The organism is Methanoculleus sp., assembly GCF_036677455.1.
Classification (GTDB): Archaea; Halobacteriota; Methanomicrobia; order Methanomicrobiales; family Methanoculleaceae; genus Methanoculleus.
Genome location: NZ_JAVBWL010000007.1, coordinates 111,297 through 167,283, shown reverse-complemented (window position 1 = coordinate 167,283; position 55,987 = coordinate 111,297). Strand labels below are relative to the sequence as shown.

55 protein-coding genes and 3 tRNA genes (2 of these 58 only partly in view) are annotated in these 55,987 nt (G+C 61.8%); 19 read left to right on the top strand and 39 right to left on the bottom strand.

What is annotated here, in order from left to right; genetic code table 11:
* On the bottom strand, positions 1-34 hold the beginning of the coding sequence (locus V6K60_RS02390; protein ID WP_332448912.1) for a DUF1614 domain-containing protein. The gene continues 671 nt to the left of window position 1, outside the view; 34 of the gene's 705 nt are visible here — the first part of the coding sequence; its start codon is at positions 32-34; the stop codon falls past the left edge of the window.
* A gap of 414 nt (positions 35-448) precedes the next feature.
* Here V6K60_RS02390 and V6K60_RS02385 point away from each other — a divergent pair, with 414 nt between their 5' ends.
* Together V6K60_RS02385 and V6K60_RS02380 are read left to right on the top strand one after the other, a co-directional pair.
* Entirely contained in the window at positions 449-1,168 is a 720-nt protein-coding gene (locus V6K60_RS02385; protein ID WP_332448911.1) for an ATP-binding cassette domain-containing protein, read from the top strand.
* A gap of 249 nt (positions 1,169-1,417) precedes the next feature.
* Positions 1,418-1,696, top strand: a complete 279-nt coding sequence (locus V6K60_RS02380; protein WP_332448910.1) for a rhodanese-like domain-containing protein — start codon at positions 1,418-1,420, stop codon at positions 1,694-1,696.
* A 293-nt stretch (positions 1,697-1,989) separates the two neighbouring features.
* Here the strand turns inward: V6K60_RS02380 and V6K60_RS02375 are convergent, their stop codons facing one another.
* From V6K60_RS02375 to V6K60_RS02335, 9 genes are read right to left on the bottom strand one after another with little or no spacing between them, the layout of a single operon-like run.
* Positions 1,990-2,736: a proteasome assembly chaperone family protein gene (locus V6K60_RS02375; protein ID WP_332448909.1), complete on the bottom strand. Its 747-nt coding sequence runs from the start codon at positions 2,734-2,736 to the stop codon at positions 1,990-1,992.
* Positions 2,718-2,885: an RNA-protein complex protein Nop10 gene (locus V6K60_RS02370; RefSeq protein WP_332448908.1), complete on the bottom strand. Its 168-nt coding sequence runs from the start codon at positions 2,883-2,885 to the stop codon at positions 2,718-2,720. Before V6K60_RS02370 ends, V6K60_RS02375 begins: the two co-directional genes overlap by 19 nt.
* A gap of 6 nt (positions 2,886-2,891) precedes the next feature.
* Complete coding sequence (locus tag V6K60_RS02365) at positions 2,892-3,671, bottom strand: translation initiation factor IF-2 subunit alpha (protein ID WP_332448907.1); 780 nt, start codon at positions 3,669-3,671, stop codon at positions 2,892-2,894.
* A 7-nt stretch (positions 3,672-3,678) separates the two neighbouring features.
* Positions 3,679-3,867, bottom strand: coding sequence for a 30S ribosomal protein S27e (locus V6K60_RS02360; RefSeq protein ID WP_292386402.1), 189 nt, complete (start codon positions 3,865-3,867; stop codon positions 3,679-3,681).
* A 7-nt stretch (positions 3,868-3,874) separates the two neighbouring features.
* The gene (locus tag V6K60_RS02355) at positions 3,875-4,153 is read right to left on the bottom strand and encodes a 50S ribosomal protein L44e (RefSeq protein WP_332448906.1); all 279 of its coding nucleotides are present in this window, start codon (positions 4,151-4,153) and stop codon (positions 3,875-3,877) included.
* Between the two features lie 37 nt (positions 4,154-4,190).
* Positions 4,191-4,862, bottom strand: coding sequence for a hypothetical protein (locus V6K60_RS02350; RefSeq protein ID WP_332448905.1), 672 nt, complete (start codon positions 4,860-4,862; stop codon positions 4,191-4,193).
* A 3-nt stretch (positions 4,863-4,865) separates the two neighbouring features.
* Entirely contained in the window at positions 4,866-5,981 is a 1,116-nt protein-coding gene (locus tag V6K60_RS02345; protein WP_332448904.1) for a DNA primase small subunit PriS, read from the bottom strand.
* Positions 5,978-7,549 (bottom strand): tRNA uridine(34) 5-carboxymethylaminomethyl modification radical SAM/GNAT enzyme Elp3, encoded by a 1,572-nt coding sequence (locus tag V6K60_RS02340; protein WP_332448903.1) that lies wholly within the window; start codon positions 7,547-7,549, stop codon positions 5,978-5,980. The genes V6K60_RS02345 and V6K60_RS02340 overlap by 4 nt, the downstream gene beginning before the upstream one ends.
* A gap of 3 nt (positions 7,550-7,552) precedes the next feature.
* Entirely contained in the window at positions 7,553-7,792 is a 240-nt protein-coding gene (locus V6K60_RS02335; protein WP_442919542.1) for a UPF0058 family protein, read from the bottom strand.
* Positions 7,793-7,891: 99 nt separating this feature from the next.
* On the opposite strand from V6K60_RS02335, the gene V6K60_RS02330 reads away from it, so the two are divergent.
* Entirely contained in the window at positions 7,892-8,764 is an 873-nt protein-coding gene (locus V6K60_RS02330) for an ADP-ribosylglycohydrolase family protein (RefSeq protein ID WP_332448901.1), read from the top strand.
* 56 nt (positions 8,765-8,820) lie between these two features.
* Here V6K60_RS02330 and V6K60_RS02325 read toward each other — a convergent pair whose 3' ends face one another.
* Positions 8,821-9,273 (bottom strand): UPF0179 family protein, encoded by a 453-nt coding sequence (locus tag V6K60_RS02325; RefSeq protein ID WP_332448900.1) that lies wholly within the window; start codon positions 9,271-9,273, stop codon positions 8,821-8,823.
* Positions 9,274-9,279: 6 nt separating this feature from the next.
* The gene (locus V6K60_RS02320; RefSeq protein ID WP_332448899.1) at positions 9,280-10,359 is read right to left on the bottom strand and encodes an NAD(P)-dependent glycerol-1-phosphate dehydrogenase; all 1,080 of its coding nucleotides are present in this window, start codon (positions 10,357-10,359) and stop codon (positions 9,280-9,282) included.
* Positions 10,360-10,370: 11 nt separating this feature from the next.
* Between V6K60_RS02320 and V6K60_RS02315 the strand changes: the two genes are divergently transcribed.
* The 3 genes from V6K60_RS02315 to proS are packed head-to-tail and all read left to right on the top strand — an operon-like array spanning position 10,371 to position 13,245.
* On the top strand, positions 10,371-11,216 hold the full coding sequence (locus V6K60_RS02315) for a DUF63 family protein (RefSeq protein ID WP_332448898.1): 846 nt from the start codon (positions 10,371-10,373) through the stop codon (positions 11,214-11,216).
* A complete protein-coding gene (locus V6K60_RS02310; protein ID WP_332448897.1) occupies positions 11,209-11,775 on the top strand; it encodes a stage II sporulation protein M in 567 nt (188 codons plus the stop codon). Before V6K60_RS02315 ends, V6K60_RS02310 begins: the two co-directional genes overlap by 8 nt.
* 36 nt (positions 11,776-11,811) lie before the next feature.
* Positions 11,812-13,245: a proline--tRNA ligase gene (gene proS / locus V6K60_RS02305; protein ID WP_332448896.1), complete on the top strand. Its 1,434-nt coding sequence runs from the start codon at positions 11,812-11,814 to the stop codon at positions 13,243-13,245.
* On the opposite strand, the gene V6K60_RS02300 is transcribed toward proS, so the two are convergent.
* Positions 13,246-13,689 carry a hypothetical protein gene (locus tag V6K60_RS02300; protein ID WP_332448895.1) on the bottom strand — a complete coding sequence of 148 codons (444 nt, stop codon included), beginning with the start codon at positions 13,687-13,689 and terminating at the stop codon, positions 13,246-13,248.
* Positions 13,690-14,114: 425 nt separating this feature from the next.
* Between V6K60_RS02300 and V6K60_RS02295 the strand changes: the two genes are divergently transcribed.
* Positions 14,115-15,035 carry a DUF362 domain-containing protein gene (locus tag V6K60_RS02295; protein ID WP_332448894.1) on the top strand — a complete coding sequence of 307 codons (921 nt, stop codon included), beginning with the start codon at positions 14,115-14,117 and terminating at the stop codon, positions 15,033-15,035.
* A 1-nt stretch (position 15,036) separates the two neighbouring features.
* On the opposite strand, the gene V6K60_RS02290 is transcribed toward V6K60_RS02295, so the two are convergent.
* Positions 15,037-15,597: a manganese efflux pump MntP gene (locus tag V6K60_RS02290; RefSeq protein WP_332448893.1), complete on the bottom strand. Its 561-nt coding sequence runs from the start codon at positions 15,595-15,597 to the stop codon at positions 15,037-15,039.
* A 94-nt stretch (positions 15,598-15,691) separates the two neighbouring features.
* Here V6K60_RS02290 and V6K60_RS02285 point away from each other — a divergent pair, with 94 nt between their 5' ends.
* A complete protein-coding gene (locus tag V6K60_RS02285; RefSeq protein WP_332448892.1) occupies positions 15,692-17,584 on the top strand; it encodes an agmatine deiminase family protein in 1,893 nt (630 codons plus the stop codon).
* A 27-nt stretch (positions 17,585-17,611) separates the two neighbouring features.
* Here the strand turns inward: V6K60_RS02285 and V6K60_RS02280 are convergent, their stop codons facing one another.
* The 8 genes from V6K60_RS02280 to V6K60_RS02245 all read right to left on the bottom strand — a co-directional run bounded on the left by V6K60_RS02280 (position 17,612) and on the right by V6K60_RS02245 (position 27,302).
* Entirely contained in the window at positions 17,612-18,121 is a 510-nt protein-coding gene (locus tag V6K60_RS02280; protein ID WP_332448891.1) for a nitroreductase family protein, read from the bottom strand.
* A 96-nt stretch (positions 18,122-18,217) separates the two neighbouring features.
* Positions 18,218-19,765 (bottom strand): MFS transporter, encoded by a 1,548-nt coding sequence (locus tag V6K60_RS02275; protein ID WP_332448890.1) that lies wholly within the window; start codon positions 19,763-19,765, stop codon positions 18,218-18,220.
* 268 nt (positions 19,766-20,033) lie between these two features.
* A complete protein-coding gene (locus V6K60_RS02270) occupies positions 20,034-20,846 on the bottom strand; it encodes a glucose 1-dehydrogenase (RefSeq protein ID WP_332448889.1) in 813 nt (270 codons plus the stop codon).
* Positions 20,847-20,933: 87 nt separating this feature from the next.
* The gene (locus V6K60_RS02265) at positions 20,934-21,818 is read right to left on the bottom strand and encodes a thiamine pyrophosphate-dependent enzyme (protein WP_332448888.1); all 885 of its coding nucleotides are present in this window, start codon (positions 21,816-21,818) and stop codon (positions 20,934-20,936) included.
* The gene (locus tag V6K60_RS02260; RefSeq protein WP_332448887.1) at positions 21,815-23,524 is read right to left on the bottom strand and encodes a 2-oxoacid:acceptor oxidoreductase subunit alpha; all 1,710 of its coding nucleotides are present in this window, start codon (positions 23,522-23,524) and stop codon (positions 21,815-21,817) included. The genes V6K60_RS02265 and V6K60_RS02260 overlap by 4 nt, the downstream gene beginning before the upstream one ends.
* 64 nt (positions 23,525-23,588) lie before the next feature.
* Positions 23,589-24,335, bottom strand: coding sequence for a hypothetical protein (locus tag V6K60_RS02255; protein ID WP_332448886.1), 747 nt, complete (start codon positions 24,333-24,335; stop codon positions 23,589-23,591).
* Between the two features lie 53 nt (positions 24,336-24,388).
* The gene (locus V6K60_RS02250; protein ID WP_332448885.1) at positions 24,389-25,522 is read right to left on the bottom strand and encodes an NAD-dependent epimerase/dehydratase family protein; all 1,134 of its coding nucleotides are present in this window, start codon (positions 25,520-25,522) and stop codon (positions 24,389-24,391) included.
* A gap of 190 nt (positions 25,523-25,712) precedes the next feature.
* Positions 25,713-27,302 (bottom strand): FMN-binding glutamate synthase family protein, encoded by a 1,590-nt coding sequence (locus V6K60_RS02245; protein ID WP_332448884.1) that lies wholly within the window; start codon positions 27,300-27,302, stop codon positions 25,713-25,715.
* A gap of 243 nt (positions 27,303-27,545) precedes the next feature.
* Between V6K60_RS02245 and V6K60_RS02240 the strand changes: the two genes are divergently transcribed.
* Positions 27,546-28,013 carry a hypothetical protein gene (locus V6K60_RS02240; protein ID WP_332448883.1) on the top strand — a complete coding sequence of 156 codons (468 nt, stop codon included), beginning with the start codon at positions 27,546-27,548 and terminating at the stop codon, positions 28,011-28,013.
* 52 nt (positions 28,014-28,065) lie between these two features.
* On the opposite strand, the gene V6K60_RS02235 is transcribed toward V6K60_RS02240, so the two are convergent.
* On the bottom strand, positions 28,066-28,746 hold the full coding sequence (locus V6K60_RS02235; RefSeq protein ID WP_332448882.1) for a 2,5-diamino-6-(ribosylamino)-4(3H)-pyrimidinone 5'-phosphate reductase: 681 nt from the start codon (positions 28,744-28,746) through the stop codon (positions 28,066-28,068).
* 433 nt (positions 28,747-29,179) lie between these two features.
* On the opposite strand from V6K60_RS02235, the gene V6K60_RS02230 reads away from it, so the two are divergent.
* The 3 genes from V6K60_RS02230 to V6K60_RS02220 all read left to right on the top strand — a co-directional run bounded on the left by V6K60_RS02230 (position 29,180) and on the right by V6K60_RS02220 (position 32,765).
* Complete coding sequence (locus tag V6K60_RS02230; RefSeq protein WP_332448881.1) at positions 29,180-30,910, top strand: PAS domain-containing sensor histidine kinase; 1,731 nt, start codon at positions 29,180-29,182, stop codon at positions 30,908-30,910.
* Between the two features lie 2 nt (positions 30,911-30,912).
* Positions 30,913-31,338, top strand: a complete 426-nt coding sequence (locus V6K60_RS02225) for a response regulator (protein WP_332448880.1) — start codon at positions 30,913-30,915, stop codon at positions 31,336-31,338.
* Between the two features lie 158 nt (positions 31,339-31,496).
* On the top strand, positions 31,497-32,765 hold the full coding sequence (locus V6K60_RS02220) for a glycosyltransferase (protein WP_332448879.1): 1,269 nt from the start codon (positions 31,497-31,499) through the stop codon (positions 32,763-32,765).
* A gap of 13 nt (positions 32,766-32,778) precedes the next feature.
* Here the strand turns inward: V6K60_RS02220 and V6K60_RS02215 are convergent, their stop codons facing one another.
* Complete coding sequence (locus tag V6K60_RS02215; protein ID WP_332448877.1) at positions 32,779-33,252, bottom strand: Hsp20/alpha crystallin family protein; 474 nt, start codon at positions 33,250-33,252, stop codon at positions 32,779-32,781.
* Positions 33,253-33,628: 376 nt separating this feature from the next.
* On the opposite strand from V6K60_RS02215, the gene V6K60_RS02210 reads away from it, so the two are divergent.
* Positions 33,629-34,873, top strand: coding sequence for a ferritin-like domain-containing protein (locus V6K60_RS02210; RefSeq protein WP_332448876.1), 1,245 nt, complete (start codon positions 33,629-33,631; stop codon positions 34,871-34,873).
* A 50-nt stretch (positions 34,874-34,923) separates the two neighbouring features.
* Here the strand turns inward: V6K60_RS02210 and V6K60_RS02205 are convergent, their stop codons facing one another.
* A complete protein-coding gene (locus V6K60_RS02205; RefSeq protein WP_332448875.1) occupies positions 34,924-37,302 on the bottom strand; it encodes a PAS domain S-box protein in 2,379 nt (792 codons plus the stop codon).
* 227 nt (positions 37,303-37,529) lie between these two features.
* On the opposite strand from V6K60_RS02205, the gene V6K60_RS02200 reads away from it, so the two are divergent.
* Complete coding sequence (locus V6K60_RS02200; RefSeq protein WP_332448874.1) at positions 37,530-37,745, top strand: DUF362 domain-containing protein; 216 nt, start codon at positions 37,530-37,532, stop codon at positions 37,743-37,745.
* 89 nt (positions 37,746-37,834) lie between these two features.
* Here the strand turns inward: V6K60_RS02200 and V6K60_RS02195 are convergent, their stop codons facing one another.
* From V6K60_RS02195 to V6K60_RS02180, 4 genes are all read right to left on the bottom strand, one after another.
* Positions 37,835-39,250: a pyridoxal phosphate-dependent decarboxylase family protein gene (locus V6K60_RS02195; protein WP_332448873.1), complete on the bottom strand. Its 1,416-nt coding sequence runs from the start codon at positions 39,248-39,250 to the stop codon at positions 37,835-37,837.
* A gap of 356 nt (positions 39,251-39,606) precedes the next feature.
* Positions 39,607-40,257, bottom strand: coding sequence for a phosphoribosylanthranilate isomerase (locus V6K60_RS02190; protein ID WP_332448872.1), 651 nt, complete (start codon positions 40,255-40,257; stop codon positions 39,607-39,609).
* A gap of 77 nt (positions 40,258-40,334) precedes the next feature.
* Positions 40,335-40,407: transfer RNA gene (locus tag V6K60_RS02185), tRNA-Thr, on the bottom strand.
* A gap of 109 nt (positions 40,408-40,516) precedes the next feature.
* Positions 40,517-40,590: transfer RNA gene (locus tag V6K60_RS02180), tRNA-Phe, on the bottom strand.
* Positions 40,591-40,726: 136 nt separating this feature from the next.
* Between V6K60_RS02180 and V6K60_RS02175 the strand changes: the two genes are divergently transcribed.
* Positions 40,727-41,701 (top strand): DHH family phosphoesterase, encoded by a 975-nt coding sequence (locus V6K60_RS02175; RefSeq protein ID WP_332448871.1) that lies wholly within the window; start codon positions 40,727-40,729, stop codon positions 41,699-41,701.
* On the opposite strand, the gene V6K60_RS02170 is transcribed toward V6K60_RS02175, so the two are convergent.
* Entirely contained in the window at positions 41,688-42,473 is a 786-nt protein-coding gene (locus V6K60_RS02170) for a hypothetical protein (RefSeq protein ID WP_332448870.1), read from the bottom strand. The two genes, V6K60_RS02175 and V6K60_RS02170, sit on opposite strands and share 14 nt — an antisense overlap.
* A gap of 42 nt (positions 42,474-42,515) precedes the next feature.
* Here V6K60_RS02170 and metG point away from each other — a divergent pair, with 42 nt between their 5' ends.
* Positions 42,516-44,510, top strand: a complete 1,995-nt coding sequence (gene metG / locus V6K60_RS02165) for a methionine--tRNA ligase (protein ID WP_332448869.1) — start codon at positions 42,516-42,518, stop codon at positions 44,508-44,510.
* Here the strand turns inward: metG and V6K60_RS02160 are convergent.
* The 5 genes from V6K60_RS02160 to V6K60_RS02140 form a co-directional block, all read right to left on the bottom strand.
* Positions 44,485-45,006: a hypothetical protein gene (locus tag V6K60_RS02160; protein WP_332448868.1), complete on the bottom strand. Its 522-nt coding sequence runs from the start codon at positions 45,004-45,006 to the stop codon at positions 44,485-44,487. The two genes, metG and V6K60_RS02160, sit on opposite strands and share 26 nt — an antisense overlap.
* A gap of 234 nt (positions 45,007-45,240) precedes the next feature.
* Positions 45,241-45,552 (bottom strand): putative quinol monooxygenase, encoded by a 312-nt coding sequence (locus tag V6K60_RS02155; RefSeq protein WP_332448867.1) that lies wholly within the window; start codon positions 45,550-45,552, stop codon positions 45,241-45,243.
* Positions 45,553-45,741: 189 nt separating this feature from the next.
* Positions 45,742-45,816: transfer RNA gene (locus tag V6K60_RS02150), tRNA-Arg, on the bottom strand.
* A 74-nt stretch (positions 45,817-45,890) separates the two neighbouring features.
* Positions 45,891-46,280: a DUF473 domain-containing protein gene (locus V6K60_RS02145; protein ID WP_332448866.1), complete on the bottom strand. Its 390-nt coding sequence runs from the start codon at positions 46,278-46,280 to the stop codon at positions 45,891-45,893.
* Positions 46,281-46,286: 6 nt separating this feature from the next.
* Entirely contained in the window at positions 46,287-47,000 is a 714-nt protein-coding gene (locus V6K60_RS02140) for a proteasome assembly chaperone family protein (protein WP_332448865.1), read from the bottom strand.
* A gap of 59 nt (positions 47,001-47,059) precedes the next feature.
* Between V6K60_RS02140 and V6K60_RS02135 the strand changes: the two genes are divergently transcribed.
* Positions 47,060-47,386: a DUF5611 family protein gene (locus V6K60_RS02135; RefSeq protein WP_332448864.1), complete on the top strand. Its 327-nt coding sequence runs from the start codon at positions 47,060-47,062 to the stop codon at positions 47,384-47,386.
* A gap of 207 nt (positions 47,387-47,593) precedes the next feature.
* On the opposite strand, the gene leuS is transcribed toward V6K60_RS02135, so the two are convergent.
* From leuS to V6K60_RS02115, 4 genes are read right to left on the bottom strand one after another with little or no spacing between them, the layout of a single operon-like run.
* Positions 47,594-50,356: a leucine--tRNA ligase gene (gene leuS / locus V6K60_RS02130; protein ID WP_332448863.1), complete on the bottom strand. Its 2,763-nt coding sequence runs from the start codon at positions 50,354-50,356 to the stop codon at positions 47,594-47,596.
* A 59-nt stretch (positions 50,357-50,415) separates the two neighbouring features.
* Positions 50,416-52,302 carry a PINc/VapC family ATPase gene (locus V6K60_RS02125; protein ID WP_332448862.1) on the bottom strand — a complete coding sequence of 629 codons (1,887 nt, stop codon included), beginning with the start codon at positions 52,300-52,302 and terminating at the stop codon, positions 50,416-50,418.
* Positions 52,303-52,325: 23 nt separating this feature from the next.
* The gene (gene hisI, locus V6K60_RS02120; protein ID WP_332448861.1) at positions 52,326-52,691 is read right to left on the bottom strand and encodes a phosphoribosyl-AMP cyclohydrolase; all 366 of its coding nucleotides are present in this window, start codon (positions 52,689-52,691) and stop codon (positions 52,326-52,328) included.
* Between the two features lie 6 nt (positions 52,692-52,697).
* Positions 52,698-53,501, bottom strand: coding sequence for an A24 family peptidase C-terminal domain-containing protein (locus V6K60_RS02115; RefSeq protein WP_332448860.1), 804 nt, complete (start codon positions 53,499-53,501; stop codon positions 52,698-52,700).
* 351 nt (positions 53,502-53,852) lie between these two features.
* Here V6K60_RS02115 and V6K60_RS02110 point away from each other — a divergent pair, with 351 nt between their 5' ends.
* Together V6K60_RS02110 and V6K60_RS02105 are read left to right on the top strand one after the other, a co-directional pair.
* The gene (locus V6K60_RS02110; RefSeq protein ID WP_332448859.1) at positions 53,853-54,497 is read left to right on the top strand and encodes a hypothetical protein; all 645 of its coding nucleotides are present in this window, start codon (positions 53,853-53,855) and stop codon (positions 54,495-54,497) included.
* A protein-coding gene (locus V6K60_RS02105; protein ID WP_332448858.1) for a type II/IV secretion system ATPase subunit crosses the window boundary here: on the top strand, positions 54,484-55,987 show its 5' portion. It continues 869 nt past the right edge of the window; only the first 1,504 of its 2,373 coding nucleotides appear in the window; its start codon is at positions 54,484-54,486; the stop codon falls past the right edge of the window. Before V6K60_RS02110 ends, V6K60_RS02105 begins: the two co-directional genes overlap by 14 nt.

The following is a 55,987-nucleotide window of genomic DNA, read 5'->3' as shown; positions in this document are numbered from 1 at the left end:
GCAGAATCGTGATTGTCGGGAGTTCAGTCTCCATGGGCCGGGTATACTGGACTGATCATCCCATATAGGTTGATCGGCACTTCTGGGTGATCCCCGGGCCTGCAAACTGATAACGGTGCCGTTCTGCTTCACTCAACCGGGATGCTATGCTGGAATTCGGGCATACTTAAACGCTCTTACTCTGGAAACAGCATTTTATAGAAAATAGAAACCTTAACCGACGCTTTTTATATCCATTTCTAAATAGATATATTCATATGGTGATAACAAAAATAGTGTAAACCGATAGTTCCTTCTCCGAATTGAATAACAGGCACCGGATAGCACATCTCCAGGATATCCAACGGAGATGAGCCATCATCCAGGAATACCTGGCGTATATGTCGGAACTATGGGCGATTGAAGATGATCTCGTTCTATCTGACCGGCCGTATCTGTGTGGAGGGGCATGGCTGCCTTTACCGTTGAGGATCTCGTCCAGCACCTGGAACGGCTTCAGGCACGAGGCCCGATCCCGTTCAGCGTGAAGAGCGGAGAGGTTCTGGGTCTCCTCTGCACGTGTGGCCGGACCCGGCAGACTCTGATCGCCATTCTCATGACGATCCTCTACCCCGTCCCCGGGTTTGCCGAGCATTCGCCTCTTTCAATCCTTGGGAACCTCGGGGACGTGCGGCGGAGCATGGGCATCGTCCTCCGGGAGCCGGTGCTCGATCCTGCGCTGACCGGCAGGGAGAACCTGGACTTCCATGCACGGCTGCAGGGGCTGGGTGAGCGGGCCCGGGACCGGAGAATTTCTGATACCATAGACCTCTTCGGGCTCGCCGAGAACGCTGCCGCTACGGTTGAGACCTATACCCCGTCTCTGGTGCAGCGCCTTGAGATCGCCCGGGCGTACCTTGCACACCCACGCGTCCTTCTCCTCGCCGGGCCGACGGTGGGGCTGGATGAGTCCGGTCGTCGTGAAATCTGGATCCTGCTCCGGCGGTTGAACCGCGAAAGGAGGGTGACGATCGTCTTTACGACCGACGACCCGGAAGAAGCGACGGCGGTCTGCAACCGGGTTGCGGTGGTGGATGGCGGGGAGGTTGTTGCCCTGGACACCGCGGAGACCTTCCGCACAATCATGGCCGTCAAAGGTGCCCAGCTCGAGTTCGATGATACCGCCTAGGTCTCCGGGCTTTGCGCTGGTGATTGAACGCTACGTATACAGGCGACCCGGTGAACCAAAATCTATTTACACCTGCAACCGCGACATGGATGCATGACCAATTTCCGTTCTCCGCTTACGTCTTTGTTCATCGCCGGAAGCACTATTGCGGCCGTTTTGATAGGCGGATGCGTTGGAGGTGACCCCGCTTCGGGAGACCGGGTCAACCGGACTTTATCCCCGGCCGAAGCGTCCGCCCTGATCGAAGAGATGAAACAGGATCCAAAATTCGTCATCATCGATGTCCGGAGACCGGATGAGTATGCCGGCGGGCATATTTCGGACGCAATCAACATCGACTCGGCACAGATCTCCGAGCGCCTTAATAGCCTTGACCCGGACGGAACCTACCTTCTCTGTTGCCAGCGGGGCGGGCGGAGCGCCGGTGCCCGTGAGGTGATGGAGGAGGCCGGATTTGAGAACGTTTACGAGGTCAAAGGCGGCATGAGCGCCTGGCAGGCTGCCGGGCTCCCGGTGGTCAGGGGTTGACCCCCCTGGTCCTCATCCGTTGCGCTTTACGTAAGTGACGCCTTCCGGCTCTTTCTCCCGGGTCTCTCTATCATGACGGTGCGGGAATTCGGTTGAAGAGCCTCAGCTTTGACCCCGGCATGGCGAGTTACCCGATCAAACAGTCGAAGATGAGGAGAAACGCTTTCCTGAAACTCTCGATTGCAGCGGTACTAAACCCGATGTCCTCCCCGGTGGGGCGTTATAAAAGCGCAACGTGGCGGTCTTTCGGCCATATGCGAGATTACTGCCCAGGGATCTGGAAAAAAGATGCTTTATCCGATATAACTGAGTTCTTCCCGGCCCCGGGCTTCTTCGGCTTCCTGAATATTGGCGATCATCTGCTCCATATCCGCGGCCCGCTGCTGCAGGGAGGTATGGTCGACCTCGATCCCCATCAGGCGTGAGAGAACGGTGAGGAGGCTGTCGGCGCTCTTCGGGTCGACGATGTAACCGCTCGTCTCGCCCATCAGGCAGACCCCCTCGATACCCCGCTGTTCGCCGAGGCCGAGCAGGAGCCCCGACGCCCCCACGATCATCCCGCCGCTTCCGGCGTTCTCAAACGACCCCCCGGCCGCCTCAACGTCCGGCCGGAGATGCTCCATGTTGACGGAGCAGAGCACTCTCGGGCTCTCGACCAGGTGGCCGACGCCGTATCCCCCGAGTGCGTAAATCCGCTGGACACCGAGGTCCTCGGCGATATCAAGGTAACTCTCGGCGAGGATATAGTGCCCTTCCGCCGAGGTGCTCTGGAAGTCGCCTACGAGAAAGAGGACTGCCCTCCCGTCTCTCTCAGAGCGGTAGATCTCGTTCTTGACCAGGCGGGTGACGCCCCGGTCGTCGACGATCACCTGCGGGGGGAAGTGGATGGAGGAGATCTCGCCTATCTTCTCGGCTTCGAGTTCGTGGATCAGGTGGTCGGCAACAAGTTTTCCGACGTGCCCGATGCCGGGCAGGCCCTCGACCAGGATCGGGGCATCGATATTCTCGTCCCTTGAAAAACTCACTCTGACGTGTTCCATCTGCGTACCGCCCTCCTGTAGTTGCCGTACCTGTCCTGCGGGGAAAAACGGGCCGGATGGGCCGGTCGTGTCGGCCGGCCGCAGACCGGGCAGACCGAAGAGAGTGTGTAGTTCCGGTCGTGCGGACAGCGGCGAATGCGGTTACTCATGCAGTCTTATCCGGCCTTCTGCTTCCGGACAAACTTGCCGGAACCGCCCGCCCGCTCAACCACACCGACGGCGGCACTTGCCGCCTTCTCGATCGCCTTCTCAGCTTCCTTATAATCGGGTGCAGTCACTTTTATCCGGTATTTTGGAGCTCCAACGTAGATCAGGTCGATCTCTACGTCGTCAACCTTCGGCTGCGCACTCCGGAGCGCCCTGCGGATCACGTTGACACCGTCGGGCCGGGCCGATGTCAGGATGAGGTGCCCGGTGATGGTCACCTTCGAGACCTTCACGTTCTCGTGCGCTATGGCGATGAGCGATTTCCGGACCGGTTCATCGAGTTTCAGCCTCTCTGCCGCCTCGCCGCCGGTGGTGACGATATCCTCGAAGGCCGGGTACAACAGGCCGTATTCGCGGTATATGGCCCCTTCGATCACCTTCTGGTCCACTCCCGTTGCTTCAGATGCGAACCCGACCCATTTCGCGGCCTTCTGCTCGCTCTTCCACTCGTGAACCTTCTCGCGCCGCTGGTGCTCGTTTACGTCTTTTAACGAGAGATCGATGTGGCCGCGGTCAGGGTCCACATTCAGGACTTTACAGACGACCTTCTGTCCTTCTCGTACGTAGTCCCGGATGTGCTTAATCCAGCCCCGCGCTATCTCGGATATCGGTATGAGCCCTCTTCGCCCGTCGTACTCATCCAGGGTCACGAACGCTGCAAAATCTTTGACGTCGGCGACCGTGCAGACGACGAGTTCTCCTTCTTCGGGCCACTCTCTCTCGTGCATGGAATTCTCACTCAAGTACTGCCAGTATCTCAGCCTTTATATCTGCTTTTCCGCCGTGAGGTTCTGCAAGGATACGCCCGCAGACGCTGCACTCCACAACGGTACTCGCTCTCTCAAAGACTATCTGTTCATTCTCACAGTCTGGGCACTTTACCCGGAGGAATGTGCTCCTGTTCTCTCTGTTCAGCCGGACCATAATAACCTCACTCCGTAAGTTCAAATTTCCCGATCCTGAATCCCGGCCGGAGATGCTCTTTGCCGCAGACCGTACACCGGTATTTCACGTTGATCTTCTTCGTCGGCTTGTCGCCGCCGGGCACCTTGCTGAATTTGCCCATGTTGCCAACCATGCTCCTGCGCCCCTTCTGGCGGTCGATCCAGTTAAAGTGGCGTACCTTGCCCTTCTTCACTTTCACGACTTCATGAACCTGGTGGTTCCTGCAAAACGGGCAGTACGTCTTGAATTTGGACGGCATTTTCATGATAGTAACCTCTATTCAATTAATTCGAGTACCTATATCACTTGTTAAGCCTAATATTTAAGGCTATGTCGTGCTCGCAGAGCACGTCTGCATTGTTTTCCGGGAGAGTGACGATATCCCCCTGCTTCAACACGTAGGTCCTGCCGTCCACTCCCATGAATGACTCCATATCGGAGCGGATGTGCACGAGGGCGTAGGGAGACTGGATGGGGCGGGGAGCAGGGGTTCCGAACGCCTCCGATCCGGAGGCTTCCGGGGCTTCGTCGACGATCCCGGCTTCATCGCTCCGGAGAGCGGCAGCCGCGCCGTCACCGAAGGGGTACTCCCCCCCGTGGACGAGCGTCTCCCGGCACCCCTCGATGGCCTCGATGATCTTCCCGTACATCGCTCGTTCTGCCGGGAGCATCTTCCGGGCCTCTTCCTTATCGAAGTACTGCCCCTCGATCTGTTGGAATGCAAGACCGAGGATCTGCCGGGTCCGGACCGAGAAGATCTCCTGGACGGTCTCGGTGACGCTTCCAATCTCCTCGATGATCAGGCTTCCCGCCCGGCTCTCCAGGGGGTTTTTCAGGCCGTAGTAGTCCGTCTTGAGTTTCTCGACGTACGCCCGGGCATCGTCGTAGAGGTCGGGCTCGATATCCGAGAGCCTTCCCGAGTGCTGCATGTCAAGCAGCATCTGCCGCAGTTTCTCAAGGAGGTTCGCGGCCACCCGTCATGCACCTCCGGTGATCTCTGCCATGTTCCGGCAGCAGAGGAAGACTGCAAGCGCCTCGGGAACGTTCGCAGGCCCGGTCTTGAGCGCGTAGGTGTTTCCGAGCAGGGATGTGGTGAAGTTTGCCTTCATCTCCACCCGCACCTCCCGGTCGCCGAAGGCCACCGCGTCCACGAGCGGGTCGAAGTCCGTGAGGTCTCCGATCTCGAGCGGCACCACGCGCATGCCGCTGCCACCGTGGAGCGATCCCGGCGTCCGGATCAGCCGCTTGATATCGGTCGTGACCGGCTCGTCTGCACGTGCTCCCGCGTCCCGGACCCGGTTCTCGAAGTCGGGTGCGGCCGCGATGGCCCGGACAACCCGGTTCTGCAGGAGGTCGCCGGGGTCCTTCCCGGAGAGGGCGTCGAGGTCCGCGAGGAACTCCGCGGCCGCCCGCTTGCTGATGCCCGGGAGCCCCGTCAGGGAAGCCGTTGCCTCGGTGGGATCAAGACCCGGGAGCCGGAGCAGGTGGGACCGGAGAGCATCGATGTAGCGTCGCCGCCACCCGGTCCGGGTGCCCCCCGGAGCAAGCATCACGGCGGGGTCAAGCCCGATGCCGCAGACGTAGTCGACGACCTCGCGCCGCTCCGGGCTCCCCCATCCCCTGACCGCGATATCGGTGACATGGATATGGTAGCCGCGCCCCCCCGAGAAGGCGATCCGGATATGGTTCCGGGCAAAGCCGAGTTCATCGATCAGCATCTCGACCAGTTTCTCGGTCTCTTCCTTGACCCGCGCAAGCATCATCGCGTAGGGGCCGCGGACGATCTGGTCTGCATCCAGGTCGAAGATCAGGTCGGCACCGGCCCAGTTCTTATCGTTCATCGTCGGTGCCGACGGTGTCTGGTAGTAGGCCGTCGAGTAGTAGACGTGGGCGGGGACCAGGTTCCTGACGTATGCGGCAAGTTCTTCGCGGTCCATAAACGCCATATGCCGCCGCATCCGGACTTCGGCCGCGGCGTCAAAGAAGACAAACCCCCATTCGCGCTGCTCAAGGGAGGACGGAACGGTGAGGTTCTGCCTCTGGTAATACTCGGTGAACCTCTGTTTCACAAACTCGAGCGTCGCGGGCCTCATGGGAATGTCTTGATCATGTATGGGCCCACTTGTTCATATCCCTGTTTCCTGTAGTAAGGTCGCACCCCGACACCGCTCATCACCGCGAGGCGCCGGCAGCCGTGGTCGCGGGCCTCCTCCTCGGCCGTGGAAAGGAGCCGGGCGCCGAAACTGCGGTGCTGCCACTCTTCGGCGCCTGCCTCGGTGCTGATGGGGACCACGCTCCCGTAGACATGGAGCTCGCGCAGGAGCGCCGCGTCGGCGAGGTCGCCCGGGAGGGGGCGGTCCGGGAACCGGAGCCGGGCGAACCCGACGAGGGTGTCCCTGGTGCCCGCCTGGATGAACCGCTCCTCCCCGCCGCAGGCCCGGTAGGCATAGGTCGAGACCTCTGCCGCCTCCGGCGCGGCTGTCCTCCCTACCTCGCGGCACCGAATGCACCGGCAGCGGAGCCCCTGCTCATGGAGCCGCGCCTCTGCAAGTTGCCGGAAGTTGCTGTGCCGGGAGCCCGCGACGATCAGTTTTGCCGGGATGTCCCGCTGGATCCGCTGGAGACGGACATACTCCGGAAGAAGCGATTTCGCATAGGCGATGAGGTCTATCAGCTCCTCCTCGGTGTAGGGCCGGTACTCCCCCCGCTCCCAGAGGCTCTCGATCTCTGATCCCGGTGTTACCAGGGTCGGATAGATCTTCAGGAAGTCCGGCCGGAACCGCGGATCGGCGAAGAGGTCCTCAAACATCCGCCGGTCGTCTGCCAGGCTCGCTCCGGGGAGGTTCGGCATCACATGGAACCCCACCTTCAGCCCGGCGTCGCGCAGGAGGCAGTTTGCCGTGACCGAGTCCGCGACCGTGTGGCCCCGCCGGTTGTAGTCGAGGATCCGGTCGTCCAGGTGCTGGACACCGAGCTCCACCTTGGTCACGCCCATCGCGAGCATCCGGTTGACGTGCTCCTCCCGGCACCAGTCGGGCCTCGTCTCGAAGGTGGTGGCGACACACCGGACCCGAGATGACTCGTTTGCTCCAAAGATGGCCGCGAGATCGGGCTCTTTCTGCGGTTCCCCGGCCCGGGGGTAGTCGTTCATCGCCTGCACGGCAGCGCCGACGAACCACTCCTGGTACTCGACCGGTCGGGCGGTCATCGTCCCGCCCATCACGATCAGCTCCGCCTTGTCGACATGGTGCCCGAGCGCCTCGAACTGTCCGAGGCGGGCCTGCACCTGATCGTAGGGGTTGAACGCGTGTTCTCGGGCCCGGAGCGCCGCGGGTTCCTCTCCCGTGTAACTCTGGGGGGATTTGAAGGGATGCTCCGGTCCGCCGGGGCAGGGGAGGCACTTCCCGTGCGGGCAGGGGTGGGGTGAGGTCATCACCGCGACGGGTGCCACCCCGGAGATGGTCCGGGTGGGTTTGACCAGGAGAAGCGGTCGGAGCCGCTCATGCTCCCCCGGGGTAGCTCTTGCGAGGACAGCGGAGTTTTTTGGCATATTGACGCTGTGTTCCCGGCAGACTTCGAGTTTTATCTTCTGAATATCGGCGTTCTCGCCAAAAGAAAGGATGCGGGAGATGATCTCCCGGAGTGGATCGATATCGTTCATTGTTTACAGTTCGGTTGCAATCCGTTCGGAGGACTGAAAATCGGCGTGGTATTCGATGTAAGGATCGTGGTGAGCCCTGATATGGTGGACGATCTCGTCACCCAGGGTGAGGATAGCTTTTTTATGCGTTACCTTGTTCTTATGGATATGGACGGGTGAGATGTGGAGAGCGTTATATCGGTCGGTCTCGATATCCTCTTCGGTTGTGGTTTCATAATACTTCTTGATGTGGACTAACAGCATGTGTAAGTGGAGAAGCTCTTCCTTTTGCACAATATCACCTTTCCTCGAAGAATACTACTGTGTCCTCAGGTAAATATAATTTGTTGGTGATGTTTTTATATGAATGAGATGCGGGCGGTCGGGGCGTTCATCGGGCTTGCAATCGGGGATGCTCTGGGCGCGCCCCTGGAAGGCCTACCCCCGGCCCCTATCGCCGTAACGGAGATGCAGGGGGGCGGCATTCACAACACCCTCCCCGGTCAATACACCGACGACACCCTGCAGGCGGCGGCACTTGCAGAGACTCTTGTCCGGTGCGGGAGGTTCGACCCGGACGACTTCGCCCGTCGCCTGGTTCTGGTGTATCGAGCCCATCCGGAGTTCTTCGGGCCGACGTCCCGGGCCGTCCTGGACCTGATTGAGAACGGCCTCTCGCCGTTCGTTGCCGCGAGGACGGCGCATGAGGCGCGAGGAGGAAGCAGGAGCAACGGGAGCGTGATGCGCGGGGTCCCGGTCGGGATCGTCTACCCCCCGGATGAGGTGCGGGAGGTGAGCCTCGCCGCATCGAGGGTCACCCACTTCGACCCCGTCGCCGGTGAGGCATCGGCGTTCGTCAACCGGATGGTCAGCGGGATCTGCCGGGGGGAAGAGGTGGATGCGGCCTTCAGGCAGGCCTTTGCCGCCTGTCCTGATCCGGAACTCCGGGGGCTGCTCGAGGATTACCGGGCATACCCGCCCGAGCCCTCTCTCGATGCCGTCCTCTGCACCCATTGCGCCGTCAGGGTCTTCATGGAAGCCTCATCCTTCCGTGAAGCGGTCGAGCGCGCGGTCAACCTCGGCGGCGATGCCGACACCGTCGGCGCGATCGTCGGCGGTCTCGCCGGGGCGCGGTTCGGGTTCCAGGCAATCCCCGCGTCGTGGCTTGAGGTGCTCTCTGACCGCGAGGAACTCCTCGACCTCGCCCGCCGGCTCTGGTCCGCGAGCCGGTTGTAGAGAATAGTGAACGAGCCTCCACGTGGAGCCGTAAAGAACGGATCGATGCCGCAGCCCTAGACCGGCCGCAGTTCCACCAGTTTCAGGGAGCGGCCCCGTTCGCAGACATCAGGAGCGTTGCCGAGGACCTCGCCGACGACGTACTTCTCCCCCTCGATGATGCCGTCGGGGCGGCAGAGCCGGTAACTCCGGCAGCCCGTCCTCGGGCAGGAGAACTCGTAGCTGACCTTTGAGTTCACAATCGCCATATCGGCGCCGATGAGCGCGACGACGGGAGCCTCCACGACATCGATCGCGACCGCCGCCTCGTGGTGGACCGGGCAGTCGTGCCGCGTGTTTGAGCGGATCGCGACGATCCGGTACTTCTTCCCGGGCTGCAGGTTATGGCAGGCCTTCTGCACCTTGCAGCCCCCGCACTCGGTGCACGTGCTGCCTTCGTACACGAACTCAGTTCCAACTCTCGCGAGCATCGCCCCGATCAGCGTCACTTTTGTCTTCTCGTTTACCATTTCGTCTCACTCCCGGTAGAGCATCTTCACGAGGCTCCGTGCCGACTCCCTTGTTAACCCCATATCCAGTATCGTGAACCGCTCCGGCCGGATCGTCCGGGCGGCGAGGAGCGCCTCTACGGCCGTCTCATCGTCGACACCGATCTCGGCGGGGGTGGTCGGTGCGCCGATCTTCCGGAGCGAATCCCGGATCGCCTTCCAGTCCCCGCCGTGGAGATACATCGTGATGATCGTCCCGATACCGCATTTCTCCCCGTGGAGGCCCATATTCGGCGCAAGCCGGTCCAGGGCGTGGGCAAACTTGTGCTCGCCGCCGCTCGCGGGACGGGACGATCCCGCGATGCTCATCGCAACGCCTGATGAGAAGAGCGCCTTTGTCACAATCCAGGCACTCTCCTCCGAATGCGGTTTGATGAGATCGGCGTTCCGGAAGAGGATCTCGGCGGTCATCCGGGAGAGCGTCAGCGCGTACTCGGAGATCGGCTCTCCCCTGAGGCGGTGAGAGAGTTCCCAGTCGAGGATTGCAGTATGGTTTGCTATGATATCCGCACACCCGGACGCGAGCAGCCGATGAGGCGCCGATGCGATGATGCCGGTATCGGCGATGACGGCGATCGGCGGTTCGGCGGCAAGCGATACGTTCCCGTCGGCGGTCGGGACCGAGGCCCGCGACGACGCGATGCCGTCGTGCGATGCGGCAGTGGGAACGCTGATGAAGTGGCGGTCGGCGTTGTAGGCGGCGATCTTCGCGGTATCGATGACCCGGCCGCCCCCGACACCGATGACGAACCCTGCCTCCACTGCCGCCGCCTCGGCCTTCTTGATCGTCTCGAGGGGGTCGCCTCCGGCGGTGAGCGTTGCAACGTCGTAGAATCCGGAGAGAAGCGTCTCGACCCTCTTCCCGGCAACATCCCGTGTCTGGTCCCCCGAGATGATGAGCACAGACTCACCCAGAGTAAGGTCTTCGCAGACAGCCGGGATCTGCTCGAGGACATCGTGGCCGATGACGACGTCCCGGGGGAGCTGCATCCATTTGGACTTGTCGAAGACCTTGGTTCTGAGTAGGTTTATGCCGTCCGCGCTCATTTAGATCAGTAATGATTAGGGAGTTCCTCTACAAATATTACATCGATCCCATCCGTTACGGGCAGGCGTATACGCTCGTCGATACGCTGACCTATGCCCTGATCCTCATCGTAGCGGTCTACCTCGTCTACCGGGGACTCCGGCGGTATAAGATTGCCGTCGACGGCGAACTCGTGCTTGCGACCCTGCCCTTCGTCGTCCTCGGCGGGCTTCTCCGTGTCGTCGAAGATACCGGGATGATCACTTCCGACTTCCGGTTCCTCCTGATCACCCCCCTCATCTTCTTCACGATATTCGGTATCGCGGTAGTCGCCCTCTTTCTCGGGAAACTCGCGGAGAACGCCGGGCTCGTCGCCCGTTACAGCCGGGTCTACGGGGGGGTGGGCATCGTCGCCTCCCTTCTCGCCGCTCTGGCGCTCGTCTGGTTCGGCCTGACCGAGACGACGATTGCGCTCGACGTCCTTGCCGTCATCCTCACCCTCGCCCTCGTCTCGTCGCTTGCCCTCTGGGCATTCCTTGTTTACGTGCTGAAATGGGACTACGCCTCAAACATCCTCTACAAACTTCTCATCTTCGGCCACATGCTGGATGCGAGTGCGACGAGTTACGGCATCGATCTCCACCCCATCCACTACGTGGAGCAGCATGTCGTGGGTTCGAGCCTGATCGAGTTGACCGGCACCGCGTTCTCGATGTTCCTCCTCAAGCTCGCGGTGCTCATCCCCGCCATATACGTCCTCGAGATGTACCGGCGGGAGGGGAACCTTGAACTCTGGCATCTCATCCTGCTTGCCATGATCGTCGTCGGCATGGCGCCGGGGATACGGGACCTTATGCGGATGGTGCTCTATGTCTGAAGTCCCGGTCGCCCGGGCCACCGGCCTTGCGGCTCTCTTCTTTGTCGTCTCGATCGGTCTCGGCGTCGTTGCCGTGGCGAGCGACCCGGGTCTCGGCGAGGAGGTTCTGGCCCTCTTCAGCGACCAGGTCGTCGGCCAGCTCCTCTCCGACTCCCCGGCGGTCCTTGCAGGGAAACTCTTCCTGAACAACCTCTCCGCCTGCCTCCTCCTCTTTCTCGGGGGAGCATCGCTCGGTCTGGTCACGATGCTGATCCTCTCGGTCAACGGGCTCCTGATCGGTGCGGTGACGGAACTCATGCGGCAGCAGCAGGGTATGCTCTTCATTGCGGCGGCGCTTGTACCGCACGGTATCTTCGAGATCCCCGCCTTCCTCATCGCAGGCGGCCTCGGTCTTCTCCTCGGGCAGGGTCTCATCGCCGAGTGGCAGGGACACGGTGATGCCGCTGCTCTCGCGGTGCCTCTCGCCAGCCGCTTTCTCCGGATCGTCGTCCCGCTCCTCGCGATTGCCGCGTTCGTGGAGGCATTTATTACGCCGGCAGTCCTAAGTATGATCGCTTAAATGAGCGGCAGATCACAATTTTGAGGTACGAGAGGGATGGAAGAAGATACAGGCGCACTGCCCCGGAAAGAGGATTTTTCCGCGTGGTACAACGAAGTTCTCTGGCGAGCCGAGATCATGGACGTCCGCTACCCGGTCAAGGGGCTGTACGTCTGGTACCCCCACGGGTTCGGCATCAGGAAACGTGCATACGGGATACTCCGGGACCTGATGGATCGCGACCACGCCGAGACGATGTTTCCACTCCTGATCCCGAAGACCGAGTTCATGAAGGAGGCCGAGCACATCAAGGGCTTCGAGGACGAGGTCTACTGGGTCACCCACGGCGGTACGAACGAGCTCGACGTGCCGCTTGCTCTCCGGCCCACGAGCGAGACCGCTATCTACCCGATGTACTCCCTCTGGATCCGGTCCCATACGGACCTGCCCCTGAAACTCTACCAGATCGTCAATACGTTCCGCTACGAGACGAAACATACCCGCCCGCTCATTCGCCTCCGGGAGATCACGTCATTTAAGGAGGCGCATACGGTGCATGCGACGTGGGAAGAGGCGGCGGCGCAGGTCGAGGTCGCCCTCAGCCTGTATAAGGAGTTCTACGACCGCCTCCGGGTACCGGTGATCGTCTCCCGCCGCCCGAGCTGGGACAAGTTCCCGGGCGCCGACTACACCATCGCGGTCGACACCATCATGCCCGATGGGAAGACCCTCCAGATAGGGACGGCGCATATGCTCGGCGACCACTTCTCCCGCACCTACGATATCACCTACGAGGATACAAACGGGGAGCGACAGTACGCCTACCAGACCTGCTACGGTATCTCCGAGCGGTCGATCGCCGCCGTCATCAGCGTGCACGGCGACGATAAGGGGCTTGTGCTGCCGCCGGAGGTCGCGCCGATCGAGGTCGTCATCGTCCCGATCATCGTCGGGAAACGGCGCGACGAAGTGCTCTCTTCCGCCGCGGCGCTTGAGGAGGAACTCCGGGGTGCCGGGTTCGTCGTGAAACTGGACGACCGGGATATGCGCCCGGGCGCGAAGTACTACCATTGGGAGATGCGCGGCGTGCCGCTCCGGATCGAGATCGGGCCGCGTGATATCGACGCGAACACGGTCGTCGCCGTCACGCGGAGCGGCAGAAAGATCACGCTTGACCGGCGCGGCGTCGTTGAGGGCGTCTCCTCCGTCCTCGCCCAGTTCGGGGAGGAACTCTTGCAGGCAGCGCACCAGGCTATGGCGGGGCGGATAGCCGTGGTCGGAACGCTTGAGGAGACCAGCGAAGCGGTGAAGACCGGGGTTGCCGTCGTTCACTGGTGCGGCTCGCAGGAGTGTGCAGAAAAGATTGAGACGGCGGTGGATGCAAGCATCCTCGGGTCTGATATCCGATCGGACCTGATCACCGTCTCGGACGGTCCGTGCATCGCCTGCGGCGGGAAGGGCACGTCCACCCTGGTTGCCCGGACCTACTGATCAGCAGGACGGGCAGGTATACGTTCTTTTGTGTTCGGGGGACAAGAGGTCTCCCGATATCTCCGCCTTTCCTCCGGAGAGGAATATTCTGCCGCACTTTGCGCATCTCTTCGGGAGCAGCCGCTCCCAGCCACTCATCGGAACTTCCAGGTTGAACGGCATCTTCTCCGCGTCGGCGGGGTTGCACTGGGCGAGCTCCTCATACCGGGAGAGGACCTGCATGACCTGAAGCGGGCTTGCTCCCTCGTTGCAGAACCGTTTGAAGACGTAGAATTGAAAGATCATCCACCCAAGGTCGGAGCGCTCGAGGGTCTCCTCGTACTCGCTGCAGGTCCCGTCGTCTTCGTCGAGGGAGTAGCCGCAGAGGGGGCAGCGCCCACCCACGAGCTCGTCCAGGAAGACCTCTTCATGGCAGCTGGGGCAGGTGGTGTGGGGGGTATGCATTCTGGAAGTCATGGTTTGTACTGGCCTCATACCTTTTACTCTTCCAGGAACACATGGCGGGGCCACGTGCCTTCTGGAAGCATTCCACGCAAGGGTGCGCGGTCTCTACGAGTGCTCTGAGGTTTACTACGTATTGCGCTCGGTGTGCTCTTATACGTGTCGAATGCGGTGATCGGATCCGCGGAGCCCCGCGAGGTTGAGGTCCTGGCTCCCGGAACCGCAGAACCCGCTAAAATCGGTGCCTGGAGGCTGTCCGGGGAGCACTGGCTTCTTACGGTCAGGCCGCCCTCACCGCCGCACGCCCGGCTGACCGGCTCCTCACGCGAACCTGCAATGTCCTCAAATCAACCTCGTTATCCCGAACCAGGCCGCCTGCGGAGAGGATGGCGCATGATTTTTATAGGTTGGCGGGCCCTCTTACCCGTATGGCATCTCCGGCGGCATCAGAAGTCTACATCATTGACGCATCGGATCGGCACCACGCCGTTGAAACGCTCTGGCACGAGATCGGTCCTCCCCCCCTCGAGGGGAAGACCGCTGCGGTCAAGGCGAACTTCAACAGCGACGACCCGTTCCCGGCGACGACTCACCCCGATATGCTGGAGGCGGTCCTCGGAGAGATCCGCGACGCCGGTGCCCGGGAGGTACGGCTCGGGGAGCGGAGCGGTATGGGGACAACCCATGCGGTGCTGAAGAACCGGGGCGCCGTCGAGATCGCGGCCCGGACGGGAGCAGAAGTGGTGGCACTCGACGGTCTCTCCCTCGATGGGTGGGAGGCGATCCCGCCGGACGGTCTCCACTGGGAGCGAGGGTTCCTGATCGCCCGGCTCTTCCGGGAGGCCGATGCGGTGGTCCAGACCTGCTGCTTGAAGACGCACCGATTCGGCGGACACGTCTCCCTCTCCCTGAAGAACCCGGTCGGGGCCGTGGCGGAGAGGGATCCCGGGACAGGCTACAACTACATGGCAGAACTGCATGCTTCGCCGTACCAGCGCAGGATGATCGCCGAGATCAACCGGTTCTTTCCCTGCGACGTCGCTATCCTGGATGCAACGGAAGGATTCTCGAGCGGGGGCCCTGAACGGGGCGATATCATCGCGCCGAACGTCATCCTCGCGAGCACCGACCGGGTCGCCCTCGATGCCGCAGGGATCGCCCTCCTCCGGCGCTACGGCTCGACGCCGGAGGTGATGCGGGGCCGGATCTTTGCGATGGACCCGATATCCCGGGCGACAGAACTCGGCATCGGTGTTCGGTCGGCAGAGGACCTCAGGCTCGTCGCACTTGACTCCGAGAGCAAAGAGATCGCCCTCGATATGCGACGGATCCTGGACGAGGCCGCGTAAATCAGAAGAAGAGGTGGTCGAGCAGGATCCGGAGGCCGATGCCGATCAGGATCACCCCGCCAAGAACCTCGACCCTCCTCCCGAAGACCCGGTCGAGCGAACTCCCTATCAGCACGCCGACGGCGGAGAGGATGAAGGTCACGACGCCGATCGTGACTGCGGGCCAGAGGATCGGCGTATCCAGGACGGCAAACGTGACGCCAACGGCGAGCGCGTCGATGCTCGTCGCAACGGCGAGCAGGAGGAGCGTGGCCACGCTCCCGGCGGCGAACTGCACGTTCTCGCCGTCCTCCCGGACTGCCTCGACGATCATCTTCCCGCCTATCAGGGCAAGCAGGAAGAAGGCGATCCAGGGGGCGTAGGCCCCGACGAACGAGGCGAGGCTCACCCCCCCGAGCCACCCGAGCACCGGCATCCCTGCCTGGAACCCGCCGAAGAGCGCCCCGATGATGAGGGCCCACCGCCCCCGGTCTTTCCGCACGGTAGCCCCTCCGCTGATCGAGACGGCAAAAGCGTCCATCGCGAGCCCGACGGCGATGAGGAGGGTGGTTACAAACTCCATTGCTTCCATAACACTCCAGCGCGATGCCTGATAACGCTGTTGTCGGCGGTTGTTATATGGCTGGAGTGCCCTACCGATACGGAGAGATGATACGATGAGCACGCAAACGATCGGCCTCATCCAGACAGCGGTGGAGAGCGACCCCGACCGCAACCTGGCCCACATCCTCGATATGGCGAGAGCGGCAATCGCGAAGGGTGCGCGGATCCTCTGCCTGCAGGAACTCTACCGGTTCCCCTACTTCCCGCAGTATGAGGACACGGACGCCTCCATCTACGCCGAGACCATACCGGGTCCCTCGACCGAAGCGTTCGCGGCGCTTGCCCGGGAGCACGAGGTGGTCATCGTCGTGCCGCTCTACGAACGGGCGGCATCCGGCGAATACTACAACACGGCGGTGGTGATCGATGCCGATGGAAGGCTGCTCCTCCCAGCCTACCGGAAGGTGCATATCCCCTACGACCCGCTCTTCTACGAGAAGGCCTACTTCCGGCAGGGGGACCGCTACCGGGTCTACGACACCCGGTACGGCCGGATTGCCGTGCTCATCTGTTACGACCAGTGGTTCCCGGAGGCCGCGAGGACGGTTGCACTGCAGGGCGCGGAGCTCATCATCTACCCGACCGCCATCGGGAGGATCGCCGGGGAGGAGGCGCCCGAAGGCGACTGGCGCGAGGCGTGGGAGACGATGCAACGGGGCCATGCGATCGCAAACAGTGTCCACATCGCCGCCGTCAACCGGGTCGGCGCCGAGGGGGATATCCAGTTCTTCGGGAGCTCGTTCGTCGCCGATGCCTTCGGGAACGTTCTTGCCCGGGCGAGCGAGACCGCCGAAGAGGTCCTCATCGTCGAGGTCGACTTCTCAGAGAACGAGACGATCCGGGAAGGCTGGGGTTTCTTCCGGAACCGGCGGCCTGAGACCTATAAGGCGCTCACCCGGCGGCTCCCGCCGGGCCGGACCCCTGCTCTCTCCGGCTACCGCATGCTGGCGGAGTGGGAGCCGCACGATGCCGTCTGGCTCTCCTGGCCCCATGACCGGGAGACGTTCCCCGACCTTGCCGGCGCGGAGCGGGCCTACGTCGAGATCATCGCGGCGCTCCGGGGGTCTGAGACCGTTGACCTCCTCGTCACGAGCGAGGCGATGCGCACCCGCGTCACAGCGATGCTGGAAGAGGAGGGCATCGATACGGCCGGCATCCGGTTCCACATCGTCGATTATGCCGATGTCTGGTTCCGGGACTACGGGCCGACGTTCGTGGTCAACCAGAAGGCGGAGAGCCTTGCGATGGTGGATTGGACGTTCAACGCCTGGGGGGAGAAGTACCCGGAACTCATGAAGGACACCCGGGTCCCGCTCATCATGAACCGTGACCTGGGCCTCCCCATCTTCACGCCCGGGATCGTCCTCGAGGGCGGTTCGATCGAGGTGAACGGGTGCGGCACGGTGATCACGACGGAGGCGTGCCTCCTGAATCCGAACCGGAACCCGCACCTCTCCCGTGAGGATATCGAGGCCTACCTGGAGGCCTACCTCGGCGCCGGTCACGTCATCTGGTTGAAGGAGGGTATCGCCGGCGACGACACCGACGGCCATATCGACGACGTTGCCCGGTTCGTGGGCCCGACGACGGTTCTCTGCGCCGTCGAGGAGAACGAGGACGACGAGAACTACGCCGTCCTGCAGGAGAACTACGATCTCCTCCAATCGTCGACCGACCAGGACGGCAATCCCCTGACGGTCGTCCCGCTCCCGATGCCGGGAAGGGTCGGCGGGGAAGAGCGGCTGCCGGCAAGTTACGCGAACTTCTACATCAGCAACACCGTCGTGCTGGTGCCGGTCTTCGGGCACCCAAACGACGAGGTCGCTCTTGCGCGAATTCAGCAGGTCTTCCCCGACCGGGAGGTCGTCGGCATCGACTGCACGGCGATGGTCGCGGGTCTTGGCGCGATCCACTGCATCAGCCAGCAGCAGCCGTCGCCGGGGTAGGCCTCGATATCCTCACGGGAAGAGGCGTCACCAGGCGTTCCGGTGGACCCGGTCCTCGCGGTAGCGATCGACCGGCGGAGGACGTGCGGCCGGATAACCGATGGTGACGAGGGCTAAGGGGGCGATGGCCTCCGGGAGCGAGAAGAGGTTTGCAAACCCGAACATCCTATCGGGGTCCGGATAGACGGCGGTCCAGGCGGCTCCGAAGCCCAGCGCATGGGCGGCGAGGAGGAGGTTCTCCGTCGCTGCGGCACAGGCCTGCACCGGAAAGCCGCCCCCTCCGGGGTGCTGCAGGTCTGCACAGATGAGGATTGCGAGCGGTGCGGGGGTGCGGACCTCTGCGTAGGGGCTGATCGCCGGGATACTGTCAAGAATGTAGGGGTCGTCGATGACGATGAAGTGCCAGGGCTCCTCGCTCCCGGCGAACGGGGCCTGCATCGCGGCGGCGAGGAGGTGCTCCGCAGTGCCGGCCGGAACCGGGCGGGCGGCATACTCCCGCACGCTCTGCCGGGTCATGATGGCTTCGAGGGCATCCATTGTGGCGCTCTATGGGCGGGTTGTGGCTTGAATCATTCGATAGCGAGGCCCTGGGTGGTGTGCCACCCCTCCATGCTCCTGCCCCGCGGACCGGGGCTATGGGCGCCGGGAATCCGGGGACTCTGCCCCCTCCCCCTCCTCGGCCGTCTCTTCTTCGGGCGGCTCCTGGCGCCTCCTCTTCTGGAGGTTCCTGATGGACGAGAAGGGGAACTTCACCATATCCCGAAGACCCCCCGCCGGGGAGAAGTTCTGCATATCCCGCCGGACACCTGCGATGAGTTCGTTGACGACCTCCTGCTCCATCGCCTCACCCTCCTCCTGCACTGCCGCCAGGCGGTGGAGGGAGTAGAGCCCGAGGAGGAAGGCGAAGAGGAAGAAGAACTCCCACTGCTGCAGGTCGAGGGTGACAAAGACGAGTTCTCGCACGGGATCTTTCCAGATCAGGGTCCAGATGAGCTCTCGCTCGGCAAAGAAGTCCACGAAAAGCCCGCCGAGGATCGGCGCGACGCCGGCGGCGACCGAGTTTGCAAAGGTGCTCGCTGCGAGGTAGCTGGTCGCCTGACCCTTTGGGGCTAGTTTCAGGCCGATGTTTCCCGAGGCGAGCGAGACCCCCGCAAGCGAGATCCCCATTAGGATGTGAATGAGGATGAGGAGTGGATAGGTCAGGACGTAGACATCCGGGAGCGTGACGAACATCCAGGCGAAGATCGCGAGCATGAAGAGCGGGCCGCTCACGGCGAGCACCGATTTGTTGGAGAACCGGTCGGAGACCCTGCCCCATGACCGGTAGAAGATGATGTTCATGACCTGGCTGAGGACGCTGAGGGCGACGACGAGCGAGATATCAAGGCCGATCCTCTGGAGCATATAGACCGTGAAGAACGGCGACGCCAGGTTGACGGCAAAGTTCCACGAACCGAGGAAGATGACCAGGTTCCTGAAGTTGAGGTCCGCAAAAGGCTTTCGGATGGCGGCGAAGAGGCCGTCTTCCTCTTCTTCGACGACCATCCGGGGCTCGGGCGTGCGGACGAGGAAGGTGATCCCGATGAGGCCGGCGATGAGCCCGAGGAGGAAGAGGAGGGAGTAGCCGTAGGCTGCAAGGTCCGGGAAGACGGCCTCCCAGGAGTCGATGAAGAAACCGGCGACGAGGCTGATGACGAGCGCAACCGCTGTGGAGAGGGTCAGGCGGTGGGAGAAGAAGGCTCCGAGCCGGTCCTGCGGTATGAGGTCCCGCATCCAGGAGTTCCAGCCGCAGTGGGAGACCGCTGAGAAGGACGAGTAGAAGGCTATCGAGAGGATGAGCACGAATATCCCCTGCTCCGGCGAGAGGAAGAACGGTATCAGGATGATAGGTATCCAGCAGAGACGGGCGGCAAGCGATGCCGCGACGACCACCAGTCTCCGCCTCCGCACGCGCTCGACGATGTAGATAGCAGGCATCTGCAGGAGTTCTGCGAGCGGCGGGATGGCGGCGAGCAGGCCGATGATGGTGTTCGATGCCCCGAGTTGCAGGGCGAAGGCTACGAGGAAGATGCCGCCGGTCAGCGTCACCATCGCCTGGGTGGCAAGACCGTCCTTTATGACGAGTTTTAAGCCGTGCTGGACTTCTTCGTCCGTCAGGTTCTCCTTTGCCTCAAAGACCATACGTAACCCGGGTATCCTCTTCTGGTGCTCACAGAATCGTTCGCTTCGGGGCTACCCGGCGGAGGGGGTGGAGCCCTCCACGCCGGAGACCCGGCAGCAGGCCCTGCACGGGCGCCCTTTTTCGGGTCATATTGTATAAAAATGGAATTATATTAATCTGCTTGAATAAACCCCGTGGCTTGCTGGAATCCTCCGGCGGGGTTCCGGAAGGAATCACGGTTGTTCCTGGATTGGGCCACGGAAGATCTCCTGTGGCTTCGACATTCCCTCAACTCCCCGAGGACCATGTCGTCCTGAAGTCGGCATAGAGGGTCAGCCCGCCGTCCACATGGATCGTCTGCCCGGTGATGTAGGCGGCCTCATCGGATGCAAGGAAGGCAAATACTGCAGCAACCTCCTCCGGCTGCCCGACACGGCCCATCGGGATATGCCCTTTCGCCTCCGTCTTCTTCGCATGGTGTTCTGTCCACTCCTGGTTTATCGGTGTCTCGATCGCACCCGGAGCGACCATGTTGACCCGGATGCCGTCTCCGGCGTACTCGAGCGCGAGCGTCCTCCCGAGGGCTCCGAGTCCTGCCTTGCTCGTGGCGTAGGGGGCGTAGTGCGGTTTCGGGATGGTCTCGTGAACCGAGGAATTGTTGAGGATCACGCCCCCGCCCCCGCGGTCGAGAAAGTGCCGCACCGCCTCCCGGGAACAGAGGAACGCGCTCCGGAGGTTCACCGCGAGGACCCGGTCGTAGTCGTCCATACTCATCTCGTGGGTCGGGCTCTCGGTCTGCATGCCTGCGTTGTTGATCAGGATATCGAGCCTCCCCCACGCCGTGAGAACTCCCGCGAAGATGCGCTTGACGTCCTCTTCACGTGCGACGTCCCCCTGGATCAGCATCTCCCGACGCCCCTTCTTGCGGACGCTGCTATGGGTCTCCCGCACCTCCTCAAGCGTGATCGCCGCCTCTTTCTCGCTTGAGCGGTAGTTGATCGCGACGTTCGCGCCTTCTTCCGCGAACCTGATCGCTGTTGCCCGGCCGATGCCGGTCGAGCCGCCGGTGATCAGGACGTTCTTTCCTTCCAGTCCTCTCATCTCGTCTCATCTCACCTCATGGTCGGGCAGGGTCGCCCGTCCCGGGTCGCAAGGGCCCGGGTGGGTTATGAAAGTCTTGTCCGGAGTTCATTGCCACTCATCGATCACCTTCCGGACGAGCGCCCTCCGATCCGGATCTTCTGCGGTGAATGCCTGGAAATGCTCTTCGTAGATCGGTCTTTGGACCGAGTAGAACGTTCCGAGCGCGATCGGCGCCTCCCGGTCGTAGTTCCATTCCCGGATCTTTTCCTGGGCGCTCTCAAACCGGCCGGTCTCGACCTCGCCCTCTGCGAGCTCGTAGGCGTGCTCGTTATAGTAGTCGGTCAGATTGAAGTAGGTCGCGCAGATCTGGAGGACGTCAATGAGCGAGAACCCGCGGTGCATGATCGCCTCCTTGAAGAGGTCTTTCAGGTGCCTGACCTTCTTCGTGTAGCCCCGCGCGATGTGGGTTGCCCCTGCAGCGAGCACCATCTCGAGAGGGTTGATGGGGTGCTCCGTGATCCCGCCGGGGGTGGAGCGGCCTTTGAAACCGGACGGCGACGTCGGGGTGTACTGCCCCGTCGTCAGCCCGTAAACCCGGTTGTCATGGACGATGACCGTGATATCGCTGTTGCGTTTCGCCGCGAAGAGAAGGTGGGCAAGCCCTTCGGCGTAGGTGTCCCCGTCCCCGACGTGGCAGATCACCTTGAGATCCGGGTTTGCAAGGCGTATCCCCGTGGCCGCCGGTATCGCCCGTCCATGGATACCGTAGAAACTGTTGACGTTCAGATAGTCCATCAGTTTCCCATGGCACCCGATCCCGCCGAGGAGGACGAAGTTCTCGAGGGGTATCCCCTCCTCCTCCGAGAGTTCGGCGATGGCGGACTTCATCATGTGCTGGATCGAGAAGTTGCCGCACCCGGGGCACCAGGTGTTCTCGGCCCGGGTGATGAGGCCGCCGGCCGCCTTTCCGGCGGGCTGCTCCGGCCTCATCCGAAGACCTCCCCGAGCCGTGCAACCAGTTCGTCGACCGCGAACGGCCGCCCGTCGTGCTTCAGGACCGATCGGCCGGGGTCGAAGCCGTGCTGCCGGAGGAGGCGAGCAAGCTCGCCCGTGGCGTTGTTCTCGACGCAGGCAACCTTGCCGGCCCCGATCATCGCTTCCTTCCACTGTCGGATGGGGAACGGCGCAAGAACGAGCGGCTGGACGACCCGGCACCCCAGTTTTTCGGCGGCCTCGATGCACGCCCACTTCTCCGACCCCCAGCAGACGACCGTCATCCCGGCGTCCCGTGCACCGTAGGTCATCACGGCGGGGTAGGCGGCAAGTTCCGCTGAGAGGCTCTCCTCTTTCCTGTGTATCTTCTCCCGGGACCTCAGGACCTCTTCCGACGCCTCCGTGGTGAACCCGGCCTCGTCGTGGGCGTAACTGTTCACCTTGACGACGGCACCTTCTCTTCCCGGGAAGGCGAGCGGCGAGATTCCGCTCTCGGTCCCGGCATACCGCCGGTACTCCCCGCTCCCGTCCCAGAGCACGGGTTCCCGGTCCGGGTGCGGGACGACGGCTCCAATATCGAAGGAGTAGGCCCCCTCCGCGAGCGTCTTGTCGGTCAGGATGATCGAAGGCACCTGGTACTTCCAGGAGAGCATCAGGGCGGTCGCCGACCAGGTGTAGGTCTCCGCGAGGTCGCCGGGGGCGACGACGAGCCGGGGGAACTCTCCCTGGCCTGCGTTCAGGACGAAATGGAGGTCGGTCTGAGAGGTGTAGGTCGGCATGCCGGTGCTCGGGCCAGGCCGCTGCCCCATCACGATCGTCACGGGGATCTCCGACATCCCGGCAAGGGAGAGGCCCTCGGTCATCAGGCAGAACCCGCCGCCCGAGGTGCCGACCGCTGTCTTCTCGCCTGCGTAGGCGAGCCCGAGTGCCATCAGGATGACGCTGATCTCGTTTTCGGGATGAAGGACCTTGATGGAGAGGTCCTCGGCACGGTTGGCGAGGAAGTGGAGGAGGTTTGATGTCGGGGTCATGGGGTAAGCGACGTAGGACTCAAGCCCACCGTGAACGAGCCCGAGCCCGGTCACCTCGTTCCCCGTCAGGACCGGGAGTGCCGGTCTCTCGAGCCGCTCGACGGTGAAGACGTCTCCCACGGCGTCGTAGCCCCGCCCGGCGACCTGGAGGTTTGAATCCAGGTGCTTTGCAGGGACGCTCGCCCGGAGGACATCTTCGAGGACCTCCCGCCCGATGCCCGCCACCCGCGCGAGCGCCCCGAGCATCGCGGAGTTTTTGGTGATCGGGGGCGCTTTCTCTTCTTTGACGATCTGGTCGAGCGGGAGGCCGTAGCCCTCGCCCCTCACCACCTGCGAGGCATCGTAGATGACCGTCGTGCCGGCATGGATCCTCTGGCGATGGTTCTCGATACTCTTCTGGTCGAAGGCGAGGAGAACGTCGACCGGGGTGCGGTGCGCCCCGATCGTCTTCTCTGAGGCCCGGATGATCGCGAAGTTGTGCCCGCCCCGGATGAGCGAGGGATAGTCGAAGTACATGCAGGTGCGGTAGCCAAGGCGGGAGAAGAGGCCGGCGATGGAGAGCCCGGCTGTGTTGATGCCCTCCCCGGCCTTTCCGCCGATCAGTACGGAGTATTCGCTCATGGTGATCAGGCGTGGCGTTGCCTCCTCGCGGGTATATAGGTTGTGCCGCAAGACGGATCTGGTCTCGCGTGAGCCAGAACAATCGACGGATTGTGCTAATTTCTCGCGCGAGTTCTCATCGGACAATCGACGATGCCGTCTCGTCGAAGGGGTTGCTCCGCATCGCGAACGAGAAGAGGTAGGGGTAGTTCCGCTTGAGGTACTCCATGTAGCCGAGCCACTCTCCGGTGAGAAGACGGTATACCCTCCCGATATCCCCCTCGAGGTGCCTGATGTCGCTCTCCGGGAGCCCGGCAAAGCCTCCCCGCCGCTCGAGTTCCTCGGTGAGGTGGAAGGTCGCCCTGAGGAGGTTGGTGAATGTTTCGTGCTCCATAAGGACCGGGTTCTCAAGCAGGCGAAGGAGGAAGTCCCGCCGCCCTTTGAGGTAGCGGCAGAGTTCCTCCAGGTCCGCGGCATCGACGGCGACACCGTAGCGGTGGTGCTGGAGGCGGTCATGCATCCCGGAGAAGATCTCCGGTGTCCAGGCATCCGTCACGATAAGATCCCGCCGAATCTCCGGGAGACCCGGGTCACGGTTCGAGAGGAACGTGAGGAGCCCGGTCCCGACCTCCGAGAAGAAGGTGCCGATGACCATGTTCAACTTATCCAGTCTCTCGCGCTTTGCCCGGACGCTCAGGAGTTGATTCAAGATCAGGGTCACCAGAAGGACGTTGATCGGGAGAAACCCGAGAGCGTTGAATATGTACTGGTAGGTGTTCTCGAGGTCCCCGAGCAGGAGGTACTTTACGGTGTACGTGGCGACCGATAGGGCAACCAGGACGATCCCGAGCCGTACTTCCCAGGTCCGGAGACTGAGGCGCATGGTACAGGAAGATACGCACGGCAAGAAAAATAAAGGTGAGCCCCGGACGGCTTTCAGACCTGGAGGCGCGACGATTTCTGCGTCCCGAGGGGTGCAGGGACCTTCTGCTGCTCTATAAGTTCCATCTCGACCCAGGAGACCAGGTCGAGCAGGCCCGTCTCGAGGGGGACTTCCGGGGCGTAACCAAGGGTCTCCCGGGCGTGGCTGATGTCCGCGATGCAGTGACGGATATCGCCCACGCGGACGGCCCCCGTCACCTCGGGGGCGAGGTGTGGCCGCCGGGTTATTGTTGCAAGAAGGTTCGCGACGGTCCGGAACGTGTGGGGGCGGCCGCTCCCGATGTTGAACGTCTCCCCGGCGGCCCCGCGCGACTCCAGGGCCAGGCGGAAGGCGCGCGCCGCGTCGTAAACGTTCACGAAGTCACGCTGCTGATATCCGTCTTCAAAGAGGCGCACCGGGAGACCCTGGAGCAGGCGAGCCGCATACTCGGTCAGCATGCCGGAGTAGGGGTTGGCATACCCCTGGTGCGGGCCGTATACCGGAAAGAGCCGGAGGATCGTCGTCGGGATACCGTAGGCCTCGCCGATCATCCTGCACATCTCCTCCTGATCGTACTTGGAGATGGCGTAGACAGAGTGCGGCGACACCTCCTTCGTCTCCGGCGTCGGGAGGGGGTAGAGCACCTCCCCGTCCGGGCTCCGGGGCTCCCAGTCGCCCCGTGCCGTCTGCCGGGGGGAGCGCCGGACATTCGGGTAGGTGGTGCCGTTATACGAGCAGTAGAGCCCTTCCCCGTAGACGGCGCTGCTTGACCCAACGACGAGGCGCTTGATTTGATGGTCCAGCAACGCCTCAAGGAGGACGGCGGTCCCGGTGGAGTTGACGTTCATATACTTCTCGAGTTGGTACATGCTCGCTCGCTCCCCGACGACTGCCGCCAGGTGGATGACGGAATCGATCCCCTCGAGAGCCTCCTGCACGCTCTGGGGGTCCCGGATGTCCCCGACGGCGACCTCCGCCCGCCGATCGAGATGACGGGGCTGGAGCCGCTCCGAACCGTGCACCTGTGGCGTCAGGTTGTCGAGGATACGGACGTGATAGCCGTGCTGCAGCAGTTCCGAGGCGAGGTGCGACCCTATGAATCCTGCCCCCCCGGTGATGAGGAGGGTCGGACTGGTATCTGTATCCATGATGTATCGGGCATACCTGACGCACGCTTCACATTAAATATTATCGCGATAGTTAGATAAAATAGATAATTGGAGATTAGTGGTATCAGGTGCATTCTTGACCTGATTTTCCCTGCCCGGGAGACCTGCCCTGCGAGCCCCCAAGTCCGGCCGGGAGGGGTGCCTCCCCCCGCCCGGAACGCTCCCCGGCTTACGAGTCGAGGACCGCCTCGGCAGCGTCGCGGTAGGCCCGCATCACGTACGGGATGCCGGAGACCGCTTCCGCCTCTTCGGTCAGGGCCATCAGGTCGTTTCGGGCGACCGTGCTGAGATTGAAGTTCCGGGTCCCGGCCATGATCTGCTGAAGCCCGGTCCTGAACTTCTGGGCGTAGGTGTAGATCCCGACCGCCCCGAGCGGGATCTCGTCTATCCGGCCGGGGTATCTCTCCTTGAGCTGTTCGTAGCAGACGAAGATCTCCTCCCTGGTTCGGCCGTACTTCGAGACGGTCTTCGGGAGTTCTCCTGCTTCGAGCCACTTTGCGATGTTCTTCCCGACCATGCCGGGGATCATGAGGGCGCGACCCATACAGACGGCCCTGATATAGGGGCTTCCCATGGCGAGCCCCTTGAAGACGTTCGCCTCGTCTGCGAACCCCCCGGCGATGGCCATGTCCGGGACCCGGATGCCCCGTGCCCGGAGCCGCTCGGCAAACTGGTAGGCGAGGGACTCGATGTAGAAGGTCGGGATGCCCCATTCGTTCATCATTGGCCAGGGACTCATCCCCGTGCCGCCGGGCGCGCCGTCGATGGTGAGGAGATCGATCTTCGCTTCGGCGCCGTAACGGATCGCCATCGCGAGTTCGACGGCCGAGTAGGCGCCGGTCTTGAGGGTGATCCTCTTAAAGCCGATCTCCCGGAGCCGGTCGACCTCCTCGAGGAACCCCTCCCGGGTGACGAAGCCGAGACGGGAGTGCCGCTCAAACTCTTTTATGGCGCCGTCCTGGAAGGCTGCCCGGACCTCGCGGATCTCGGGGTCCGGGAGAACGATGTAGCCCCGGTCTTTTAACTGGTTCGCCCGCCCGAGGTTGTCAACCATGATCTCGCCGCCGATGCACTTTGCGCCCTGGCCCCATTTCAGTTCGATCGTCTCCAGGTTGTGCTTTGACGAGACATACTCGGCGGTCCCGAGGCGTGTGTCTTCCACGTTCAGTTGAACCAGGAGTTCGCCGTACCGGTCGTGGAACCCCCGGTAGATCTCGATGCGCCGGTCCATCTCGGGCGACCTGCTGACCTTTCCGTTGTGGTCGAGCACCAGGTCCGGGTCGACGCCGCAGACGTTCTCCCCGCAGACGAGCGTGATGCCCGATATCGCGGCCCCGATGGCGAAGTGCTCCCAGTTTACCCGGGCACTCTCGGTCGACCCGAGCGCCCCGGTGAAGATGGGGATCTGCATCGGAACCTTGATGCCCCATCCGTACTCGGTCCTGGTATCGACGGCAGAGAAGACCGCGGTGTCGGGGCCGGCTTCGACGCCTTCCGGCAGCCCCTTTGCACCCCTGGCATAGCCCTGGATGTTCAGGTGCGAGTAATCGACCGGGTAGTTCTTGTCCGCACCGGCAGTGATCTCGCCGTAGGGGCCGGGATAGAGCACTTCTCTGCCCCGGAAGGAGGAGAGCCAGATCTCGCAGGCTCCCTTGCACCCGTCGACGCACCGGCTGCAGATGCCGGACATGGGCGTGACATCCCGGGAGCGGTTGGTCGTTCCCGTCGCTTCGTTCGCATTCGGTCTTCGCAGGTTCATGGTTGCACCGCTATTTTATGGATAGAAGGTTCCTTCCTACAAATATAAATTTTTCTAATGAACCGCTATTCGATCCTGGATAGACCGAAACCTCCTGCGGGTCTCCTCCGCCGCTGCCCCGGTCGTGCGGCTCCAGGGATCGCGCCACCCGATAGCACTATCCAGCTACTTTATATCTTTGTATCTCCGGTATGCCGCGAGGATGGCGAAAAGGTGAAATACCTTGATGTGTATCAATGCTTTATGAACTTCAGGTTGCTATCTGCTCTGACCGTGCTCCTGGTCGCATGTTTGCTCTGCGCCGGCTGCACGGGTACCACCGATACTCCCGCGCCGTCCCAGACGGGGACTCCGACGGTCACGGCAACACCTGCGCCCACGGCCCCGGTCTCGCTGACACCCGGCCCGACACAGACGATGCCGCCGGGAAAAGAGATTAGTTTCCAGATCACCGAAAATTACCCCTCGCGGGTTACAAGCGATCTCACGGTCACCTTCATTGGCGGTGCCGGCCAGAGTTACCTAACGAGCATCGATGTGCGCGTGACCAAAGCAAACGGGGAGGTCGTCACCGATTCGATGGAGATCACCCGGGGGAAAGAGTTCACCATCAAGAACGCAAAAGGGGAGAACCGGGTCGAGATAACCGTTGCATACGTCACCGAGAATGCTCCCTTCAAGATTATGGATAAGATCGTGAAAGTCCCGTAACCTTCACGACCTTTTTTTGCGATCCAGCACGGGGCAGGGGGGCTCTTCCTGCCTACTGCCTCTCCACGCTCCATCGTATGAGCAGGCCGTCGTCGAGCCGGACTGCCTCGATGATGCGTAACTGTGTAAAATCCGCCTCCCGGAGAAACCCGGTGCCGTCTGCCGGCGTGGGCGCGTCCTTCCCACCGATGACGATGTTGCCGACGAACGTCTGGAGTTCGTCGACGAGCCCTTGCTCAAAGAGCGTCCAGATCAGGGTTCCGCCCCCCTCGACCATCAGGCGCCGGACGCCCTGTCGGTAGAGTTCCTCAAGAAGGGCCGCGAGATCGACGGCCTCGTCACCGGCGGTGATGATGGTGGCGTGCTCTCGAAGAGCCTCCACCCTTTCGGGGGGTGCCCTTGCTGAGACGGCGACGATACGCTTCCCGGTCCCTTTGTGGAGGATGTCCGCAGAGAGGGGGATCCTTCCCTCGCTATCCACCACCACCCGGATGGGATGCTCGTCTCTCCCGGCCGCTCTCCGCCCGGCCCGGCGTTCCTCCGACTTGACGGTGAGCGAGGGGTTATCGGCGAGCACGGTGCCGATGCCGACCATAATGGCGTCGCTCTCCGCCTTGATCCGGTCGACCCGTGAGAAATCTTCGTCTCCTGAGATCCTCACCTGCCGCCGCTCTCGCGTCGAGATCTTCCCGTCGGCACTCATGGCGACGTTGATGAAGACAAACGGGCGCATGTTCTAGGGTTACACGACGACCTTCATATAGCTCTCTTTCTGGGCGATGCGGAACCCCGTGGTTACTCGAAGCCTGATGGCTTCTCATGCTCCGGACGTCTCGTCCGTCGCATCTCGCACCTCGCGGTGCTCACGCTCACTCTGTTCGCGCCTCGAAGCCTGATGGCTTCTCGTGCTCCGGGCGTCTCGTCTGTCGCACCTCACACCTCGCGGTGCTCACGCTCCTCTCCGGGAATCGGGGAAATGTTTGGTATCCATCCCCTGAACTCAAAGAATAATTCTTCTTTTCTGGAAATAATGTCTTTCGTTCGACTGGATTCCGAATACTCTATATACATCCCCTAGGATACCTTCTCTATTCTGTATGTCCCGGAACCGATATTCCTTGAGTCGTTTTCAAAAAAACCTGTTTACCGGGACGGATATCGTCAAGATGATCGTGTTAGTGTCATTCTCGGCGGTATCGTTGATGCTGACGTCTGTTGCGCCGGATTACAACGCCATTCACATCTACCCCCTGATCTACTGCATCCCAATACTCCTTGTCGCTCTCTGGTTCCCGCAGAAGGGGGTCTGGGTAACCGGACTCCTGGTTGCAGGATTCGCACTTATCCAGGCGTATCTATCAGTCCTCGGCGTTACCATAGATGTTGTAATGACGGGGTTGCATATAGCGCTCTTCTTCTGGGTCTTCGGAGCCACGACGCTCTTTTCGCGGAGTTCCCGCCTGACCGCCTCCCGGTGCAGGCAGATCCTCGGAGATACCCATGATACGAAGTTTCTCTGCGACCCGCAAACACTCCGCCTGCTCTGCGTCAGCAAGCGGTGCGCCGATATCCTCGGGTACACCCCACAGGACCTCATAGGTCTCCCGGCGGAGATGTTCTGGGCAGATGAGGGCGACAAGGCCTGGTTCATCGAGGAGATGAAACGGGAGGGTTACATCGGGAATGCCGAAACGACGTTCCGCACACAGAACGGCGATGCCCGGGCGGTCCTCCTCTCCTGCCGGGCGCTGGTCCCTGAGAACCTCTTTGAGTGTACGGTTGTGGATGTCGGCAGCCTCGAGGCCGAGCACAACAGCCTCATACGGTCAAACGAGCGCCTGACTGAACTCATCCAGCAATCAAACGACATCTTCTTCATACAGGATGCCACGGGGTGCATCCTGCACTTCTCCTGGCTGCGCGCCTCTGAGCACGGGATAATTCCCGGCGACCTCGTCGGCCGGGGTGTAGATGCCCTCCTCCCCCCTGACCTTGCTCGCCGGCATATGGAATGGGTTCAAGCGGTGATCCTTGAGCAGATGAGCGCTCAATACGATCTTGACCTTGCAATAGCTGGTGTCCGGCACACCTTCTCCGTCACCCTTGCCCCGTATGCCGGGGCGGACGGCTCTCTCATTGGTGTTGTAGGGTCGGCGCGCGATTCAAGCGAGATCCGGCGACAGAGGATCGCCTGCAGGCAGATGGCGTGGGAGGTTGATCAGTGGAAGGGGCTTGTTGCCACGCTCTCCCACGAACTGCGCACACCCCTGCAACCGCTCATCGGCTACCTGGAGATGCTTGTCGAGAACCCCGAGCACTACGGTCTCGCGCGAGAGACGGAGAAGTTTCTTGCGACCTGCCTTGCGTGCGCAGGGCAGGAGCGGGCGGTGGTCGAGCGGATGGTCGCGTTGAGCCTGCTGACGATGGATCCCATCGAGCTTGCTGTTCAGGACATGCCCCTCCGCCGACTGGTCGACTCCGTCATCTCCGATGGTGCGTACGACCGAGAGGCTCAGTTTTACAACGAAATACCGGAAAGCACCCATATATGGGGGGATCGTGATCGGCTCTACCTGGCAGTGGAGAGCCTGATATCGAATGCGGTTAAGTATAATGAACCGCCAAAGAAAGTATGGATCCGCTATGCCGAATCAAATGACAACCATTATATTATGGTGTGTGATAATGGCATCGGTATCCCCAAGGATAGTATCGACGCGATCTTCGGGTCGTTCTATATCGGGGACCCTGGAAAACAGGACCCCGAAGGTGATCGGATCGGCCTGGGGCTCCCGATTGCGGAGGGATATATCCGGTTGCATGGAGGAGAGATAACGGTGACGAGTGCGGTGGGCGAGGGGAGCACTTTCACCATCAAATTACCAAAGGAGGCATAAATTTGGGAAAGAAGATCATGGTCGTCGACGATGACCTGCCGACGCTGGAAGTAATGGAACTATTACTCAAGAAGATCGACCGCGAACCTCTTCTGGTCCATAATGGGTGGGATGCTCTGCGGATGCTCAAGAAAGAGAAGCCCGCGCTCATCATCCTCGACGTGATGATGTCCCCCATCGATGGATGGCAGTTCCTGGAGGAACTGAAGCGGAACGAGGAACTCAAGCATATCCCGGTCCTGCTCTTCACCGCAAAGCATGTCTGGCCCGAGGAGTACTCGCGGTATGCTGATGATATCGTCGGCGTCCTGGAGAAGCCTATCTCGCTCGCCGAGCTGAAGACGGCACTGGAGAAGGCTGTTCCCCAGGATGCCTCTTCTCATACGGACGACGACGCTCACTACACCCCGCAGGTCCGAAGCGGATAACTTTTCAGGCCCATACCTTTTCTGGCACCTTTCCCGGGCCTGCATGCTCTCCACCGAAAGGCATTTTATAAGCCCGGAGCGTATTGCCCGGTAGTGGAACTCGCATGATCGTTACGGATCTACCTGGTTGTCCTTCCCTCAAGGAATATGAACGGATCGTGGGAAAAGAACGATTTTCGGCCGTTGAGGAGCTTGCCGAGCGCCTCTCAGGCGTCAGGATGCAAGAGATCAACTCGACCCGCCACGGGGGCGGCGTCGCGGAGATCCTGATCTCCTACGTCCCTTTCCTCAACGCACTCGGTCTTGAGACAACCTGGAGCATCATGGAGGCCGAACCTGCGTTCTTCGATGTCACGAAGACGCTCCACAACTTCCTCCAGGGGCGGGACGGGTTCTCGTCGTCGATGGTCGAGACCTACTGGGAAGCCCAGCGGCAGAATGAGGGGCTTATTGAGGACGATTGCGACGTCGTGACGGTTCACGACCCTCAGCCGCTCGGTCTCATTGAGTTCCTGACTGCCCGGGAACTCGAGCAGAAGAGGCTGCTCTGGCGGTGTCACGTCCAGCTGGAGACGGTGCCCACCACAACGGTGGGGAGCATCGGCCATATCTTACGAAGGCTGGTCGAGAAGTACCATGCGAGCATATTCTCAAGTTTCCAGTACCTTCCCCTCTGGGATGTGCCGAGTTTCATCATCCCGCCGTTCATCGACCCCCTCTCCGAGAAGAACCGCGACCTCCCCCAGACCGAGATCGACGCAGTCCTTGCGAAATACGGCATCGACCCGGAGAAGCCGATCGTCACCCAGGTCTCCCGGTACGACGTCTTTAAGGACCCGGTCGGCGTCATCCAGTCGTTCAAGAGAGCCCGTCAGAAGACTCCCTGCCAGCTCATCCTCGTCGGCGGGCGGGCGTGCGACGACCCGGAGTGCTTCCTTGTCCTGCGCGAGGTCCGCGAGACGGCCGAGGACGATCCCGACATCCATGTCCTCGACCTCCCGCCGGACAGCCACCGGGAGATCAACGCGCTCCAGCGAGCTTCGGACGTGATCGTCCAGAAGTCGATTAAAGAAGGGTTCGGACTGACGGTGACCGAAGGACTCTGGAAAGGAAAACCGGTCATCGGCGGGAACGTCGGCGGCATCCCGCTCCAGATCCAGGATGGCTGGAACGGCTACCTGGTCTCGACGATCCAGGAGACCGCTGACCGGATCCTCCACCTCCTCCGGCACCCGGAGCTGGCCGGGGAGATGGGAACGCGGGGCAAAGAGTTCGTCCGGGAGCACTATCTCCTTCCCCGGGGCGTGCAGGACCACCTTGCCGTCGTCGACCAGGTGGTCAACGGGAGGATCACCGCCCGGGACAGCGTCATCTGCTATCACCCGCAGGTGGTGACGGCCAGAATGGCTACATGCCCCACGCGGTGACGGGGCCCCCCGGTCACTCGATGGAGACCTCCTTCCCCCCGGGCCCGGACCCGGCCCTCATCTTCTTCAGGTGCATCTCGAGGACACCGTTCTTTAACCTGGTCCTGGCCCCTTCACCCGTTACGCTCGCCGGCAGGCGTATCAATCGGCTCAGGACGCCGTTCCCGCGCTCTTGGGTGGCATAGCCTCGCCCCTCCTCGATCAGCCCGGCGCGCCTCGCCGTTACCCGCAGGGTCTGCGGGTTGAGCAGGTTGATCCTGATAGCGTCTTCCTCTACGCCGGGGAGGTCTGCAACGACGATCACCTCATCGTCGTGGTCCAGGATGTCAACCCGGAAATCTGTAGAGGAGTCGGGAAAATCGCGGCTGTCCCCGCGGGAGATCGGCGACAGCCTGCCGGTCTGGGTATCTGGGGTCTCCCGGTCGTTTACCTTCTCATCTGACCCCGGTCTCCCGGGGTCCCGGAGTTCGTCTTCTCTTCCTGTCATAGCCCTTGCCTCCTGCCGTCTGGATCTCTCTTGAGTCGACCCACTTAATCTTTTGTACCGAGCGGATGCGTGACCGTCTCCACCTGCACAGCCGCATCTTCGGGAGTGTATACCTTGCGGTCTTCTGGTTGACCGGTACTCCGGCGGGCAGGGAAAAGTCCCCGGTTCCGCCGCTGATAACGCAGATTCTCCCGGGGGTGGGTCTGTATGGCACTTCTCAAGATCACCCGTTAGGTTTTTGTGGCGTGGCCGGTATGAAGCGGAACCCCCGCCCCTCTTGCGATGTGGTAACGTCCGGAACGGCTTATCGTTCGTGCCGCAATCTGGACAGAGACGCCCGTCCCGATGGCTCTGCGGGGGTTATGGAGGGAGAACGATGGCTCAATTCAGACCGTTTGATATGGAGGGCATGCCCGTCGAGGAGCAGCCCATGAGCTGGAAGGACATGATCAAGACACCTTACGACAAGAAGATGGTCGACGCCTACACGCGGACCCGGATCATCCTCATGAACGGCATCGAGAACAACGCTGTCCTCATGTCGCACGCGATCGAGCGGATGCACCCGGATCCCGGGGTGAAGAAGGCGATGGCCCTGATACGGCGGATCGACTCTCAGCAGCAGGAGACGATCAACTGGCTCAACCCGGCGGACCAGTCGATCATCGAGACCACCCTCGGCTACGAGCAGGTTGCGGTCGACCTCACCGCGAACCTGGCGCAGAACGAGCCGGACCCCTACGTGAAGCAGACGCTGGACTTCGCCCTGCTCGAGGACTTCGATCACCTCTACCGCTACAGTTGCCTCTATGACTACATCGAGGGCGGCGACCCCGACTCGATCGTCCAGGGCAAGACTGAGGTCAAACCGGGCCGGCCGACGAGCATCGAGCACCGTCACCCCTTCGACTCAATGCGGAAGCACTACGACAAGGACACGGCCGATATCAAGACGAAGATGAACTACATCACGATCACCGCGGGGGAGCAGCAGACGATGCTCTACTACCGGGGGCACGGGTTCATGTACCCCGACGAGATCGCGCGGCAGTTATATGCGGAGATCGCGGAGATCGAGGAGCAGCACGTGACCCAGTATGGGCTGCTCGGTGACCCGAATGAGACAATGCTTGAGAAGATGGCGATGATGGAACTCAACGAGGCCTATCTCTACTACTCCTTTGTACAGCAGGAGAGCGATCCGAGGATCCGGGGGATCTGGGAGATCTTCATGAAGATGGAGGTAACCCACTTCAACGAGTGCGCGCGGCTCATCAAGCAGTACGAGGGGCGGGATATCCAGGATCTCGTGAAGGCAGACGTCATCGAGCCCCTGGTCGTCTTTGAGTCGAACAAGGACTACGTCAACAGCGTCATCGATGCTCAACTCGACCTTGCGCCGAACAACATGGAGTACGTGCGGATGCGGGACCTCCCGGACGACTGGGCGAGTTTCGGTTACCAGCGCGTCATGAACGCAAAGGGTGTTCCGAGCGAGGAGGTCGTCGGCAAGGCGGGCCGGGAGCTCGCGGAGCGCGACCAGGCAGAGAATATCCGGAGAGTCAAGCAGGAGATGGCCCGCCGGGTGCAGAAGGGCATGGCAACCGTGCCGGCCCGGTAACTTCCCCTTTTACAGCAGAGGGGGTCCAGGTAGATCTCCGGGAGCGCCGCCTACGCTTCCGGTCCCGGGGGCTCGCAGCCTTCGGCCTCCCGGAGGGTGAACCGGAACGCCGCCCCGCATTCGGGGTGATCCGGTATGCGGTCCTCAACCCGGATACTGCCGCCGTATCGTGCAACAAGCATCCCGACGATATACAGGCCGAGACCATGGGTGCTCTCCCGGACATTCCGCTGCTCGAACCGAGCAGATATCGCTTCTTTGGCGCTTTCAGGGACCCCTGGACCCGTATCGGCGACGGTGACCCTGACCATTCCTTCCTCCTCCGCCTCCTCGACGGTTATGGCGATCTCGACGTCAGGCCCGCCGTGCCTGGCAGCGTTGCCGATGAGGTTCGTGAAGACCTCCGGCAGGAGGTCGTCGGCGTGAACCACCATACGCGGCCCGTCATACGTGATGCGGGCATCCGGGTGGTGGGCGATCTCATCCCGGATCACCCGGTCAAGGTCGATCGGAAGAACCCCTGTCCGGTTCTCGCGGATCTTGCGGATGGTCGCGACGTTTGAGGTGATCTCGATGCTCTTTGCGATGCCTGCCCGGAGTTTCTTCAGGTACTCCTGCTCCTCCCCTGAAAGCCTCTCGCTGAGCAGTTCGGCGTAGATGTTTGAGATGTTGTCGGCGTTCCGGATATCGTGGGTGAGGATATCGAGGTAGAGGTTCGCCTCCCGGTTCGCGGCATCGAGCCTCTGGTAGAGCAGTCCCCGGAGGACCCCGGCCCCGACCTCCCGGCCGACCGCCTTGAGGATCTGCCGGACCTCCTGCGGGATCTCCCCCCTCCCGGTGCTCCCGAGTATGAGCGCCCCGACGACCGAGGACTCGGCGACGAGCGGGATGCAGGCGAGCGAGACGACCCCGAAGTCCGCGAGCGCGTCCTGGTCGCTGCCTGAGGTCTCATCCGTCCCTTCGATGAACCACGGCTGGCCGGCGACAAAGACCCGGTTATAGGGCCAGTGGTGGACGTCGAGAGTCCGCTTCTGCATCAAGGTGAAGTCGGGAACCCCCTGGTGGCACCTGACGACGGCCCGGGCCCGTTCCCTCCCCTCCAGCATGTAGATCAACCCGACGTCGAACCCGAAGTTGTCGAGAACCGCATCGAGTGTGTTGTTGAGGAGTTCATCCAGGGTGAACGCGGATGCCGACGCCGTGATGACCGCGTTTAATACGGCAAGCCTCCGGTTCCGGACCTCTTCCTCCGCCCGTATCCGTTCCGTGACCTCGGCAAGCGAGAGGACCATCCCCTGGACGCTGCCTCCTGCACCCTGCACCGGTACGAGGCTCCAGTCCCAGTAGGTCGTCCCGCGTTCGGGCTGGTCCGGGTAGGTGAACGGTTTTGCATATGCCCTGAACGTCTCCCCGGTATCCTGGACCCGCTCAAAGGTTGCCTGGTTCTCCGGGTTCGGGAAGAGGTCGAAGTGCCCGCGCCCCAGGAGTTCCTCCTTCGTGTACCCGGAGCCTTCTGCGTAGGCTGTGTTCACGCGGATGAACCGGAACCCTGCGTCGAGGAAGGCCAGGTGGACGTCGGTATGCTCCATGACCGTGCCGAGGAGGTCGCGTTCCTCCGCCAAGTCGGCAGCGAGCGACTGGTTCTCGGCGAGCAGCCGTTCCCGCTCCGCATCCACCTGCACTCTCAGGGTGATGTCGCGGGCGAGCCACCTGACCTCCGCAAGGCCCCCCCGGTCGTTGCGGACGGCCGTGGCCGAGAGGGAGACGGGAACGGGTTCCCCGGCTGCCGGCTGCATCCAGACCTCGATCCCGCGCAGGGGCTCAGGGGCCATGGCCTCAAGCTGCGAGATCAGGTCACGGCAGGCATCCCTGCACTCCGGGACGATATAATCCTCGCCGTACGTCCCGATCAGGCTCTCCCTCTCCCTGCCGAGAAGAAGCGCTCCCGCTTGGTTCACGTCGATGATCAGCCCCGAAGCGTCGCAGATAAAGTAACTGTCGGGGGCGAGGTCGAAGAGATCCCGGTAGCGCCCGTGCTCCTGCCGGAGCTGCCGGTGCTTCTCTTCGCTCTCCTTCTTCGCGGTGATATCGATGATGAGAAGGGCCACCATCCCGTCGTCCGTGACACGGACCGAGCATGCCACCCAGCGGCCGCCGGCGAGCCGGCATTCCAGCCCGGAGATCGGGGTCGATCGCCGGAGCGCCTCAAGCAGCCGCCCGGCCAACTCCGGATCGGCGATGAGCGGGGCGATGTGGGTGCGGATGAGCGCCATCCCGTCCGCTCCGGAGAGGTCACGGTCGTCCGGCAGGGATAAGAGACGGCGGAAGGCCCGGTTGAGTCGCACGACCCTTCTATCGGCGTCGAGCAGGAGCAGGCAGCCTTCGAGTTCGTCGAGAGCGGCGCGTGTGACTGGCAGTTCGTCAGGCATTGATACTTGAGACATGATGCGTTCGGCCCTCTGGCGTCTCCGGTGGGGGTGGAACCTGATCCGCAGTAAAGTTTGTCATCGGAGGTTCGGAGGTTGCCTCTCCCGCGGCCGTCGGCAGAGGACGGCCCTGCCGGGAATACGGCCGGAGGTAGCCAGGAGGCGCAGGTCAGCGACCCCGGAAGTGCGGCAGAGGAAGATGATCCGGCCGGCGGGCGAAGGCGCCGCTGATGAACGCCCGGCGTCGGAGGGAAGACGGGAAGGCCAGGGTCGACCCCGGGCTCTGCGTTGACTGCCTGACCTGTGTCGACGAGTGCCCGTCCGGCGCTATCAGTCTCGATTGGTACCGGCCGGTGAGCAGCAACTCCTTTTACACGATTTCAAGGAACTACGGCCTGCGAGATCTGCTGCCGCAAAATCCGGGTACGGATATCCATGCCGGATAGGGTGTGAGTGGAAGAGCGGGGGAGAAGGAGTCCGGTGCCGGTCGCACGGGGAGGACCGGCAATCCCCACCGGACCGGAACCTACCGTCATCAGTCCCGCTCGTTGCCGATTCTGACGACCTCCTGCACGAGGAGATCAAAGTCTTCCTGCCTGCTGCGGTGGTTCGTGATGGCAACGTGCAGGTAGTTTCTGCCCCGGATGCTGACGGTTGAGGGGACGGCTATCCCCCTCTCCTGGAGTTCTGTCTCGATCCGCTTGTTCAGGCCGTTAAGTTCGGCATCGGTCAGGCCGGGCCGGACGTAGCGGAAATTGACGATGTTCAGCGAGACCGGCAGCGCGAGTTCAAGCTCCGGAGCGGACTCGACCAGTCCGGCCAGGTAGTGCGCCTGGTCGATGTTCTGCTGGATGATGCGCCCGTACTTCGCGACGCCGTGCTCTTTGAACGTCATCCAGGCCTTGAGCGCGTTAAAGCCGCGCGAGAGTTCAAAACCGTAATCGGAGAGCCAGGGGACGTCGATGCCGGTCAACCCGCGCTCTCCTTCGCCGTGGGCGAGGTACGTCGGGGTCAGCGAGAATGCCCGGCGATGATCGTCGGCGTTCCTGACGAGGATGCAGGCGATGGGGTACTGCAGGTACATCCACTTATGCAGGTCGAACGCCAGGGAGTCCGCCCGCTCCATGCCGGCGACGAGATGCCTGTACCGGGGAGCGATGGCCGTCCAGGCGCCGCTCGCACCGTCGACGTGGAACCAGCACCTCTCCGCGGCGCAGATATCCGCGAGAGCGTTGAGATCGTCTATGGCGGCCGTGTTGGTCGTCCCGGCGGCCCCGACGACGCAGGCGGGGAGAAGCCCGTTCTCACGGTCGTCTGCGATAGCCGCTTTCAGCGCCTCAAGGTCGATCTGCATAAACTCGTTCACGGGAATCCGGCGCAGCGCATCGTTCCCGAATCCGAGCAGTTCGACGGCCTTCTGGATCGAGGAATGGGTCTCCTCCGAACAGTAGACGGTCATCTTCTGCGGTGCGTCGGACATCCCCCTCTTCCGCACGTCGAACCCGGCCATGGCGTTCCGCGCCACGGCGAGGCCGATCAGGTTCGAGGCCGAGCACCCGCTGGTGAGAAGGCCGCTTGCTGTAGGAGGATACCCGAGAAGCGCCTTGAACCAGTCGAGGACCTGCATCTCGACGTAGTTGTTGCTGACGTAGGAGAACGCTCCGCTGACGGCGTCGGTCGAGGCCGCGAGCATCTCTGCGTACATCCCCATCACGGTCCCGGAACCGGCAACCCAGCCCCAGAACCTCGGGTGGCTGTTGCCGAGCTGGTAGGGGAGAATGGAACGGACGTACTCACCGTAGACCTCCTCGGCCGGCTGCGGGTCGAGCGGGGGTGGCCCTTCGAAGTGATCTTTGACCTGCTGCGGCGCATGTTGCCAGACCGGGTGGTCCCGCAGCGTCTCGATATAGTCCATTGCATCGTCGAGGATACGGTGACCCAGGGCGCGCATGGACTCCCAATCCTGTGGATCCAGAGTTTCTTCGGAATGCGCTTTTGTCTGTCTCTCCATGGCGGACCTCCTCGCAGATTGCCTTTGGCGGGATAGCTTGTCCGGTAAGTAGCCTTGCTGTTTGTGTTATTATCGATGATCGTTTGAATGGAGGGGCCTCCAGGTCCCTTCGTCCGGTTCCGGGGCCGGGATACGCTCGTAAGCCGTCACTCCCGGCGGGATCCGGATTTGCCCCACGCCTGCGTCCGGGCGGATGGGGCCGGCGTGCGAGGGAGAGCGATGCTGACCTCTGGGAGCAACGGAGGGCCTCAGGAGTTATCGGTGCTCGGGTGCCGGTCAACCGACGACGCGGTGTCTCAGTCTTCCACCGGGGCGTCCCTTGCCTCGCGGGCAAACGAAAGCGTCCTTTCCGGGTTGCGGACGCCATCTTTCTTGACGCCGGTATGCACATCGACGCCGTACGGGCGGACCTTCCGTATTGCCTCCCGGACATTCTCCGGCGTGAGTCCTCCTGCAAGGATCACAGGGATGGCTGAGTTTGCCACGATTGTTGCACTGATACTCCAGTCGTGAGGGATCCCCGTCCCCCCGATCTTCTCCCGGGTTCTGGTGTCGAGGATGAGCGCGTCGGCATGGGGCTCGTAGCGCTTTGCTGTCGCTATAGCTGACTCGTCCATTACGTGAACGGCTTTTACGATCTTCAGGTACGGGAGTGCGTCGCGGATGGCATCCATTCCCGAGGGTTCGACGGTATCCTGGATCTGCAGCGTCGTGCAGCGCGAGTCTCTTACCAGCCTGATGAGATCGTCCGTCTCCTGCAGGTGGGTGACTGCAACCGGCTCGATGAACGGTGGGAGATGCCTGACCATCTTCGCGGCTTCTTTCGGCGTTACAAAATCGCTGCTCTGATAGGTCACGCCCATGATGAAACCCATGGCATCGCAGCCGGCGGCGATTGCAGCCCGCATATCCGCAAGACTGGCTGTTCCACAGAACTTGACGCGCATCAGACTCCCTCTATCGTTATGGCAGATAGGGTCTTCGAGCTCTATAAAAACCCCTCTGCCGGGCCGAGATATGTAAAAGCCTTCGGCGGGAATCGAACCCGCGACCTCGTCCTTACCAAGGACGCGCTCTACCGGCTGAGCCACGAAGGCGCTATCTTCTCTCTCGCCCGGGTGTGCCCTGCAGAATGCCCTCGCACGGCCTTCTCCAGACGCCCATAATTACCTGGTGAAGCGAAGGCGTCAGAAAAGTTGCTCGAAGTGCCCCCGCCCGGATTTGAACCGGGGACAACCAGATCTTCAGTCTGGCGCTCTCCCAGTCTGAGCTACAGGGGCTCCTGCCTTACAACGTTGTCTGTTGTTCTTAATAAATTCTGTGTTCTGGGGGGTGGCTCTCCCCTGCACCGGGTGGCGGGATGACAGCGGTGCAAGGCCGCCTGTTTATCTGGTTTCCCGACGAACAGTGTGTGTAATGGGCCGGAGTGATCAGAAGTTAGATGCCCGGGGCGCGAACCTGATGCAGGCGCTCTCCCGGAGGACGGAGGCCGTCGTGCACCTCACCCACAATGACCTCGACGCCGTCGGGAGCGACGCCGTTCACCGGCGGGTATACGGTGAGGTCTTCACGATCTGGTCCTCTGTCGGCAAGTTCCTCGCAAACCTCGACGCCGTGGCCGGCTCTCCGGGGCGGGGCGACCTGCTCAGCATATCGGATGTCGGCTACCAGAAGGGCATCGAGCAGCGGCTCGCCAAGGCCCGGTCAAACGGATGGCGGATCGAGTGGCGCGACCACCACCGCTGGAAGGACGAGGAGATCCACGCGGTTGATGCGAAGACAAGCCTCCTCCATATCGACGTTTCCACCTGCGCCACCGGGATCGTCGCCCGCGACCTCGCCCCCGGCGACGCGGTGGCCGAGGAGATCGCGCGGGTCGTCTGCGACTACGACCTCTGGAGACACCAGGATCCCCGGTCGAAGATGCTCGGCCAGGTGGTGATGCAGAAGGGGTTCCGGGAGTACGTCCGCGACAACCTCGTCCGCGGCGTCATCACCGACGAAAAGATCGAGGGCGAGTACGAACGGATCGTCCAGGAGATGGAGCGGGACATAGGCAGGAGCCTCCGGCACACCACCATCATCGCGGCCGGCCGTTACCGGATCGCGTTCGCCCCGCTTTACGGCTACCCGAGCGAGACCGCTCACACCATCCGCGACGAACTTGGCACCGATATCGAGGTGGTCGTCTCTGCAAATGGTCGTATCTCCATCCGCTCCGTCCCCCCGGTCAGCCACCTCATCGCCCGGGAGTTCTCCGGCGGCGGCCATCCCCACGCGGCCGGGGGCACGTTTGCGTTCACCTTCCTCGACCGCCTCCTCTTCTGGCTCATAAAGCGGAACCGCCACTACCGTCGCCTTGCGGAAGTGGCGGAATCTATCGCGGAATGACCGCCCGGTCGACCAGATCTCTCCAGTACTCCGGGCAACCGTCCTCGCAGTAGCCGCCGACCTCGAGCATATCGGGGTCGGCGAACGCGGCCGCGGCTACCAGGTCCTCTGCCCCCGCATCGAGCAGGACGAGTCTCCTGATGCGGAACCGCTCCATCAGGTCCGGTCCCTGGTCGAGGTCGCCTGGAGGGAGGACCAGGGTATCCTGGTACTCGAGCAGGAGTTCCCGGTCAAACGTCGTCGAGTTCCGGGGGAAGAAAAGGATCTTCCGGCCGGCGAGCACCTCAAACTCGATCGTGTCCGCCTGATCCGCGACCAGAATGTGCCCCTTCACGCCGATATCGCGCATCTCCCGTGCGAGCCGGGCATACGTGGTCGCGATCGTCTCCTTGAACTCCTCCTCATCGTCGATGTAAGCATCGCGAAGTTCGAGCATGTGGGGGGCGGGGAGGGAGAACCAGGCGTCCTTGCGCTTCGCCAGGACAGAGCGTACATCCGCGGCCACGACAGACGGATCGATTCCCGGCTCGTTGACGAGCACCCTCTTCTCCACGCCGGGGAAGGCCCCGCTCAACCGATCGCCGTAGAAGAGACCCCCGGCGGCCGGTACCGTCACCCCTTCCTGTCCGTCGAGCGACCGGTCGAGCCGGTAGGTAGTGAGGTCCGCCTCCTCCCCGCGCCTCCCTTTCAGCCACTCTACGATCTCCTGAATCGTGGGCGTTCCGACCTCGGAGCCAAAGGATCGGACCGGTATCGCGATCTGTCGTGCCATGCTCTAATATCTTTATTAGCATCGCAACCAGAGTAGATAAGGATGAGTGGTAAGCCGTTGCTGGTAACGTGCGGACTCCCGTACACGAACGGTCCCTGCCATATCGGGCACCTGCGGACCTACGTGCCGGCGGACTTTTACGTGCGGTATATGCGCCGGTCCGGGGAGGAGGTCGTCTTTGTATGTGGTTCCGACAATCACGGGACGCCGATCGTGATCAGCGCCGAGCACGAGGGTTCAACCCCCCGCGCCCTCTCGGAGCGCTATCACGAGCACTTCTACGATACGTTCCGGAAGATGGGGGTCGTCTTCGACCGGTTCGGGATGACCGACGACCCCATGAACCACGAGACCACCCGGTCGATCGTCGAGCGGCTCATCGAGAACGGCTACGTCTACTCAAAGACCATCAGCCAGAGTTACTGTCCGGAATGCGAGCGGTTCCTCCCGGACCGTTACGTGGAGGGGGTCTGCCCCCACTGTGGAGCCATCGCCCGGGGCGACGAGTGCGACCAGGGGTGCGGGCAGCACCTTGAGCCCGGCGAGATCAAGGACGCGGTCTGCAAGGTCTGCGGCGGGAAGGCGGAGTACCGGGAGCAGGAGCACTACTTCTTCCGGCTCTCGGCGTTCCGGGAGTTCCTCCTCGACTACCTCCCGAACCTCAAAGGCACGGCCACCGCCCGGAACTACGCCCTTGGGTGGGTGAAGGAGCTCCTGCACGACTGGTGCATCACCCGGACGCTGGACTGGGGCGTGAAGTTCCCGGGCCGTGACGACCTCGTCGTCTACGTCTGGGTCGATGCGCCCATCGGGTATATGTCGTTCACGAAGGAGTGGGCAGAGGCTGCAGGGGCCGACTGGAAGGAGTACTGGTGCGGCGACGACACCCGGGTCACGCATTTCATCGGCGGGGACATCGTCTACCACCACTGCATCTTCTGGCCGGCGCTCCTCAAAGGCGCAGGCTTCGGCCTCCCGTACGCGGTGGTCGCAAGCGGCATGGTCACGATCGAGGGGAAGAAGTTCTCGAAGTCCCGGGGGTACGTCGTCTGGACGAACGACGACTACCTGGACCAGGGGCTCCCGGCGGACTACCTCCGCTACTACCTCCTCTCCTACACCAACCACACCAGGGAACTTGACTTCTCCTGGAAGGTCTACGCCGAGCGGGTGAACAGCGAGATCGTCGGGACGCTCGGGAACTTCATCTACCGGACGATGTACTTCGCCGAGAAGGAGTTCTCGGGCGTGCCCGACCTCGCCCCCCGGCCGGCTGTCCTTGAAGAGATCGAGCGGTCGCTCTCCGCGGTCGACGGTCTGATGCGGGATTACGACTTCAAGAGCGCCGTCGACTCGATGATGGCGCTTGCGTCGTTTGGGAACGCCTACATTCAGAACAATGCCCCCTGGAAGTTGATCAAGGAGGACCGGGCGGCGGCGGAGCAGGTGATCGCCGACTGCCTCCAGATCGTCAAGGCCCTCACCCTGACGTTTGAGCCCCTGATGCCTGAGGCGATGCAACGGGCCTGGACGATGCTCGGCTACGACGACAGGATTGCGGACCATCCCATAGCCGAGGCCACAGCACCGGTGGGGGCACGGGTGCTTGCAAAGCCCGTCCCCCTCTTCGTGAAGATCGAGGAGGCTCAGGTCAAGGAACTTGAGAAGGTCCTCAACGCCCGGGTCGAAGAGGCCGATGCGGCCGCGAAACCGAAGAAGAGCACCGTCTCCATCGAGGAGTTCGGGAAACTCGATATCCGGACGGCGAAGGTCGTCTCGGCCGAGCCGATCAAGGGCTCGAAGAAGCTCTACAAACTCGTCGTCGACCTCGGGGGCGAGAAACGCCAGGTGGTCAGCGGGATTGCGCAGTTCTACTCCCCCGACGAACTGGTGGGGAAGGACGTAGCGCTGATAGCAAACCTTGCTCCGGCAAAGATATTCGGCGTCGAGAGCAGGGGGATGATCCTCGCCGCCGGGGACGAAGCCTCCCTCCTCGTCCCCCTCCGGCCGGTCAAACCGGGGACAGCGGTCCGTTGATCGGGACAACCCGGTCAACCCTGTTCTTCATCGAGCGTTGATCGTAGACGACCACCCGCCACTCTCCGGCGGGCGAGAACGGGTGGATACCCGGATGGCGGTCGGCGGTAAAGACCATCTCCGGCATGTCGGTGATCCAGTAGCCCGACGCGGCCGGGTCGTCCACGGGGAGGTGGAAGATATATACGTCCCTGCCGCCGGCGGGGGTCGTGTTCGCGAGGATTGCGGTCTCCACGTTATGGAGCACTCCTTCCGGGTCGGTGAGGTAGACCCGGCAGCCCGTGAGGTTGACGGCGTCCCCGGTTATCCGTATCACCGGCGTCCCCGCATAGCCGGCGATGGCCTCCACCGGGGAGGCAGGAGAGGCCCCCGGGACCGTGATCCCCGCTTCTTCCTCCGGCACCAGGAGGGTTGCGGCTACGACGGTCATCATCACCGTGGCTATGATGATAGCACAGACCGTCGCTGTTCCGGTGGAGATGGGGCCCCGTTTCACGAGCCCCCTGTGGGTAACACCCTGTATTTGAAACTATGGGTTGAACGAAGCGAGAAGAGGTGGAGCGGGCCTGTCGCACAGGGGTGAGCATCGCCTCGCTTGCATCGACCCCTGTGCAGCGGCCCACCGGATAATGCTGCTGAACGCTCCGCCATTTCAATGCGCTCCCCCTGCGGGCCGGCAACCGGCCGGAGCCCGGCGAGAGAGGCGCGTCATATCGAATTCGGATAGTCCTTACGCCGGCTTTACGATCTCGGGGGCGATCTCGGCGATCTCGGCCGAGTGTACGTGCAGTTTCTTCACCTCGGGCGGGGATGCCGTGTACTGCTCTATGTCTCTGGAGATCCCCTTGAAGACACCCTCCCTGGATGCCTGCAACGATTCCTCGTCCTCCCAGAGGGTGATAAACACGCCGGCATCCGGGTCCTCCGCCGGCATCAGGAAGAGGTGCCCGCGGGATCCCTTCTTCTCTGCAGCATCGCCTTCCTTCGAGATGACCTCAATCGCGGCGTCGCGCTGGCCCGGCTTGAATTTCCAGGTAGACATTCGTGCTACAACCATCGTAACCGGGGCCTCGAATGGCACGAGCGGAAATAAATCTTGTGCATCCCGACCTGAGAGGGCTTGCCCGGGTATGAGGAAGCGGCTTTTTGTGGGGAGGATGGAGTTATCCCTGCGTGTGAGGACATAAACGCGGGTGAGGAGCGATAGAATGATGACGAATGCAAAAAACGACGGGCCTGGGGGGATTCGAACCCCCGACGTCCGGGTTAGAAGCCCGGCGCTATGTCCTGGCTAAGCCACAGACCCTCCTGGTTCCCATACATTTTCGCGGTCCGGGGATATTAACCCTTTGAGGACCGGGGCGTCTGAAAAAAAGTGTATCAACCGGCCCGGTAACACGCCGCCCTGACGATCTCGACTTTGGTCGGGTCTCCCCACTTCCGTCCTTCCACGTCGCGGGCGATGGTCGTTCCCCGGAACTGAACCTTGATCCGGGCTGACATCCGCTCCAGTTCCTCGGAGAAGGACGGGATGACGAAGTCGACCCGTCTCATGCCGATATTGAGGACAAGGAGGTCGACCATGATCCCTGCATCTCCGGGCGAGAGGTCTTCCTCGTTGACTGAGGTTATGAAGATACACTCCCCGGGGGCGGCCTCGGTCAGCGTGATGATGTTGTGAGCGCTGTTCAACTCGAGGGTGCGGGCCCTGCCGCTCTGGAGTTCAGCAATGACTGCCGGCGAAATCCCTGTTAATGCTGCGTACTTCATGACCAATCACCCGTACATCGGCAGCTGCTCTCTTCTGGGGGCGGTCTCGGTCTTCTGCACCTGCTCGGATATCTGGGCCATCGCCGCCTCGATCTCTACCGCCTGTTCAAGCAGCGGGTTGACGTCCAGGTTGATCTTGTAGATCTTGTTCAAGACCTCAATCGTGGCCGCAGAGGACCGCGGGTCAGGGGTGTTCACGGTCTCCCCGAGGAGCCCGATCCCCGGAATGCCCCGGGTCTTGCACTCCGTGAGGATGCTTGCCGCGATGCCGGAGAGGCTCCCCATCGGGAGGATCATCGTCTCTTCCTCGAGACGCTGGAGGACCTCGCGTGTTGTAGCAACGCCAAAGACCCTCTTCTCCGGTTCGTTCGTGATGATGCCTGCAATCGTGGCGATCTCTTTGATATCAAACTGGGCGAGCCAGTCCATGATGCCGTTTGCCACCTCGTAGCAGATTGTGGGGTGGATGGGGACATCGGAGATGACCGCAACGAGGTTGTCCTTCTCATAGAGGCGTACGGGAGCGTTGATCACGCCCTTTGTCATGAGAGCGACCGGTGGAAAGTATTTGCTGGTGATTGTCCCGATCTGCTCGAACTCCATCTGCTCGACGACGTACTGCAGGGCAATACTCCCGACGAGTCCACTGCCGGGGAACCCGATCAACACCGTTTTTTCGGCGCCGGCAAGTGCTCTGGATACAACCTTTATATCTTCCATGGAACCAACCACACAATCTCGGATTAGATTAACATAGTTGGCTGTCCCTTAAAAATATTATGCAGGAATACCAGATCAAGCGCGGATACACGAAATCTCTTGCAGAATCCATGGTTCAGGGTCTTCGCGACCAGTTCGGGACCGAACCCGTGGCATCGGGCGACGGTCACTACACGATCACTTACGGAGCTCTCCGGCGCCTTGAGGTCTGGTCCGGCGCAGCGGGCAAGACGCTGATCGTCGATACCGAGGCGAACAAAGATACCGACGACGAGACGATCATCGACACCAACCGCCGGTTCCGGAACTACCTCCAGCAGGTGACCGGATTCACGGCAAAAGAACGGGCGAAGAAGGCCCAGCAGGCCGTGAAGGGAAGCGAATAACTGAATTGCTCTCTTTGGTCGGGCATCTCTTCTTTTTTGCAGGCCCTCGAGGCTGCACTCTTCATTCCGACGTTCGGTGTAGCGGGGTGTATTCAATCAGCCCATGACCGAAGTTTTCATTCCTATCGAAGATTCCCGTCCCGGTTCTCTCGCGAGCAGGCCTGAATCCCGGAAAATGTGCAAAAAGGTAAAATAAGGTAGGTTACCTTACTCGATCACGATCGCCGGCTTGAACGGCAGGGCGCCCGACGCCTTTGCGTGCGTGCTCGCTTCGGCGTTCTGGACCGTCACCGGGACGCCGAACTCATGCTCCAGGAACGACCGAGCGCCTTCGAGGACCGCCTGTTCGTCGAGCGACGAGGCCACGAGCTGCTTCACGAGTTCGGGCGGGAGTTTCAGGACGAGTTTGGTGATCTGCTTTGCGGCCTCCGTCGCCTCACGACCACGCTTCCGCATCCCCTCGTTCTGCATGATCTCCCGCATCACCCTCGTCTTGTCGGTCGAGGCGGCGACGATTCGGAACGCCTCCTGCTTCCAGGCCGGGGCGACGAAGAGGCTGATGCCCTTCGGCTCCATCGGGATGAGTTTCACGATCGACTCGATATCCTCGACCGTCCTCGCGAGGAGTTCCTCGGCAAGTTCGACCTCCGGGTTGATCCGGGCCGCGTCGACCGTCGGCCAGGGGGCGAAGGAGACCATACCCTCCCCGCCGATCTCGTTCCAGAGCGCCTCACAGGTGAAGGGGATGATGGGGGCAAGCAGCCGTACCCAGGTGCGGCAGAGGTCCTGCATCACGGCCCCGCTGCCCGTTTCCCCGGGCAGGCGACGCCGGTACCACTTCAGGTCGGCCTCCACTCCGAAGAACGCCTCCTGCAACGCCTGCCGGGTCTGGAACGAATCGAGTGCCGCGGTGGTGCTCTCGATGCGGTGCTGGAGCCTGCTGGCGAGCCAGGTGTCGATACCGGAGGTGCCTTCAGCCTCCTTTGCCTCATCGACCGTGTTCCAGAACCGCTCGATCTGTTTCCTCGTCGACGAGACGAGTTCATTCCTCCAGTCAAAGTCCTGCCACGGCTCCGCGCTCCCGACGAGGAACATCCGAACCGTATCGGCGCCGAACTCCTCCACGGCGTCCTCGAGCAGGAAGACGTTGCCCTTGCTTGAGGACATCTTCGCTCCGTTCAGGAGCCCCATGCCAAAGACCACCATGCCCTTCGGCTGTAGTTCCGCCGGGAAGACGGCCCGGTGGTGGAAGAGCTGGAAGGTGAGGTGGTTTGAGATGAGGTCCTTTGCCGAGAACCGGTAGTCGTAAGGATACCAGTAGAGGAACTCGTTCCTGAGCCGGTCAAGCGTCTCCCGGTCAACTGTGGTGGGGTTCCCCTCGCCCTTGAAGATGTACTCGAAGACCTCCGGTGTCAGGTTCTCCGGCGGTATGGCCTTCAAGTGGTGAGCGATCGTGTAGTAGGCCATGTAGACCGTCGAGTCGGAGAGCGGCTCGATGATCCAGGTCGGGTCCCAGGGGAGTTTCGTTCCGAGCCCCACCCGCCGGGTGCAGGCCCAGTCCTTCAGCCAGTCGACCGTCCGGTCGAACTCGGTCCTGACCTCGGGCGGGACGAGCGCCATCCGCTCGAGCTGGGTCTTCACCTGCTCCTTCCAGCACGGGTCGCTGTACTCCAGGAACCACTGGTCGTGCAGGATCTTCACGTAGACCCTGCCTCCGCACCGGCAGATCACCTGGCGGTTGTCGAACTCGTACATCGGGACGGAACCGTAGCGCTCCATCATCAACGCCGCCACATCGTCCCGGGCCTCTCTCACCGGCTTGCCGCCATACTTCTCAAATACCTTCCCGCGGGAGAACTCGGCGCTGTAGACCTCCTGGGTAAGCGCCTCCATCCCGGGGTCGTTCTGGTCGCGGATGCCGGCCCGCTCGACCGCATCCTTCGCCGGGATCTCGCCGTAGCCCTCGACGGAGATGAGCGGGACCGGCCGGATGGACGTATACATCCCCTGCTGCTGCAGGTCGCGGAGCGCGATGTAATCGAAGGGCGCGTGAGCGGGAACGCTCATAACGATCCCGGTCCCCATCTCCGGGTCCACGAACGTTGCCGGGAGGACGGGGACCTTGCCGGAGAGGGGGTGCGAGACCGTCTGGTCGATGAACGCGGTCCCGGGGATCTCCTCGGTCACGGTGACCGTGTGGTCCTGGAGGGCAAGTTTCCCTGCCGCCTCCCGGCTCAAGATCCACTCCTCGCCGTCCACCATCGTCCGGACGTAGGTGACGTCCGGGTTCACCCAGAGGTTCGTCACCCCGTAGACCGTCTCGGGCCGGAGCGTGGCGCACGGGACCTTTGCATCGCCCCACTGGAAGACCACCAGGGTGAACCGGATGATCTCGGACTTGTCGCCCTCGAGCAGGTCGTGGTCGCCGACCGGGTTCTCGCACTGGGGACAGTACTTGACCGGGTGGGCTCCCTTGACGACGTGCTCGTCCTCGTGCAGGTGCGCGTATTGCCACTCGATGAACTTGCTGTACTGGGGGTCGACGGTGATGAACCGGCGCCGCCAGTCGATCGAGAGCCCGCACTTCTGCATCACCCTCTGGTACTCCTCCGAGAAGTACCGGACGATCTCCATCGGGTTGATGAACCGATCGAGGATGTCCTGCGGCACCCGGTAAAGGTCACGGTACAACCCGATCGTCTTCACATCGCCGTTTGCGATCCGCTTCGATATCCCGATGACCGGGGTGCCGGTGACGTGAAACGCCATCGGGAAGAGGACCTGTCTTCCCTTCATCCGCTGGTACCGGGCGATGACATCCGGGACGATGTAGGTCCGTCCGTGCCCGACGTGCATCGCCCCGCTTGGGTAGGGGAACGCCACGGTCAGGTAATACTTCTCCTTCTCAGCCGGATCAGCCTCAAACGCGTGCTCCCACCGGGCAGCACATTCCCGTTCGTTGCTTCGCATATCCAGTCCGCTCACTCTATGCCTCCAGATACTGGTTTCGTCATTTCTTCTGCCCTGCATCATACCGGACGCAGCCGGATCGTCTCGCCCTCATTGTAGCGCTTGATCATCTCCTGGGCGATGGTGCTGTTCTTGGCAAGGAGGATATCCCCCTCCTCGTTCACCGTTGCCGTGAAGAGATACTCTTTTCCGGCAAAGACATCGACGATCTTGCCTCTGTTCTCCTGGGAGACAATCGTCAACTGCTTTCGATCGAGGCGGATCTTGATGCCGCCTGCAAGCTGCATCTCCTCCTCGACGGGCCGTTGCGCCTCGAGCTCGCTCCTCGGCCTGATGTCGATCCCGATACCGAGTTTGTTCACGATCGCGGAGACGTTCTTTCCGCCCTTTCCGATCGCTGCCGGGACATCCTTGTCATCGATGTAGACGACGGCTTTGTTGTCGCTGATGATCCGGACCTCGACCGGGCCGGCCGTATACCGCCCGATCTCGTGCTGAACCTCCTTCTCAGCGACCTTCCAGGAAACGTTCTCCTCGGGCTTTGCTGCCGGTGCGACGACCGGTTCCTCTGTAACGGTTGGGGGTGCCTCAATCTCCGGCCGTGCGATCGGCATCACCAGGGTCTCTCCCTCGTAGCGGAAGATCTCCATCTCGGGCTCCCGCCGGGAGTGCTCGTAGACGACGATCACCGGGCGGATGTGGGTATCCCCGGGCATCCCCTCCGGCGTCTTGACCGTCAGTTCAAGGTCGTAGATCTTCGTGATTGCGCCTTCCGCGACATAGATGATGGTGTTGATGATCTGCGGCAGGACGCTGTAGCCCACGCGGTCGCAGAATCGCTGGAGGCAGTCCTGCACCTCCATGGCGTGCACCACCCCGACCATGCCCATCCCGGCAAGGCGCATGTCGGCGTAGATGCCGAAGTCTTCGCTCTTCCGGATCTCGTCGAAGATGACATAATCGGGCCGGACGAGCAGGAGGGCTTCGGCAGTGTTCGCCATGCTGCCCTCGAGCGCCGTGTACTGGGTGATGTGGTCGGGCACCTGCAGGTCCCGCGGCGCCTCCATTGTCTTGACGATGAAGTCGTGGTCGGCAAGGAACGTTGCAAGGCTCTGGGCGAGCGTGGTCTTCCCCGCTCCCGGGGGCCCTGCTATCAGGACCCCGCGACGGTTCCCGAGGATCCGTTTCTTGATCTCCGGCGCCATGTCGTAGTCATCGAGCGAGAGGTCCACAAGCGGTCGTACTGCCGTGATCTCCATCCCGTCCGAGAACGGCCGCCGGGCGATCGATATCCGGAGCGACCCGATCTGGACGACCGTGATCCCTCGCTTCTCGAGTTCGATAAAGCCGTCCGGATCGCGTTTTGCCCGCTCAAGAAGTTCCTGGGCCATGGACCGGAGCTCGTACTCATTCATCGGCGCATCGCGGAGGGTGACCAGGCGAATGTCACGGAGTTTCCCGATCTTTGCCACCGGCGGGGCCCGTTCTTTGAGCGTGACCGCGACCGTCTCCTCGTCGAAGTACTGGTCGATCGAGAGCGGCGAGAAATCCCCGATCTGGGGTCTTAAGTAGGTGACGTCAAGCCCCTTTGCCTTCGCAACCTCTGCCTGCACAAGGTCGCTCGTGATGAACCGGGCGTCGTGGAGAAGAGCGACATTCCTGATCAGGGCGTCGATCTCGCCGCCGCTCGAGAGTTTCACCTGGTCGAGGCTCGGGCGCTCTCCTGAATATTGGAGTTCGATGATAGAATCCTCCGACATCCGAAAGAGTTCCTGGAGTTCGGTCAGACCGGAAAACCCTATCTCCCTTCCCTGATTTGCCTGTGCCTCCAGTTCGGCGACGACGGCTTCCGGTATGATTATTGTTGCGCCCTTATATTCTCCCGCCTTTATCATCGATGTTATGCGCCCGTCTATCACGACGCTGGTATCGGGTACAATTTTCATAAAAAATCACCATAGTAATGAAGTCATTCACCCTTATTAGCGTATACCTTCTCCGGATCAAAGACGATTCCGGCGATCTCCTTCCCTTCGATCGTTCGGTAGAAGCACGAGGCATGGCCGGTATGGCAGGCAGCACCGATCTGTTCCACTTCATAGAGGACTGCATCCGCATCGCAGTCGACGAGCATCCGGCAGACCCGCTGGAAGTGCCCGCTCTCTTCACCTTTCTTCCAGAGTTTCTGCCTGCTTCTGCTGTAGTAATGCGCGTATCCGGTGGTCCGGGTGAGTTCCAGTGCTTCGGCGTTTGCGTAAGCGAGCATCAGGACCTCACGAGTTCGCTTCTCCTGTACAATGACAGGCACCAGTCCGTCTTTAAATTGTATCTCCATATTGGTTCACATTCCTGCTAGAGCCTTCATGATGACAAAGAGGATATCTCCCACGAATAACGCGACCAGGAATCCCGCCGTGATCGGTATGATGAAGGGAATGCCGTAAGATATCCAGACCCTGCCGGCCTTCCGGTAGAGGGCCAGTTCCTCCAGGTAGTCTTCGGGGTGCAGCCTGAGGTCTTTCGTGTATAGTCGCCGCTCTCCCCGCACGATGCGCCTGAGCGACTCGGTAAAGCCGACGAACCGCCTGACCAGCCTGCCGTCCTCTTCCTTGATATCCTCCATGACAAAACCGAATTCATTCTGGATCGTCTTTGCCTCGACGGGAAAACCGGTGAAGAGGCAGGGTAACGGGGCCCGGTTGCCCTCGAGCAGGTTCTTTGCGAGTATGACAACCGGTGCCGCGATGTTGATGAGCACGGCATTCGTCAGCACCGTAAATGGGAAGAACCCGAGGGGCGAGATACCGAAGTAGGGCTCGATGGGGAAGAACGGGAGGCATGCGGTGATGATGATGAGGGCATACGCGTCCGCTCCCCCGAAGAGGTTTGCGGCCTGAAAGAAGTAAAAAAATCCGCAGAAGACCGTGACCAGGAGGAGATACCCCGCTGCTGTCCGCCAGTCCGCGAGGAGGGTCAACCCGTATACCCAGACGGCTGCCGGAATCGCGATCGCGAGCGCAGGACGCCAGGTCCTGTGGGGTACCCGCCGTTCTCTTGCATCCAGGACCGACGCATATATGAGCGTGACCCCTATTGCAGCCGCTGCAATCATCAGCGGGACAGCTACCACGAGCGGAAGAATCATGGGCCAGTACTCTATTCATCTTTCATCTCTTATTTCTGACGATCTCTTTTTATGGGAACCGCTGCCATTTCAGTGCGCTTTTCATGTAGTTGGTATTTTATGGCTCTCTCACGGCCTCATTTTGCCTCAGGACGCATATTTTAGAGATCGGGACTCTCTCAGAATAACTTAATTTTTGAAGATTCCTGCCCGAGAACGGCCTCTTTCAGGTCCCCGGATCAGACACTTTCAATTGAATGTCTACCTGAACGGGTATCGCCCTATCGTAAAATATTAATATGAGTATAGTGATGAGGTATACTGTGGCGGGGGGCAAATCCCCTTTCCTGCATAAAAATACCATACCTGAAGATGTGCATGGACATAAACGGCCTTATGGACGAGATCCTTCTACAGTCGACGCACGAGGGGCAGTTTGCTCTTGATGAGTTACTACACCGCACTGCTGTTCGTCCCCTGACCGGGATAGGGATCTGTAGGGCAGAGGCGCATACCTTTTTCCTGGTTCTCCTTGGGGGCGAGCCGGACGGCGCTATATTCGTCGATGAGAAGGGAACGCTCTTTGGCGATGCCGCGGTCCTGCGGCTTACGGGGGAGGAGGTGTTTGATCTCTTCCTGGTTGCACCGCAGATCGTCGACGCATTGGTATCACGGTGCCGGGTCTTCGAGAAGAGCCACCTGAGGAAGAACGGCCGCCTTGATATCCCGACCATCGGCACCCCTACCCGGCAGCGGGTTGGGGTGCTATGCCTGACCGTGCGCGACAGCCGGGCTCCCCTTGTCGGAGCCCACGTCTCGATCCGAAAAGGAAAACTGGTCATCACCAGCGATGTGACGGATTCCGGGGGGCGGGTCTGTTTCCGGTTGCTCAACGGGCGCTATATGTGCGTGGTCTCGGATCGGATCGGAGAGCGGACGCGACGCATCATCGAATTCCATGATCCTCAGGTAGAAACGTGCGTTGATATTGGGGGCATAGAGGATGAGAGCACATGAGGATGAAGAACGTGAACTGATAGCAGCGGTCAGGAACCTGCTCACACTACCCGGGAGACCGGAGGCCGGCAATGGGGATCCCCTGAATGGATCCGATGGTGCCGGGAAGGAGCCTCGCTCCGATGAGGGGGAGGCCCATGAAGAGGCGACCTTGGAGGCCGATCCCGGCGAAAACGACGAACAGTCGGAGCCCTATCCCGGACCGGTGTCAAAGAGGGCGGGCATCCGCTCGCTCATCGACGCGGTGACGGGATCCGGGAGTACCGAAGATCGACACGCAGCCAACGGCGAGGATCCGGTCAGGGCCCTCCTCAACCGGATCGAACGGCGTAGAGGAGGGACGGATGCCGGGGGAGAGCCCTCCGTGCCGGCGGCAGAGGGTATCGAAGCAGGGCCAGAGGTGCCGGCTTCTCCCTCTGGGCACGATGAGTCCTCCGGTTTCCTCAGCCGGATGAAGGGGTGGAGGGAGGCCGATAGTCCTGACCTCGACGAACCTGATCCTGATGAAGACCTGAGCGCAGGTGTGGTCTCGGTCGACGACCTCGGGAACCTGACCGACCTGATCCTCCCGAAGAGTGCGACATTTGCGATCGAGGAACTGAATATCAATCGTGACGATCACCATTTCGACTTCGTCGACAACGCCCGGGTTGTATCGGAGTTCGATGACCTCTTTGCGAGGACCGTCTCATCCCCCGCATTCGTCGCAGCCGCGACACAGGTAGCGACCCCGGCCGAAGAGGGCGCGCAGCCCCGGTTCGGTTTCCTCAAGAAGTTCCAGCTCCCGATGGCCGGGGAAGTGATCGAGGAGTATAACCCCATGTTACATGGACCGCTCGTCGATCTCTCGATGCGGCCGTCGCCGGGGCTGGAGGAGATCGAGCTCTACCCGGTCAACGAGCCGTATGCTTATGTCCGGGTGACCTATGACGGCACGACGCACGAGTACACCTATCATGTCCTCGAGCCCGCGCTCACCCCCGGAGAGCAGGAACTCTTCGGGGAGATCAAGGAGCGCCTCTTTGAGACGCTCAACATCACCACCCGTGACCTCACCCGCGAGGTAGCCCGGAAGGCGCTCCGGGACTCGGCCAACACGGTCATCGCCGATTACGGGATCCATCTCTCGCCACCCGGCCGGGAGAAGATTCTCTACCACGTGGAGAAGGAGTTCCTCGGTGACGGGCTGATCGACCCGGTGATGCACGATAAGTACATCGAGGACATCTCTTGCGACGGCGTGAACAGCCCTATCTTCGTCTATCACACGACGTATGAGTCGATGAAGACGAGTCTCGTCTACCGGGATGCTGCAGAACTTGACTCGTTCGTCACAAAACTTGCGCAGAGGGCCGGAAAATACATTTCTATCGCCGAACCGATGCTGGATGCCACGATGAGCGACGGGTCGCGTATCCAGATGACGCTCGGGGCGGAGGTGACCGCTCACGGCTCAACGTTCACGATCCGGAAGTTCCGGGAAGAGCCGA

Coding starts and splice junctions, on each gene's coding strand:
- V6K60_RS02385 (WP_332448911.1), top strand. CDS start 449: ATGGCTGCCTTTACCGTTGAGGATCTCGTCCAGCACCTGGAACGGCTT.
- V6K60_RS02380 (WP_332448910.1), top strand. CDS start 1,418: ATGAAACAGGATCCAAAATTCGTCATCATCGATGTCCGGAGACCGGAT.
- V6K60_RS02375 (WP_332448909.1), bottom strand. CDS start 2,736: ATGGAACACGTCAGAGTGAGTTTTTCAAGGGACGAGAATATCGATGCC.
- V6K60_RS02370 (WP_332448908.1), bottom strand. CDS start 2,885: ATGAGTAACCGCATTCGCCGCTGTCCGCACGACCGGAACTACACACTC.
- V6K60_RS02365 (WP_332448907.1), bottom strand. CDS start 3,671: ATGCACGAGAGAGAGTGGCCCGAAGAAGGAGAACTCGTCGTCTGCACG.
- V6K60_RS02360 (WP_292386402.1), bottom strand. CDS start 3,867: ATGGTCCGGCTGAACAGAGAGAACAGGAGCACATTCCTCCGGGTAAAG.
- V6K60_RS02355 (WP_332448906.1), bottom strand. CDS start 4,153: ATGAAAATGCCGTCCAAATTCAAGACGTACTGCCCGTTTTGCAGGAAC.
- V6K60_RS02345 (WP_332448904.1), bottom strand. CDS start 5,981: ATGAGGCCCGCGACGCTCGAGTTTGTGAAACAGAGGTTCACCGAGTAT.
- V6K60_RS02340 (WP_332448903.1), bottom strand. CDS start 7,549: ATGAACGATATCGATCCACTCCGGGAGATCATCTCCCGCATCCTTTCT.
- V6K60_RS02335 (WP_442919542.1), bottom strand. CDS start 7,792: ATGCTGTTAGTCCACATCAAGAAGTATTATGAAACCACAACCGAAGAG.
- V6K60_RS02330 (WP_332448901.1), top strand. CDS start 7,892: ATGAATGAGATGCGGGCGGTCGGGGCGTTCATCGGGCTTGCAATCGGG.
- V6K60_RS02325 (WP_332448900.1), bottom strand. CDS start 9,273: ATGGTAAACGAGAAGACAAAAGTGACGCTGATCGGGGCGATGCTCGCG.
- V6K60_RS02320 (WP_332448899.1), bottom strand. CDS start 10,359: ATGAGCGCGGACGGCATAAACCTACTCAGAACCAAGGTCTTCGACAAG.
- V6K60_RS02315 (WP_332448898.1), top strand. CDS start 10,371: ATGATTAGGGAGTTCCTCTACAAATATTACATCGATCCCATCCGTTAC.
- V6K60_RS02310 (WP_332448897.1), top strand. CDS start 11,209: ATGTCTGAAGTCCCGGTCGCCCGGGCCACCGGCCTTGCGGCTCTCTTC.
- proS (WP_332448896.1), top strand. CDS start 11,812: ATGGAAGAAGATACAGGCGCACTGCCCCGGAAAGAGGATTTTTCCGCG.
- V6K60_RS02300 (WP_332448895.1), bottom strand. CDS start 13,689: ATGCATACCCCCCACACCACCTGCCCCAGCTGCCATGAAGAGGTCTTC.
- V6K60_RS02295 (WP_332448894.1), top strand. CDS start 14,115: ATGGCATCTCCGGCGGCATCAGAAGTCTACATCATTGACGCATCGGAT.
- V6K60_RS02290 (WP_332448893.1), bottom strand. CDS start 15,597: ATGGAGTTTGTAACCACCCTCCTCATCGCCGTCGGGCTCGCGATGGAC.
- V6K60_RS02285 (WP_332448892.1), top strand. CDS start 15,692: ATGAGCACGCAAACGATCGGCCTCATCCAGACAGCGGTGGAGAGCGAC.
- V6K60_RS02280 (WP_332448891.1), bottom strand. CDS start 18,121: ATGGATGCCCTCGAAGCCATCATGACCCGGCAGAGCGTGCGGGAGTAT.
- V6K60_RS02275 (WP_332448890.1), bottom strand. CDS start 19,765: ATGGTCTTTGAGGCAAAGGAGAACCTGACGGACGAAGAAGTCCAGCAC.
- V6K60_RS02270 (WP_332448889.1), bottom strand. CDS start 20,846: ATGAGAGGACTGGAAGGAAAGAACGTCCTGATCACCGGCGGCTCGACC.
- V6K60_RS02265 (WP_332448888.1), bottom strand. CDS start 21,818: ATGAGGCCGGAGCAGCCCGCCGGAAAGGCGGCCGGCGGCCTCATCACC.
- V6K60_RS02255 (WP_332448886.1), bottom strand. CDS start 24,335: ATGCGCCTCAGTCTCCGGACCTGGGAAGTACGGCTCGGGATCGTCCTG.
- V6K60_RS02250 (WP_332448885.1), bottom strand. CDS start 25,522: ATGGATACAGATACCAGTCCGACCCTCCTCATCACCGGGGGGGCAGGA.
- V6K60_RS02245 (WP_332448884.1), bottom strand. CDS start 27,302: ATGAACCTGCGAAGACCGAATGCGAACGAAGCGACGGGAACGACCAAC.
- V6K60_RS02240 (WP_332448883.1), top strand. CDS start 27,546: ATGAACTTCAGGTTGCTATCTGCTCTGACCGTGCTCCTGGTCGCATGT.
- V6K60_RS02235 (WP_332448882.1), bottom strand. CDS start 28,746: ATGCGCCCGTTTGTCTTCATCAACGTCGCCATGAGTGCCGACGGGAAG.
- V6K60_RS02230 (WP_332448881.1), top strand. CDS start 29,180: ATGATCGTGTTAGTGTCATTCTCGGCGGTATCGTTGATGCTGACGTCT.
- V6K60_RS02215 (WP_332448877.1), bottom strand. CDS start 33,252: ATGACAGGAAGAGAAGACGAACTCCGGGACCCCGGGAGACCGGGGTCA.
- V6K60_RS02210 (WP_332448876.1), top strand. CDS start 33,629: ATGGCTCAATTCAGACCGTTTGATATGGAGGGCATGCCCGTCGAGGAG.
- V6K60_RS02205 (WP_332448875.1), bottom strand. CDS start 37,302: ATGCCTGACGAACTGCCAGTCACACGCGCCGCTCTCGACGAACTCGAA.
- V6K60_RS02200 (WP_332448874.1), top strand. CDS start 37,530: ATGAACGCCCGGCGTCGGAGGGAAGACGGGAAGGCCAGGGTCGACCCC.
- V6K60_RS02195 (WP_332448873.1), bottom strand. CDS start 39,250: ATGCGCGCCCTGGGTCACCGTATCCTCGACGATGCAATGGACTATATC.
- V6K60_RS02190 (WP_332448872.1), bottom strand. CDS start 40,257: ATGCGCGTCAAGTTCTGTGGAACAGCCAGTCTTGCGGATATGCGGGCT.
- V6K60_RS02175 (WP_332448871.1), top strand. CDS start 40,727: ATGGGCCGGAGTGATCAGAAGTTAGATGCCCGGGGCGCGAACCTGATG.
- V6K60_RS02170 (WP_332448870.1), bottom strand. CDS start 42,473: ATGGCACGACAGATCGCGATACCGGTCCGATCCTTTGGCTCCGAGGTC.
- metG (WP_332448869.1), top strand. CDS start 42,516: ATGAGTGGTAAGCCGTTGCTGGTAACGTGCGGACTCCCGTACACGAAC.
- V6K60_RS02155 (WP_332448867.1), bottom strand. CDS start 45,552: ATGTCTACCTGGAAATTCAAGCCGGGCCAGCGCGACGCCGCGATTGAG.
- V6K60_RS02145 (WP_332448866.1), bottom strand. CDS start 46,280: ATGAAGTACGCAGCATTAACAGGGATTTCGCCGGCAGTCATTGCTGAA.
- V6K60_RS02140 (WP_332448865.1), bottom strand. CDS start 47,000: ATGGAAGATATAAAGGTTGTATCCAGAGCACTTGCCGGCGCCGAAAAA.
- V6K60_RS02135 (WP_332448864.1), top strand. CDS start 47,060: ATGCAGGAATACCAGATCAAGCGCGGATACACGAAATCTCTTGCAGAA.
- leuS (WP_332448863.1), bottom strand. CDS start 50,356: ATGCGAAGCAACGAACGGGAATGTGCTGCCCGGTGGGAGCACGCGTTT.
- V6K60_RS02125 (WP_332448862.1), bottom strand. CDS start 52,302: ATGAAAATTGTACCCGATACCAGCGTCGTGATAGACGGGCGCATAACA.
- hisI (WP_332448861.1), bottom strand. CDS start 52,691: ATGGAGATACAATTTAAAGACGGACTGGTGCCTGTCATTGTACAGGAG.
- V6K60_RS02115 (WP_332448860.1), bottom strand. CDS start 53,501: ATGATTCTTCCGCTCGTGGTAGCTGTCCCGCTGATGATTGCAGCGGCT.
- V6K60_RS02110 (WP_332448859.1), top strand. CDS start 53,853: ATGTGCATGGACATAAACGGCCTTATGGACGAGATCCTTCTACAGTCG.